Origin of the sequence: Paenibacillus selenitireducens (assembly GCF_002021565.1) — a bacterium.
Taxonomy (GTDB): Bacteria; Bacillota; Bacilli; order Paenibacillales; family Paenibacillaceae; genus Paenibacillus_K; species Paenibacillus_K selenitireducens.
Genome location: NZ_MSZX01000006.1, coordinates 286,237 through 343,907, shown reverse-complemented (window position 1 = coordinate 343,907; position 57,671 = coordinate 286,237). Strand labels below are relative to the sequence as shown.

General features: G+C 47.0%; 56 protein-coding genes and 2 riboswitches (1 of these 58 running past the window's edge). Of the genes, 33 read left to right on the top strand and 23 right to left on the bottom strand.

The window, feature by feature from the left end:
• Positions 1 to 310 carry the 3' portion of an anaerobic ribonucleoside-triphosphate reductase activating protein gene (nrdG, locus tag BVG16_RS17360; RefSeq protein WP_078499993.1) on the top strand. It extends 191 nt beyond the left edge of the window, so only the last 310 of its 501 coding nucleotides appear in the window; the start codon falls outside the window, past its left edge; the stop codon is at positions 308 to 310.
• Here nrdG and BVG16_RS17355 read toward each other — a convergent pair.
• The 5 genes from BVG16_RS17355 to BVG16_RS17335 form a co-directional block, all read right to left on the bottom strand.
• Positions 307 to 993 carry an LrgB family protein gene (locus tag BVG16_RS17355; protein WP_078499991.1) on the bottom strand — a complete coding sequence of 229 codons (687 nt, stop codon included), beginning with the start codon at positions 991 to 993 and terminating at the stop codon, positions 307 to 309. The genes nrdG and BVG16_RS17355 overlap by 4 nt on opposite strands.
• 5 nt (positions 994 to 998) lie before the next feature.
• Positions 999 to 1,340 (bottom strand): CidA/LrgA family protein, encoded by a 342-nt coding sequence (locus BVG16_RS17350; protein WP_078499989.1) that lies wholly within the window; start codon positions 1,338 to 1,340, stop codon positions 999 to 1,001.
• Between the two features lie 294 nt (positions 1,341 to 1,634).
• A complete protein-coding gene (locus BVG16_RS17345; RefSeq protein WP_078499987.1) occupies positions 1,635 to 2,432 on the bottom strand; it encodes a Cof-type HAD-IIB family hydrolase in 798 nt (265 codons plus the stop codon).
• Between the two features lie 13 nt (positions 2,433 to 2,445).
• Complete coding sequence (locus BVG16_RS17340; protein ID WP_078499985.1) at positions 2,446 to 3,378, bottom strand: DMT family transporter; 933 nt, start codon at positions 3,376 to 3,378, stop codon at positions 2,446 to 2,448.
• Between the two features lie 10 nt (positions 3,379 to 3,388).
• Entirely contained in the window at positions 3,389 to 4,390 is a 1,002-nt protein-coding gene (locus tag BVG16_RS17335) for a lipoate--protein ligase (protein ID WP_078499983.1), read from the bottom strand.
• Positions 4,391 to 4,595: 205 nt separating this feature from the next.
• On the opposite strand from BVG16_RS17335, the gene cobD reads away from it, so the two are divergent.
• The 3 genes from cobD to cbiB are packed head-to-tail and all read left to right on the top strand — an operon-like array spanning position 4,596 to position 7,389.
• A complete protein-coding gene (cobD, locus tag BVG16_RS17330; protein WP_078500150.1) occupies positions 4,596 to 5,699 on the top strand; it encodes a threonine-phosphate decarboxylase CobD in 1,104 nt (367 codons plus the stop codon).
• Positions 5,696 to 6,421 carry an adenosylcobinamide amidohydrolase gene (locus tag BVG16_RS17325; RefSeq protein ID WP_078499981.1) on the top strand — a complete coding sequence of 242 codons (726 nt, stop codon included), beginning with the start codon at positions 5,696 to 5,698 and terminating at the stop codon, positions 6,419 to 6,421. Before cobD ends, BVG16_RS17325 begins: the two co-directional genes overlap by 4 nt.
• Before the next feature lie 2 nt (positions 6,422 to 6,423).
• On the top strand, positions 6,424 to 7,389 hold the full coding sequence (gene cbiB / locus BVG16_RS17320; RefSeq protein ID WP_408635345.1) for an adenosylcobinamide-phosphate synthase CbiB: 966 nt from the start codon (positions 6,424 to 6,426) through the stop codon (positions 7,387 to 7,389).
• On the opposite strand, the gene BVG16_RS17315 is transcribed toward cbiB, so the two are convergent.
• Genes BVG16_RS17315 through BVG16_RS17300 form a run of 4 tightly spaced genes read right to left on the bottom strand, consistent with a single transcriptional unit; the run spans position 7,383 to position 11,737 of the window.
• Positions 7,383 to 9,272: an ABC transporter permease gene (locus tag BVG16_RS17315; protein WP_078499977.1), complete on the bottom strand. Its 1,890-nt coding sequence runs from the start codon at positions 9,270 to 9,272 to the stop codon at positions 7,383 to 7,385. The two genes, cbiB and BVG16_RS17315, sit on opposite strands and share 7 nt — an antisense overlap.
• Complete coding sequence (locus tag BVG16_RS17310; protein WP_198957497.1) at positions 9,247 to 10,011, bottom strand: ABC transporter ATP-binding protein; 765 nt, start codon at positions 10,009 to 10,011, stop codon at positions 9,247 to 9,249. Before BVG16_RS17310 ends, BVG16_RS17315 begins: the two co-directional genes overlap by 26 nt.
• Before the next feature lie 8 nt (positions 10,012 to 10,019).
• A complete protein-coding gene (locus BVG16_RS17305; protein ID WP_078499973.1) occupies positions 10,020 to 11,036 on the bottom strand; it encodes a sensor histidine kinase in 1,017 nt (338 codons plus the stop codon).
• Positions 11,033 to 11,737, bottom strand: coding sequence for a response regulator transcription factor (locus tag BVG16_RS17300; protein ID WP_078499971.1), 705 nt, complete (start codon positions 11,735 to 11,737; stop codon positions 11,033 to 11,035). The genes BVG16_RS17305 and BVG16_RS17300 overlap by 4 nt, the downstream gene beginning before the upstream one ends.
• Positions 11,738 to 12,024: 287 nt before the next feature.
• A riboswitch (cobalamin riboswitch) is annotated at positions 12,025 to 12,229 on the top strand.
• A 155-nt stretch (positions 12,230 to 12,384) separates the two neighbouring features.
• Here BVG16_RS17300 and BVG16_RS17295 point away from each other — a divergent pair.
• From BVG16_RS17295 to BVG16_RS17240, 12 genes are all read left to right on the top strand, one after another.
• Positions 12,385 to 13,386 carry an ABC transporter substrate-binding protein gene (locus BVG16_RS17295; RefSeq protein ID WP_078499969.1) on the top strand — a complete coding sequence of 334 codons (1,002 nt, stop codon included), beginning with the start codon at positions 12,385 to 12,387 and terminating at the stop codon, positions 13,384 to 13,386.
• Positions 13,386 to 14,429, top strand: coding sequence for a FecCD family ABC transporter permease (locus tag BVG16_RS17290; RefSeq protein WP_078499967.1), 1,044 nt, complete (start codon positions 13,386 to 13,388; stop codon positions 14,427 to 14,429). The genes BVG16_RS17295 and BVG16_RS17290 overlap by 1 nt, the downstream gene beginning before the upstream one ends.
• A complete protein-coding gene (locus BVG16_RS17285) occupies positions 14,429 to 15,217 on the top strand; it encodes an ABC transporter ATP-binding protein (protein ID WP_078499965.1) in 789 nt (262 codons plus the stop codon). Before BVG16_RS17290 ends, BVG16_RS17285 begins: the two co-directional genes overlap by 1 nt.
• 47 nt (positions 15,218 to 15,264) lie before the next feature.
• The gene (cobT, locus tag BVG16_RS17280; RefSeq protein WP_078499963.1) at positions 15,265 to 16,320 is read left to right on the top strand and encodes a nicotinate-nucleotide--dimethylbenzimidazole phosphoribosyltransferase; all 1,056 of its coding nucleotides are present in this window, start codon (positions 15,265 to 15,267) and stop codon (positions 16,318 to 16,320) included.
• 33 nt (positions 16,321 to 16,353) lie between these two features.
• Entirely contained in the window at positions 16,354 to 16,902 is a 549-nt protein-coding gene (gene cobU / locus BVG16_RS17275) for a bifunctional adenosylcobinamide kinase/adenosylcobinamide-phosphate guanylyltransferase (RefSeq protein ID WP_078499961.1), read from the top strand.
• Positions 16,899 to 17,696, top strand: a complete 798-nt coding sequence (cobS, locus tag BVG16_RS17270; protein WP_078499960.1) for an adenosylcobinamide-GDP ribazoletransferase — start codon at positions 16,899 to 16,901, stop codon at positions 17,694 to 17,696. Before cobU ends, cobS begins: the two co-directional genes overlap by 4 nt.
• 21 nt (positions 17,697 to 17,717) lie before the next feature.
• A complete protein-coding gene (locus BVG16_RS17265; protein WP_233147070.1) occupies positions 17,718 to 19,313 on the top strand; it encodes a cobyric acid synthase in 1,596 nt (531 codons plus the stop codon).
• Between the two features lie 37 nt (positions 19,314 to 19,350).
• A complete protein-coding gene (locus BVG16_RS17260) occupies positions 19,351 to 20,010 on the top strand; it encodes a phosphatase PAP2 family protein (protein WP_078499959.1) in 660 nt (219 codons plus the stop codon).
• A gap of 101 nt (positions 20,011 to 20,111) precedes the next feature.
• Complete coding sequence (locus BVG16_RS17255) at positions 20,112 to 20,792, top strand: CAP domain-containing protein (protein ID WP_078499957.1); 681 nt, start codon at positions 20,112 to 20,114, stop codon at positions 20,790 to 20,792.
• A gap of 156 nt (positions 20,793 to 20,948) precedes the next feature.
• Positions 20,949 to 21,695 (top strand): CAP domain-containing protein, encoded by a 747-nt coding sequence (locus BVG16_RS17250; RefSeq protein WP_078499955.1) that lies wholly within the window; start codon positions 20,949 to 20,951, stop codon positions 21,693 to 21,695.
• Positions 21,696 to 22,197: 502 nt separating this feature from the next.
• Entirely contained in the window at positions 22,198 to 23,016 is an 819-nt protein-coding gene (locus tag BVG16_RS17245) for an MBL fold metallo-hydrolase (RefSeq protein ID WP_078499953.1), read from the top strand.
• 30 nt (positions 23,017 to 23,046) lie between these two features.
• On the top strand, positions 23,047 to 23,289 hold the full coding sequence (locus BVG16_RS17240; RefSeq protein WP_078499951.1) for a zinc ribbon domain-containing protein: 243 nt from the start codon (positions 23,047 to 23,049) through the stop codon (positions 23,287 to 23,289).
• A 57-nt stretch (positions 23,290 to 23,346) separates the two neighbouring features.
• On the opposite strand, the gene BVG16_RS17235 is transcribed toward BVG16_RS17240, so the two are convergent.
• Complete coding sequence (locus BVG16_RS17235; protein WP_078499949.1) at positions 23,347 to 24,210, bottom strand: AraC family transcriptional regulator; 864 nt, start codon at positions 24,208 to 24,210, stop codon at positions 23,347 to 23,349.
• A gap of 147 nt (positions 24,211 to 24,357) precedes the next feature.
• Here BVG16_RS17235 and BVG16_RS17230 point away from each other — a divergent pair, with 147 nt between their 5' ends.
• Positions 24,358 to 27,009: an alpha-L-rhamnosidase gene (locus tag BVG16_RS17230; protein ID WP_078499947.1), complete on the top strand. Its 2,652-nt coding sequence runs from the start codon at positions 24,358 to 24,360 to the stop codon at positions 27,007 to 27,009.
• A 55-nt stretch (positions 27,010 to 27,064) separates the two neighbouring features.
• On the opposite strand, the gene BVG16_RS17225 is transcribed toward BVG16_RS17230, so the two are convergent.
• From BVG16_RS17225 to BVG16_RS17215, 3 genes are all read right to left on the bottom strand, one after another.
• A complete protein-coding gene (locus BVG16_RS17225; protein WP_078499945.1) occupies positions 27,065 to 27,826 on the bottom strand; it encodes a DODA-type extradiol aromatic ring-opening family dioxygenase in 762 nt (253 codons plus the stop codon).
• 172 nt (positions 27,827 to 27,998) lie between these two features.
• On the bottom strand, positions 27,999 to 28,466 hold the full coding sequence (locus tag BVG16_RS17220) for a YdeI/OmpD-associated family protein (protein ID WP_158081720.1): 468 nt from the start codon (positions 28,464 to 28,466) through the stop codon (positions 27,999 to 28,001).
• A 1-nt stretch (position 28,467) separates the two neighbouring features.
• Positions 28,468 to 29,700 carry an aminopeptidase gene (locus BVG16_RS17215; RefSeq protein WP_078499940.1) on the bottom strand — a complete coding sequence of 411 codons (1,233 nt, stop codon included), beginning with the start codon at positions 29,698 to 29,700 and terminating at the stop codon, positions 28,468 to 28,470.
• A 246-nt stretch (positions 29,701 to 29,946) separates the two neighbouring features.
• On the opposite strand from BVG16_RS17215, the gene BVG16_RS17210 reads away from it, so the two are divergent.
• Together BVG16_RS17210 and BVG16_RS17205 are read left to right on the top strand one after the other, a co-directional pair.
• Entirely contained in the window at positions 29,947 to 30,645 is a 699-nt protein-coding gene (locus BVG16_RS17210) for a pirin family protein (protein WP_078499937.1), read from the top strand.
• A 12-nt stretch (positions 30,646 to 30,657) separates the two neighbouring features.
• Positions 30,658 to 30,984, top strand: a complete 327-nt coding sequence (locus tag BVG16_RS17205; protein WP_078499935.1) for a hypothetical protein — start codon at positions 30,658 to 30,660, stop codon at positions 30,982 to 30,984.
• Between the two features lie 52 nt (positions 30,985 to 31,036).
• Here BVG16_RS17205 and BVG16_RS17200 read toward each other — a convergent pair whose 3' ends face one another.
• The 3 genes from BVG16_RS17200 to BVG16_RS17190 form a co-directional block, all read right to left on the bottom strand.
• Entirely contained in the window at positions 31,037 to 31,276 is a 240-nt protein-coding gene (locus BVG16_RS17200) for a DUF3949 domain-containing protein (protein WP_078500146.1), read from the bottom strand.
• 149 nt (positions 31,277 to 31,425) lie between these two features.
• A complete protein-coding gene (gene pdxK / locus BVG16_RS17195; RefSeq protein WP_078499932.1) occupies positions 31,426 to 32,244 on the bottom strand; it encodes a pyridoxine/pyridoxal/pyridoxamine kinase in 819 nt (272 codons plus the stop codon).
• 115 nt (positions 32,245 to 32,359) lie between these two features.
• Positions 32,360 to 33,649, bottom strand: a complete 1,290-nt coding sequence (locus tag BVG16_RS17190; protein WP_158081719.1) for a M48 family metallopeptidase — start codon at positions 33,647 to 33,649, stop codon at positions 32,360 to 32,362.
• A gap of 105 nt (positions 33,650 to 33,754) precedes the next feature.
• On the opposite strand from BVG16_RS17190, the gene BVG16_RS17185 reads away from it, so the two are divergent.
• Positions 33,755 to 34,642, top strand: a complete 888-nt coding sequence (locus BVG16_RS17185) for an alpha/beta fold hydrolase (protein WP_078499930.1) — start codon at positions 33,755 to 33,757, stop codon at positions 34,640 to 34,642.
• A gap of 47 nt (positions 34,643 to 34,689) precedes the next feature.
• Here BVG16_RS17185 and BVG16_RS17180 read toward each other — a convergent pair whose 3' ends face one another.
• From BVG16_RS17180 to BVG16_RS17165, 4 genes are all read right to left on the bottom strand, one after another.
• Positions 34,690 to 35,076 (bottom strand): hypothetical protein, encoded by a 387-nt coding sequence (locus tag BVG16_RS17180; RefSeq protein WP_078499928.1) that lies wholly within the window; start codon positions 35,074 to 35,076, stop codon positions 34,690 to 34,692.
• Positions 35,077 to 35,081: 5 nt separating this feature from the next.
• Positions 35,082 to 35,645 carry a GNAT family N-acetyltransferase gene (locus BVG16_RS17175; protein WP_078499927.1) on the bottom strand — a complete coding sequence of 188 codons (564 nt, stop codon included), beginning with the start codon at positions 35,643 to 35,645 and terminating at the stop codon, positions 35,082 to 35,084.
• A 219-nt stretch (positions 35,646 to 35,864) separates the two neighbouring features.
• A complete protein-coding gene (locus BVG16_RS17170; RefSeq protein ID WP_269845603.1) occupies positions 35,865 to 36,050 on the bottom strand; it encodes an SDR family oxidoreductase in 186 nt (61 codons plus the stop codon).
• 10 nt (positions 36,051 to 36,060) lie between these two features.
• Positions 36,061 to 36,567, bottom strand: a complete 507-nt coding sequence (locus BVG16_RS17165; protein WP_078499925.1) for an ankyrin repeat domain-containing protein — start codon at positions 36,565 to 36,567, stop codon at positions 36,061 to 36,063.
• Between the two features lie 144 nt (positions 36,568 to 36,711).
• Between BVG16_RS17165 and BVG16_RS17160 the strand changes: the two genes are divergently transcribed.
• The 4 genes from BVG16_RS17160 (at position 36,712) to BVG16_RS17145 (ending at position 45,726) form a co-directional block, all read left to right on the top strand.
• A complete protein-coding gene (locus tag BVG16_RS17160) occupies positions 36,712 to 37,404 on the top strand; it encodes a futalosine hydrolase (protein ID WP_233147068.1) in 693 nt (230 codons plus the stop codon).
• Positions 37,405 to 38,235, top strand: a complete 831-nt coding sequence (locus tag BVG16_RS17155; protein ID WP_078499924.1) for a 1,4-dihydroxy-6-naphthoate synthase — start codon at positions 37,405 to 37,407, stop codon at positions 38,233 to 38,235. It abuts the gene before it with no gap.
• Between the two features lie 190 nt (positions 38,236 to 38,425).
• Positions 38,426 to 40,150, top strand: a complete 1,725-nt coding sequence (locus tag BVG16_RS17150; RefSeq protein WP_078499922.1) for a methyl-accepting chemotaxis protein — start codon at positions 38,426 to 38,428, stop codon at positions 40,148 to 40,150.
• A gap of 479 nt (positions 40,151 to 40,629) precedes the next feature.
• On the top strand, positions 40,630 to 45,726 hold the full coding sequence (locus BVG16_RS17145) for a glycosyl hydrolase family 8 (protein ID WP_233147067.1): 5,097 nt from the start codon (positions 40,630 to 40,632) through the stop codon (positions 45,724 to 45,726).
• Between the two features lie 335 nt (positions 45,727 to 46,061).
• Here the strand turns inward: BVG16_RS17145 and BVG16_RS17140 are convergent, their stop codons facing one another.
• Complete coding sequence (locus BVG16_RS17140; RefSeq protein ID WP_078499921.1) at positions 46,062 to 46,820, bottom strand: class I SAM-dependent methyltransferase; 759 nt, start codon at positions 46,818 to 46,820, stop codon at positions 46,062 to 46,064.
• Positions 46,821 to 46,973: 153 nt separating this feature from the next.
• Between BVG16_RS17140 and BVG16_RS17135 the strand changes: the two genes are divergently transcribed.
• The 6 genes from BVG16_RS17135 to BVG16_RS17110 all read left to right on the top strand — a co-directional run bounded on the left by BVG16_RS17135 (position 46,974) and on the right by BVG16_RS17110 (position 53,410).
• Positions 46,974 to 48,824: an ABC transporter substrate-binding protein gene (locus BVG16_RS17135; RefSeq protein ID WP_078499919.1), complete on the top strand. Its 1,851-nt coding sequence runs from the start codon at positions 46,974 to 46,976 to the stop codon at positions 48,822 to 48,824.
• A gap of 158 nt (positions 48,825 to 48,982) precedes the next feature.
• Entirely contained in the window at positions 48,983 to 49,993 is a 1,011-nt protein-coding gene (locus BVG16_RS17130; RefSeq protein ID WP_078499917.1) for an ABC transporter permease, read from the top strand.
• Position 49,994: 1 nt separating this feature from the next.
• A complete protein-coding gene (locus BVG16_RS17125; protein ID WP_078499915.1) occupies positions 49,995 to 50,831 on the top strand; it encodes an ABC transporter permease in 837 nt (278 codons plus the stop codon).
• Between the two features lie 2 nt (positions 50,832 to 50,833).
• Entirely contained in the window at positions 50,834 to 51,838 is a 1,005-nt protein-coding gene (locus tag BVG16_RS17120) for an ABC transporter ATP-binding protein (protein ID WP_078499913.1), read from the top strand.
• Positions 51,831 to 52,634, top strand: a complete 804-nt coding sequence (locus BVG16_RS17115) for an ABC transporter ATP-binding protein (protein WP_078499911.1) — start codon at positions 51,831 to 51,833, stop codon at positions 52,632 to 52,634. Before BVG16_RS17120 ends, BVG16_RS17115 begins: the two co-directional genes overlap by 8 nt.
• A 110-nt stretch (positions 52,635 to 52,744) precedes the next feature.
• The gene (locus BVG16_RS17110; RefSeq protein WP_078499908.1) at positions 52,745 to 53,410 is read left to right on the top strand and encodes a hypothetical protein; all 666 of its coding nucleotides are present in this window, start codon (positions 52,745 to 52,747) and stop codon (positions 53,408 to 53,410) included.
• A gap of 74 nt (positions 53,411 to 53,484) precedes the next feature.
• On the opposite strand, the gene BVG16_RS17105 is transcribed toward BVG16_RS17110, so the two are convergent.
• Together BVG16_RS17105 and pyrF are read right to left on the bottom strand one after the other, a co-directional pair.
• Positions 53,485 to 54,066, bottom strand: a complete 582-nt coding sequence (locus BVG16_RS17105) for an LOG family protein (protein WP_078499906.1) — start codon at positions 54,064 to 54,066, stop codon at positions 53,485 to 53,487.
• 115 nt (positions 54,067 to 54,181) lie between these two features.
• Positions 54,182 to 55,093 (bottom strand): orotidine-5'-phosphate decarboxylase, encoded by a 912-nt coding sequence (gene pyrF, locus BVG16_RS17100; RefSeq protein WP_078499904.1) that lies wholly within the window; start codon positions 55,091 to 55,093, stop codon positions 54,182 to 54,184.
• Between the two features lie 142 nt (positions 55,094 to 55,235).
• Between pyrF and BVG16_RS17095 the strand changes: the two genes are divergently transcribed.
• The 3 genes from BVG16_RS17095 to BVG16_RS17085 all read left to right on the top strand — a co-directional run bounded on the left by BVG16_RS17095 (position 55,236) and on the right by BVG16_RS17085 (position 57,208).
• Complete coding sequence (locus BVG16_RS17095) at positions 55,236 to 55,523, top strand: HesB/YadR/YfhF family protein (protein ID WP_078499902.1); 288 nt, start codon at positions 55,236 to 55,238, stop codon at positions 55,521 to 55,523.
• A gap of 13 nt (positions 55,524 to 55,536) precedes the next feature.
• Positions 55,537 to 55,621, top strand: a riboswitch (ZMP/ZTP riboswitch).
• Positions 55,622 to 55,716: 95 nt separating this feature from the next.
• Entirely contained in the window at positions 55,717 to 56,577 is an 861-nt protein-coding gene (locus BVG16_RS17090; RefSeq protein ID WP_078499901.1) for a bifunctional 5,10-methylenetetrahydrofolate dehydrogenase/5,10-methenyltetrahydrofolate cyclohydrolase, read from the top strand.
• Position 56,578: 1 nt separating this feature from the next.
• A complete protein-coding gene (locus BVG16_RS17085; RefSeq protein WP_078499899.1) occupies positions 56,579 to 57,208 on the top strand; it encodes a cyclodeaminase/cyclohydrolase family protein in 630 nt (209 codons plus the stop codon).
• Positions 57,209 to 57,671: the final 463 nt, after the last annotated feature.

Here is a 57,671-nt window from a genome sequence, read left to right as displayed (position 1 = left end):
GACCTTTTCCGGGGGAGAACCCTTCGCACAGGCCGAAGAGGCGCATCTTCTAGCTATACAGATCCGGAAATTAGGCAAATCGATTTGGATGTATACCGGCTATACCGTAGAACAGCTGCTAGCGGAAGGAACCGAAGCGCAGCTCGCGCTTCTGGAACAATGTGAAATGCTTGTGGATGGGCCTTTTCAGCTCGCGGAGCGTGATCTGACCATCCCGTTCCGAGGGAGCCGGAACCAAAGGCTCCTGTCTAGGGAGGATATCCTTCGAATCCGCGTTGAGCTTGAGGAGAAGCAGGGGATTTTGGTCTAGCCCAGCCATATCAGGATCGGTATAAACAAAAGGGAGCATATGACACCGGCTAACCCCATAGCAAGGCCGGCTAACGTACCTTGAAGTTCGTCATCTTGGAAGCTTTTTGCCGTCCCAAACCCATGGGCTGCTGTACCCATCGCAATACCGATGGCAATGACATCGCGGATGCCTAGCTTTCGTAATAAGGTTGTCCCGCCGATTGCTCCGATCAATCCCGTGATAACGGTGAATAGAGCGGTAATGTTCGGGTCACCGCCAAGGGCATGGGACAGTTCAATGGCAATGGGAGAACTGACGGATTTCGGCATCACGCTTCGTATTAATGCCTGCGTTCCGCCCATGAGCGCCATAAGACCTGCAGCGCTAACGATGCCCGTAATGGAACCTAGGGTTACGGCAATCAGGATCGCCTTTAGATGTTGATGGATGAGAACACGATGTTTATAGATGGGAACCCCCAAGGCAATCGTCGCAGGACCTAGAACCAGCTTAAGGATATCCCCGCCGATTTCATAGGATGCAATAGGGATGCGAAATAGGAACAGCACGAGAATCACAAGGATTGAACTCGTTAGAATGGGATGGATGAACCGTATCGTCCGATGTAATCGAATCGCGATCACATAGGCCAGCACCGTAAGGGTTATACCGAGCAGCGGATGTTCTATGATCTCATTCATAGGGGTCACGCTTCTTTCTTGTGTTGTAGCTTGGAAGTCAGAAACCCCGTCACCCATAGAACGACAACGGTGCTGCCCAAAATACTGATGATGACAGGGAGCGCATACGGGCCCACCACGTGCAGCAGAGCCACAGACCCGATGACATAGGGGATGAAAAACAATAACATATGATTCATTAATATTTCCGCAGCATGTTCTACCCATTCCAGCTTGACGATTCGGGTCCACAAGGCGATGAGAAATAAGATCAAGCCAAGGACATTGGCAGGCAGCGGGATATGCAGCACAGCATGGAGCACCATGCCGAGAAATTGGAAGCCAAGCAAAATAGCAAAGCCTAACACGAAACCACCTCATACGTAGAATCTTTTAAGGAAAAACGCGATATTAACCATATCATGAACCGCATGTTCGGAAAGTAACATTTACCACAATCGCGAGGAATGTTTCAATCAGGTCGCTCAATCGGGCAGAGATAACATCTATATCATGCTCGCAGCTTCCCATAAATTTACGCGTTAAATGATGGAGATGCTCTATCTTCCTTTCTCTATCGTCGAACTATATTTAGAGCAAAAAAAAGAATCCCCTGTGTCAAAAGATTCAGGAGATTCTTCGATATCGCTTAGGAGGTCAACTTACGATTGCAAGATATATTTCTGGATAATATGCGCGACGCCGTCTTCATTGTTCGAGAGCGTGATTTCATCGGCGATTTCCTTCAAGGCTGGAACGGCATTGCCCATCGCAACTCCTAAGCCAGCAACTTCAAGCATTTCACGGTCATTCCAAGCATCCCCGATTGCAATAACTTCAGACAGGTCACATCCAAAATGGGCGGCCAAATGGGAAAGCGCATGGCCTTTTGTCCCTTCGAGATGCATGATTTCGAGAAAATGAGGCTTGGATTTCGTAATATGCACTTGATCCCCGACAATGGCTCGCAGATCCGCAGCAACTTCGTCCAAATAGGCAGGATCATCAATAATCAGCATTTTATTGTTCGGGAGATCAATCAATTTGGAGTAATCCGGCTCAACGATATATGGGATTTTGGACAATCCTGCATAGCTTTGCGTTTTCTCGTTGTCTTCACGAACATACAACTGATCATCCACATAGAGTTGAAGATGAAGGTTGTGTTCATCGGAATACTTCAGAATTTGACGTGCTGCTTCTTGCGGTACGCTCCGCTCATATAAGACATGTCCATCGATTAAATTTTTCACGAGTGACCCTTGATAGGTGATCAGCGGCACATTCATGCCAATCTGGCGCGCAATGGCTTGTGCGGACGCATACATCCGTCCCGTAGCCAATGTGACATGAACGCCTTTCGCTATGGCTTGTTCAAGCGCCTGCTGCGTTTTGGGTGTCACGACTTTCTGATCGTTGATGATCGTGTCATCGACATCGATTGCAATCATTTTGTACATGGTACTTTTCCTCCTATGGTGAAGCTTTATCTATTGTAACTGGGGATGGGGCTTGCTCTGTAGGTTTAAGCTCGACAATCAGCATGCTAATCAACATCAGACCACAGCCTATGATGGCTGCAATGCCTAATTGCTCGTCTCCCCATACATAACCCGTAATGCCTGCAAAGACCGGTTCCATCGCAAAAATAATAGCTACACGCGTCGGCGACGTATACTTCTGACAGTAAGTTTGTGCCCAGAAGGCAAAAGCCGTCCCGAATAATAAAGTAATGGCAAGCGCGATCAAAACATCGGTTTGCATAGTAAGATGCATCCAATCACTGAAAGAGCCTATGTTCTCAAATAGCACGGAACCGACAAGCCCGAGCACACCGACCGTACCCAATTGAATGGTAACGAGGGGTAACGTCGGATGGTGGGGGGCATACTTGCCCGTCGCAATAATCTGCAAGGCGAAGCATAGTGCACAAGCCAGAACCAGGATATCCCCTAAATTCATATGAAAAGTAGAGGAACCGCTGGTCGAAAGCAAAAACAATCCGATTAATGCGAGCGCAGCGCTCGCCCAAGCCGGCCAACGAAGACGCTGGCGCAGGATCCATACGGAAAAGAATGGAACAAGCACGACCGATAAACCGGTAATAAACCCAGCATTCGATGAGGTGGTATAGAGTAACCCGTAGGTTTGAAACGCAAACCCGCCAAACACCAGAATGCCGAGGATGATCCCATGCCGCAATAAACGCATATTAAATTGCTTCCACCAACCCCGATGAACCAGGATGAGAATGAGCGCAAATAAAAGGGCGGCACCCGTAAACCGGATGCCGTTAAAGGCTAGCGGCGGCAAGGCTTGCACCGCATTCTGCACAATCAGAAAGGTTGTCCCCCAGATGAAGGCGACAAGCAGAAGGGTGAAATCGGCGAGTAATGAACGTTTCATAATGGAAATATTAAGCCTCCAAGAATAACAAGCCGATAAAGGCATCTAATTCGAGATTGCCGAAAAATTGCGTGATATCGGTTCCTTGCAGTTTTTCACGAACAGAAGATTCTTCATAGCGCGTACCGCGAAGAAGGTCTTCGAGCTCGGCGATGTCCGTCTTCGCGAAGAAGTCGCCATAGATTTTAATATTTTCGATCGTACCTTCTTCGACATCTAAGCGCAAATCCATTATGCCGATCGGGAAACGTTTGGAGTTCCGAACGTTAAATTTCGGTGATTCGCCATAATTCCAGTCCCATTTCCGGTATCGATTTTCAGAGATTTCATAGATTTTCGCCCAATCCTCTTCGGTGAGGCGATATTCCGGAACTTGATCCGGCTCGATACCGAAGATACTGCGAAGGACTTCCGCACGGAATTCTTCAATCGTAAGCGGAGCTTGCAAGAAATCAGCGATATTGGCTACGCGGCTGCGTACGGATTTGGTGCTCTTGGACGCGATTTTCTCGGCATTCACTTTCAATGCGGATGCGACGTTATCCATTTCGGAGTTGAATAATAAGGTACCATGGCTGAACATCCGTCCGCGCGAACTAAACTGAGCATTCCCGGAAATCTTTTGCTCGCCAATTTGAATGTCATTCCGTCCTGTTAGTTCGGACTCGATACCAAGCTTGCGGAGCGCATCCACGACAGGTTCCGTGAATTTCTTGAAGTTGTTGAAGGATTGGCCGTCGTCTTTCGTCAAGAAGCTGAAGTTCAGGTTCCCAAGGTCATGGTAGACAGCGCCGCCTCCGGATAAACGGCGAACGATATGGATACCGTGGTCTTTGACATACTCGGCATTAATCTCTTCAATGGTATTCTGGTGCTTCCCGATAATGATAGATGGTTCGTTAATATAAAATAACAGATAACTGTCATCCATTGGCAGATGCCGGAGCACGTACTCTTCAATGGCTAAATTTACAGTAGGGTCCGTTATCCCTTTGTTGTCGATAAATAGCATGATGTATCCCTCCATAAACATGTTTTTGTAACGGCTATGTAAGAAGCTTTCATTCTTTTTATTGTAATATAATTGGCTAAATTCCACAAAGCATGTATGTCATGTTACATATTGACGTCTCACCAAAACATGCACATAATGAACCACATAATACGTGTTCGATGCGGAACATAGGAAAGAACGTGGGAAAGGATCGATTAAAAAGATGATAGAAAGATTTGGTCATGGAGGAGATTTAGAGACAGCGCAAGCGGCGTTTGGCGTGGAACGAAGCGAATGGGTGGATTTCAGCGCCAATATTAACCCGATGGGTCCGCCAGCGCATGTGTTAGCGCGTATTCAACAAGAATGGAGCGAAATTGTTCATTACCCGGATCCGGATCACCGACGTTTCCGTAAGTTATTGGCTGTGTCTTTAGGCATCGATGAAGCGATGTTATGCATAGGCAACGGGGCGGCAGAATGTATGGCATTGGCCCTGCTGGCAGCAGCCCCGAAGCGGGTCGGGGTGGTGTACCCTTGTTTCTCTGAATACATTGAATTGTCGAAGAAATTCGGTGCAGAAGTGGTAGGGATCTATGGCGAAGCGGCAAATGATTTTCGTGCCTCGCTGCCTGAATTGCAAGAATTAATGAAGCAGGTGGATTTCCTGTTCCTTGGGCAGCCGAACAATCCGACGGGCGTTCAGTATGGCGTGCAGGAACTGGAACAATTGGCTGTGTGTGCAGCTGATGAGCAGACTTTGCTTGTAATCGATGAGGCTTTTATTGATTTTATTGCGCCGGAAGCGCAAGCTACGTTATTGCCGCGGTTAGCGCAATTTTCGCACGTGATTCTGATTCGATCGATGACGAAGTTCTATGCGATTCCAGGCTTGCGGCTTGGATTTGCAATGGCAAGACCGGAGCTGATTCAGCAGCTGAAATCGAAGCAGGTTACATGGAGCGTGAACCGGTTAGCCTTGGCAGCAGGCGAAGCTTGCATGACGGATTGCGAGGCGTATGAAGTTGAGACACGCAGGCAGACAGAGACGGAACGTCGCTTTCTCGTCGAAGCGCTGGAACAAGAATTCGGATGTCAGACCTGGCCAAGCCTGGCGAATTTCATTCTCGTGAGATTACCTCAACCCTGGACGGCGGCAGCGTTACAAGCGAAGTTAGGCGAACGTGGGGTGCTGATTCGGAGCTGTGCCATGTATGAAGGACTTACGGATGCGGATATTCGGATCGCTGTGAAGGATCGGGTTCGCAACGAGATTCTATTATCGAAGCTCACAGAGGTATGGGAAGAAGGTGGGCCGACGATATGACACAACCTTATCGTGACGCGCAGCACGTAACGACCTATGCCAGTACATGTTGGCCAGGATTGGAATTTCGGTATGATCCGGGCCAATATCATATCCGGATGGCGGCTCCGCTACCGTTAACGACAATCAGCAGTGCGCCTTATGCTGGGGGTCAGACCCTGGCTGATCATATTGTGAACGTCTATGTACATAAAGATTACAATCATGAAGACCCGATTCAGCATTTGCAGTCAGAAATCGCAGCTTGGGGGTATCCGCTTCCCTCTACGATTGGACTGCTCACGGCAGCGAAGCTGACGCATGCTTCCATTGCGGAAGCGGAGGGAGATGAAGCCCGTATCGTCGTCTGCACGACGGCGGGCACCTCCAACGCCGCGCGGGCTGGGCGAGCGCGGCCGACTTTCGCCGCCTACGAGGCCGGCACGATCAATACGATCGTGGCCATCGATGGGCGGCTGGCGCCGGCTGCACTCGTCGGCGCCGTAATTACCGCGACGGAGGCGAAGGCCGCCGCGCTGCAAGATCTGGGCATCGCCGATCCCGAGAACGGCGATGGGGCCACGGGCACGACGACGGACACGGTCGTCGTCGCCGTGAGCCAGGACGCCCGCTACGATGCGGTGCATCGGTATGCGGGCAGTGCGACGACGCTCGGCAATCTGCTCGGGCGTCTCGTCTATGACACCGTCTATGAAGCGGTTAGAACGCAAGGAGAATCATGATTATGATAGGGCATGCTTATTTCATCATTTGTGCGTATATATTAGATTGCATCATTGGTGACCCGCGATGGATTCCCCATCCGGTCATCTACATGGGGAAAGCGATTCATCAATTGGAGCGATGGGTGCGCCATATGGCAAAAACGCCGCGTCAGCTTAAAGCGGGCGGTTTTTTACTGCCTCTGGTGCTGGTTGTTGGGGCATGTGCCCTGACGTGGGGCGTTCTTCGTCTGCTGTCACTAATTCATCCGGCTGTTGCTGCGATCTTTGAAGTGATCCTTATCGCGACTACCATTGCGACGAAAGGGCTAAAGGACGCCGGCATGGAAGTGTATCGTCATTTGCAGGCAGGGAATATGCCGGAAGCGAGGAAAGCGCTCGGCATGATCGTAGGACGGGATACGGAGCATTTGGACGAGCCGGAAATTGTGCGGGGAACCGTGGAGACGGTCGCAGAAAATATCGTGGACGCCATCATATCTCCGCTCTTCTATGCGGCGATTGGGGGCGCACCGCTTGCGATAGCCTATCGAGCCGTGAATACGTTAGATTCCATGGTCGGTTATAAGAACGAGAAATATGAAAATCTCGGTTTTGCGTCAGCACGTCTCGATGATCTTGCCAATTGGATACCGGCGCGGATCACGGCGGTTCTGCTTGTTTTTGTCGCATGGCTACTACGACTCGATGCAAGAAGAGCTTGGCGGACAGTTCGCCGTGATGCGAAAGAACACCCGAGCCCGAACAGCGGTTATCCGGAATCGGCTGTCGCTGGGGCGCTGGGTGTTCGTCTTGGCGGTCATAATGTCTATAAAGGCATTGCTTCGTTCCGTGCCTACATGGGGGAACCCGTTGTAACACTGCGCGCGGAACATATCCGGGGAACGACATGGCTGATGTACGGCAGTTCAGCGCTATTCGCGGTGCTAACTGCGCTTCTCCTATGGGTGATTTCGGTTCTTTATTGAATGCTCTGCCGTATATAAGCGCCATATCTGGCACGCAAGAGAAGGTAAACCACGAGCTGTATGATGATACATAACAAAAGTGAAGCTACAACTGGTGCTGATCGATTGAGGGTCTGCAGAAGGGTCTGCACAAAGAGCGACACAACCACGGCGTTCAGCAGCGCAATGGTACAAGGCACGAACAGCATGAAGGCAATGCGAATCGATACCATTTTCGAGAGCTGCGACTCGCTGATACCGATATTCGAGAGCGCACGAAATTGCACAACATCCTTGCTTCGTTCCGCATAAAGCTTGAAGTACACGAGACTGAATCCCGCCATGAAAAATACGGCGGTAATGAACAGCCCGACGAAGATGACGATGAAAGGGATCTGGGTATAGAGGAATTGCATGAAAGCATTCATGGAAAACGTATATTCCTCGGATGAACCCTGATCTTGCAGCAGTTTCTGGTCAATCGTATCGAAAACCTCAAGCCGCTTTTTCCAGTCTGTAATAGTATACCCTGTGAACCGAATGCGCTCACCGGCTTTCACGAGCCGTGCGTAGGTTTCATCGGATATCACAGCAACACCGCCGCTCATAGAGATGCTAGGCATCGGCGGCGGTTCGATCTTCTGTTTCACCTGAAAGGCATCCGGAAAGTTCTTGATCTTGAAGCTCTTGCCCGGTGCAATATTCGGTGTATTGGATGTAGCAATGGAGATCGCCGTATCCTTGTCTATGATTGGCGGAATAGCTTTGTTGGCACGTATATCAAATAACTGCTCATAGGTTTGGTAGTTCATAAAATACATGGATGCATCATTGGACGCTAGTCGGGTTCTCAGCATGCCGATTTCCGTCTTTTGATAGGCAATCTCCTCTTTGTTGAGCATGCCATCAATATACTGGATATGCGTTTGTTCCTGTTTGTTATTGGCAAAGGATACGTAGTAGAGCTCAAAAGGCCCTTGTCCTACATCGACCAAGACGGAACGGATGGAAACCAACAGCACGACGCAGAGAAACGCAACCGTCAGGATGACGGTAAGTAAGAAGAACATCAGGACATTGTCTTGTACGCGATATTCCAGATCTGCTAACGTGAGCAGGTTCGTATCCTTCCAGAACAGTCGCCGGCTTTTCTTCATCCATCGGATAAGGATCGGCAGCGCGTGCCGATAGAACCAAAAGATGCCGAGATGGCATAACGGAAAGGCAAGCGTAATCCAAGCGGCCTTCCGTGGCATCGCCACAGGCATATAATAACACCATATAAGAATGACAACCGACAGCAGCGCGAAGAAATACGATATTCTTCGAAAACGCTGCTGTTCTTTGCGTACGGACAGAAGTTGGATCAAAGGCTTTTTCCGCATGAATAAGTAAGATAACGGCGGAATGAATAGGAACAAGGCGCCGAAGGTGAACAGGGTATACTCTATAGCTGCTGACGGCCAGTAAAAGGTTAGATAACGCAATCCAAAGGCCTTGGTTCCGACAATCAGGAATAACTTCAGGAAGACGATTCCTGTAATTAGCCCTGCAGCGCTCGAGGCAATACCGATGATCGCATATTCGAGGAACAGCATAAATCGCAATTGGCGGTTAGACATGCCGAGGACGGTCAGAATGCCGAATTGCTGCTGCCGTGCTTTGACGAATACCCCAGTAGAATACAAGATGAACAGAAACGAGAAGAACGCGATAATAAAGGAACCCATAGCCAGGCTTCCTGTTGCGAGCTCATTTAATGTGTTCGCTTTTAGGTTTGGGTGATGAACAAAAGCAATATACAAGAAAAAAATCATGACCGCAAACGAACTGCTTAAGAAATAAGCGGCATAACTCCGCGATTGGCGTTTGACGTTATTAAACGCGAATTGTAGAAAATTCATTCGCGTCCCCTCCTAGAAGCGATAATGCATTGATGATTTTCTGATAGAAGGCGGAACGGTTATCCCCTGCATGAATCTCGTTATACAGCATGCCGTCCTTAATAAAGATAACGCGGTTACAATAGCTGGCAGCCACCGGGTCATGCGTCACCATCATCATCGTTGTACGCTCTTTTTCATTGATCGACTGGAAGGTTTCCATAACTTGCCTCGAAGCCTTGGAGTCCAAGTTACCCGTCGGCTCATCCGCAAGAAGCAAGGAAGGCCGATGGATCACAGCTCTCGCGATGGCCGTACGCTGCTGTTGTCCGCGTGATACTTCATCGATGCGGTTGTCTTGAATATCCTGAATCCCGAGCCGGACTGCCAGACGTTCAAGCCGCTGTTCCATTTCTTTGATGGATACGCCCGCCAACGTTAGCGGGAGCAGGATGTTTTCGCGAATGGTTAACGTATCGATTAAATGAAATTCCTGAAATACGAATCCCAGTTCCTTGCGGCGAAACGCAGCCAACTGGTTCGAACGCAGCTTATGCGGATGAATCCCGTTAATGATGATCTGGCCGGAAGAGGGACGATCAATGGTGGAGATTACATTAAGCAGCGTCGTTTTGCCGCTGCCGGAAGGCCCCATAATCCCGACAAATTCTCCTTCACGGATGGATAAGCTGAGATCGGTAAGCGCGCGGAAGGCTTTTCGTCCGCTATAGACTTTATTTACTTTTTGTACTTGCAGCATGTCCACGTTTAGGGCTCCTCTCTACGATACTGATCGTCCTCTGCCATTGGGATGAATTTCAGACGTAACGTTGTTCCCGCATGCAGTTCCGATTCCGCTTCAACATGATGTCCTAGACGATCACATATTTCATGGACCAGATACAAGCCCATACCCGTGGCAGCTGGAAATTGCCTGCCGTTATCTCCCGTAAAATAAGGGTCGAATATTCGCGCAAGGTCATGCGTTGGAATGCCAATACCTTCATCTTTGACTTCCAGCTGGATATAATCCCATTCTTCACGGGCAGATATGAAGACATTACGTCCTTTGCCTGCTGAATATTTAACGGCATTGGTAACGAGCTGGCTAAGAATGAAGTTAAGCCACTTCTCGTCGGATAGAACATGAATCCGGGGGTCGATCTCGACCTTGGGGAATACTTGGCTGCGTATGAACAATCGTTTGTTTTCTTGTACGAATCGATTGACTAGCTTATACAGGGATACCGATTCAATGTAGAAGTCTTGCTCGAAGCTGTCTAATCTCGCCATATAGAGCACGGTCTCCAGCCCTTTTGTGAGACGATCTGTTTCTTCCCGGATGCTATCGAAAATGGGTTCGTCTTCCTCTTGAATCGTCATATGGATGACGGATAAGGGAGTTTTCATTTGATGGACCCATTGATTCATGAATGTCACATGATTCGATAGTTTACTCTCGTATTGATGCAATTCGTTCTGGAATGTCTGGAATTGAGTCTCCAGCAGCTCTTGCAGCGCATACTCTACGGGGGCATTCCGTCTGCGCGTATCAAATGTATGGTCGAGTGCGTTCGCGGGATTTGATAATCTCCGGTAAAATTCACGTTTGGTCATATAACGGTAGATGAGATAGACGAGATACAGAAATGTGCTGACAATAACGACATAACTGATCGTCGATAACGCAGAACCCTCATTCAACCCATAAATGAGCGAACAGATCGTAATTTGAATGCCGAATAAGAACAGGACGGGCAGTTGATCACGGAGGAACAGCTTCATGAGGTCGCGTCCGCCCAAGTGATCTTGAGGCGATAACCAGCTCCACGTACCGTTTCGACGGCTTCCTCAATGTCGAGTTCTTTTAACTTTTTGCGCAAGCGGGTCACATAGACATTCAGCGTATTTTCATCTACAAAATGATTTTCATCCCATAGCTTCTCAAGAATTCGGTCACGGCTCACCACGCGGGGGTAGCGTTCCATTAAGATTTCAAGAAGCAAGGATTCTTTTCGCAGCAATTCGAGCTTTTGTTCTTGTAACGTCACTTCCAGTCTTTCTGGATAGAGGACAAGCCCGTATAAATTCAGCGTTCGCTCGGTTACCTTCGGTGCATAGCTGCCATAAGCGCGTCGAATATGACTTGCAATTTTGGCCATGACGATTTCATAATCAAAAGGTTTGGTTATATAATCGTCAGCCCCGTGTTCGAGCGCCATGACTTGTTCCATCTTACCGTCGCGTGCGGAGATGAAGAGAATCGGACAGGTGGATTGCTGCCGGATTTGGCGGCACCAGTAGAATCCGTCGAACTTGGGCAAGTTGACGTCTAGTAATACCAAATCAGGTGCAATCTCTAAGAACTCTGCCGTAATGTTATCAAAGTCTGTTGCGATGACGGCTTCGTAACCGTATTTTTCAATATGCTCTTTGAGAAGGGTATGTATCTTCGGATCATCTTCGACGATCATAATTTTATCCATCATCAGGCTCCTTTCGAGGTGTCTTTTTTCGTTATGAAAATAAAGATGAGTTTATTTTACCACATAAGAAAGTATAAGTTTTCGTCATCCGAAAACGACTTTCTTATTGGCGATAAAACCCACCTCTAAGCGCGGTCGCTCATCTTCGAATAGCCTCGATTGAGGTTTTCTCACTTCATAAAGAAAGTATAAGTTTTCGTCATCACTACACAAATGTCGGATTTTGTCTATGACACGATGGTATTGTATCATATAGGCTTTTCCCCTATAATCGAAGGGATGGACAAATGAATAGGAAATCTGTAGGTCCTGATTCGAAGATCAAGCACATCAAGAATCGGGTTAAAAGGGAAGTCGGTTGAAGTCCGACACGGTCCCGCCACTGTGAAATGGGAATGACCTCAGTTGCCACTGTTCCATGCGATGGAATGGGAAGGCGAGGACATATACAAGCCCATAAGTCAGGAGACCTGCCTATAGATGCGATACACAAGGCCTTCGAGGAAAGGATTGCGCTCATGAGGAACACGTATGCATGCGTATGTATATGTATTCCAAAGTTGACGTTAACGTACCCTCGATACATCTGTATCGGGGGTTTTTCTGTTCATTATGTAGAGACAACTTGCAAAAGGGGAGAGAGTCAGATGAAATCATGGAAATTATTATCGACGTGGGCACTGATCCTTACGATCGCGCTTAGCTTAGCAGCCTGCGGCTCCAAAGAAGAAGGAACAAAAACACCGACAGAAGGTGCGCAAGTCGAGCAAAGCGATCAAGGGAGTACACAAGAATCAAAGGATTTGAAGACAACGTATCCATTCACCATTAAAGATGCGACAGGTGAAGAATTTACTTTTGATAAAGCGCCTGAGAAAATCGTATCCGTATCTCCCGCAGAGACGGAATCCTTATTCGCACTTGGATTAGATCAACAAATTGTCGGCGTATCCGACTATGATGATTATCCGGAAGCCGCGAAATCGAAGACGAAGATGGGAAGCATTACAAAACCAAATGAAGAAGCGGTTATCGCAGCGAATGCGGATATCGTCTTTACAGGCATTTCGATGAAAGAAGAATCCGTGAAGAAGCTTCGCGATTTGGGAATCAAAATTTTCAAAGTAGAACCTAAAACATTAGAAGATATCATGAAAAATATTGAAGTGTACGGTCAAATTACAGATCGTCAAGCTGAAGCACAGCAAGTGATTACAAAGATGAAGGCTGAACGCGATCAAGTGGTGGATGCTGTAAAATCCGTATCCGACGACCAGAAGAAAAAAGTATACATCGAGTTCTCCCCAGGCTGGACCGTAGGTAAAGGCGAATTTATGGATGAATTAATTACCTTGGCGGGCGGCGTGAACGTAGCATCCGACGTTACGGGCTGGGCGCAAATTAATGAAGAAAATATTATCCATACGAATCCGGATGTCATCCTATTTGCGAACGATGCGATGGATTATGAGACAAAAAAGCCGATTAAAGATATTATTCTCGGACGCAGCGGTTGGGATCAAATCACCGCAATCAAAAACAGTCAAGTCATTGGGTTAGATGGCAATCTATTAAGCAGACCGGGACCGCGATTAACGGAAGGGTTAATCTCGATGGCGAAGGCTATTTATCCCGACTTGGTGAAATAATGAAGCGAACACTGTTGCTGTGGGGAGGGGGAGGCGTACTCCTCCTCCTTTTTACTGTATGTGTCTGCGCCATGATCGGCTCTGTGCAAATTCCGCTGCTTCAAGTCCCAGCTATTGTATTACACCAGATTCCTTGGCTGCAGGATGTATTTCCGAAGACATGGCCGAATTCGTATGAGCAAATCCTGCTCAAAGTGCGAATTCCGCGCGTGGTCGTAGGACTTTTAGTCGGCGCTTGTCTTTCTTTATCGGGTGCTGCCTTTCAAGGCATTCTGCGAAATCCGTTAGCTGATCCTTATACGCTGGGCGTTTCCTCCGGCGCGTCAGTCGGTGCGGCTTTTATCATTTATTTTGGACTTCAATATTCGATTGTCGGCCAATGGTCTGTCCCGTTAGTTGCATTCGTTACGGGTATTTTGACGTTGTGGCTGGTGATACGCCTTGCGCAAGAAGACGGTAAGATTCCTACTGAACGCTTAATTCTGTCAGGTGTTGTGATGCAAGCTTTCCTCGGGGCCTTTGTGTCTTTGTTAATTTCGTTATCGGATAAGACGATTAATGAAATTATGTTCTGGTTAATGGGAAGCTTATCCATGCGAGGCTGGTCTTATGCAGGGGTACTATCCCCATATCTAATTATCGGTTTTGTGATTGTCATGGGATACTCTCGCTCGCTGAATATTATGGCGCTCGGGGAGCGTCAGGCGGCACATTTAGGAATGAATGTCGAACGAACCAAGATGATTGTGCTCATGACTGCCACATTGATGACAGCAGCTGCGGTATCGGTGTCCGGCGTCATCGGATTTGTCGGACTAATTGTTCCCCATTTGATTCGGCTATTGGTCGGTCCGGATTATCGAATCATCGTACCGTTATCTGCGCTAGGCGGTGGCATATATATGGTGATTGCCGATACGTTGGCTAGATCGGTTCTCGCTCCGACGGAAATTCCGCTTGGGGTTGTAACAGCCTTTATTGGGGCACCGTTCTTTGCCTATTTGCTCCATCGGAATAAAAAAACACGGAGGAGTCGATCCTGATGATCCGCGTCGAACAGATCAGAAAGCACTATGACGATCAGATTGTATTGCAAGAGATAGATTTTCAGGTAGAGCACGGGCTGTGCCTAGGTATTATTGGACCGAATGGAAGCGGAAAATCGACGCTTCTTCATCTTATTTCCGGTGTGGAACCGATAACGTCAGGGGATATTTTCATTCGAAATGAACCCATTCGACAATATACACGTAAAGAACTATCGCAGCAGCTGGCCGTATTGCAGCAAGAAGGATTACCCCCGCTTGGCTATACTGTGCGAGAAGTCCTTGAAATGGGACGGTTTCCGTTCCAAAATTGGATGGGAAAAGATCGAATGGATGCCTCTGAACTTATCGAGGGTATTGCGGAGCAGCTTCATCTGTCCACACTGCTTGATCGGAAGTTAGATGAATTGAGCGGCGGACAACGGCAGCGCGTTGCTCTTGGCAAAGTCATGGTCCAACAGCCGGAGATCCTGCTGCTGGATGAACCTACGACCTACTTGGACATCCGGTATCAGCTCCAATTTATGGATTATGTTCGGAAGTGGCAGCGGGAATGCGGACTGACGATTATCGCCGTATTGCATGATTTGAATCTTGCAGCCCAATACTGCGACCAACTGCTTGTCCTCCATGAAGGGAAACAGGTGGCAATCGGCACGCCGAATGATATCATAGAACAAGAACGGGTTACACAGGTGTTCGGCACAGAGCCGATCATCATTAAGCATCCTGTGAACGGAGCTCCGCAAATCCTACTGCAGCCTCAGGAACAGGGGATAGAATAGAACAATCCTCATTCGATTTTATAACAACTTAGACAGGAGAGAAAAATATGAAGGAACAATTGAAACAACTCATCGATCATATTCAACCTTTGGATGGTCAAAAAGTAGAAGAAGCTTTACAGCATTTGGACCAATTAACGAAACCGCCAGGAAGTCTGGGCAAATTGGAACAGATTGCGGCCCAAGTGGCTGGGATGACCGGGGAATTAGCTCCAAGCTTTGAGAAAAAGGCAGTCATTGTTATGGCGGCGGACCACGGTGTTTGCGAAGAAGGAATCAGTGCTTTTCCTGCGGAAGTAACGCCGCAAATGGTTCTGAATTTCTTGCATGGCGGCGCGGCTGTCAATGTATTGGCACGTCACGCAGGGGCAGAAGTCGTATGTGTGGATATTGGCGTGAACGCCGAATTAGAGCATCCGAACCTTGTCTCTAGAAATGTACGCAAAGGGACGGCCAATATGGCTAAGGGTCCTGCGATGACGGAAGAAGAGGCGATTCAAGCCATTCTTGTCGGTGTGGAGATCGTCGACCAACATGTTGCACAAGGGTATCGTATGTTCGCTACCGGGGAGATGGGAATTGGGAATACGACGGCAAGCTCTGCCTTGCTTAGCGTGTTGACTGGGATGAATTCCGAGCAAACTGTAGGGCGTGGAACTGGAATTGACGATGAACGTTTAGTGCATAAACAAACCGTCGTTCGTAAAGCCATCCAAGTGAATGCACCGAATGCGAAAGATCCGTTAGATGTGCTTGCAAAAGTCGGAGGGCTTGAAATTGCAGGGCTCGTTGGGGTTATTCTAGGTGCGGCGAAGCATCAATGCCCTGTAGTTATTGACGGTTTTATTTCATCTGCAGCTGCTCTAATTGCAAGCCGCTTAACTCCATTAGCGACAGGATATATGATTGGATCTCACTTGTCGCAGGAACAAGGCCATGAACTATTGTTGGACGAGATGGGCCTAACACCTGTACTTCAATTAGACATGCGTCTTGGCGAAGGAACGGGTGCGGTATTGACCTTCTCTCTTGTTGAAGCCGCAACGAAGATTATGCGTGAAATGGCGACATTCGCTAGTGCAGGAATCAGCGCAGGGGAATAATGAAGAACGGGATGAATAAGGGAGGCGATGGCGATGCCGATTCTCGTCACAGGCGGCGCGCGCAGCGGAAAGAGCACATTTGCAGAGAAGCTTAGCATGTTCTATGGGAAACAAGGTGTCTATATTGCCACCGCCCAAATATACGATGAGGAAATGCGGGAACGGGTGGCACTTCATCGGGAACAGCGGGAGCAGACGGGCTTTACATGGGAGACGATCGAAGAGCCGTATGAGCTGGTCTCCCTACTGCCAACATTAGAAGGAACGCGAATTGTGCTGGTGGATTGTCTCACTTTATGGTTGTCCAATATATTGCTTCGCTGTGAAGGCCAACCCGATGCGAATGAACAAGTGATGAAGCAGATTCAAGCCTTGGTGGAAGCTTCTCGGAACTTTGCGGGATCGCTCATTTTTGTAACGAATGAAGTAGGGAGCGGCATCGTTCCAGAATATAAGCTAGGCCGACAATATCGAGATTTGGCAGGACTCATGAATCGCAAGCTTGCTGAGGTGTGCGAGCAGGTGTATCTGGTTACGGCAGGCATACCGATGGAGATCAAGAGTAAGGCGGTCAAGCTATGAAGCAGATGGGACGAGCTGTTGTCGCGGCGTTTCAATTCCTATCCCGGCTCCCTTTTCCCATTCAAATTCAATACACCAAAGAGGTATTTGCAAGCAGTGTCCTGTTCTACCCCCTTGTCGGCGCCGTTCTCGGTAGTCTGATTATTTTGTTCGGTTACGGAAGCGCACTCTTGTTTCCCTCGATTCTGACAGCCGTCCTGACATTGGTCTGGACGGTTTCTTTGACAGGGGCGTTGCATTTGGATGGATTAATGGACACGGCAGATGGGATATTGAGTCATCGCCCGCGCGAGCAGATGCTTGAGATCATGAAGGATAGCCGCGTTGGCGCGATGGGGGTCATCGTCTGTGTCTTGGCGATGATGTTGAAAGGAACCATACTATTCACACTGTTAGATCATCAATGGACTTGGAAACTGATCCTTCCTTTTATCTGGAGTCGTTGGTTTATGGTGGTTGGCATTGTCGGGTGGCCTTACGCAAGGAAGGACTCGGGGCTCGGAAGTTATTTTAAAGGTGTAGGGCTTGGAAAGTTAATGGGGGCAACGATCATGGCGGTCATGGTATCGTTCGTGGTTGTGTTCGTAGGTGTAGAATTCGGCCCTTCTTCTACAGGGATCACGTTACCAGATGTCTTAAGCATACTGTGGATCGGCGGAGGTGCCTTAGTATTCGGGTGGATTATTGCAACTTATATGAACCGCAAACTTGGCGGACTTACAGGAGATACTTACGGGGCAGTGAATGAACTGCTGGAAATCATATTGCTTATGATTGGTGTAGCCGTGTTCTAAGAAATGAGAGGAGGAAATCTGATGTCAAATCCATCGAATCAACCATCCAAAGCTAGAACGATTATGCTACAAGGCACGGCTTCGGATGTGGGGAAAAGCATTGTAACGACAGCAATCTGCCGTATACTCAAGCAGGATGGGTGGAAGGTAGCCCCTTATAAATCACAAAATATGGCGTTAAATTCGTATGTGACGTTGGAAGGCAAAGAAATCGGCCGCGCACAAGGCGTCCAGGCTGAAGCTTGCGATATTGCGGCTACGACAGACATGAATCCGATTTTGATCAAGCCGATGAAGGATATGAATGCCCAAATCGTTGTTCATGGAAAGCCTTATACGCAACTCAGCGCTCGAGATTATCGGAAGGAATTTCTGCCCTTTGCCAAAACGACGGTGGTCGATGCTTTGGAACGGCTGCGGGAAGAATACGATGTTGTCGTTATTGAGGGAGCAGGAAGTCCGGCTGAGATTAATTTGAAGCAGAATGATATTGTAAATATGAATCTCGCTGCATGGGCGGAAGCGCCTGTACTGCTCGTAGCGGATATTGATCGAGGCGGCGTATTCGCATCCCTCGTCGGGACGTTAGAACTCCTGGAACCTCATGAGAAAGAACGGGTTAAAGGCTTCATTATTAACAAGTTCCGTGGAGACCTGAGTCTTCTACAGCCTGGACTGGATTGGTTAGAAGAACGGACAGGGATCCCTGTCGTTGGCGTTTTGCCGTATTTGCCCAATATTGATATTGAGCAGGAGGATTCTGTCGTCTTAGATTCGGATTCGTACAAACGGAGTGGAAAACAGGGAGAATATGATCTAGATATCGCGGTGATCAGATATCCTCGGATATCCAACTTTACGGACTTAGACGCCTTAATTGCAGAACCTGATGTACGCGTAAGATTTGTGCAAAGAGTCGAAGAATTAGGGACACCCGATTGTGTCATTTTGCCTGGAACGAAAAATACGATGGATGATTTGCGTTATTTACGTGAGACGGGACTTGCAGAAGCAATCCTCAACTTATCCAACAGTGAGGCTTCGTCACCTTGCGATGTGGTCGGCATTTGCGGCGGATATCAAATGTTAGGGAACCTGCTCAGCGATCCCGAGGGTGTAGAGGTGGAAGGCGGAGCTGAAGTGACAGGGCTAGGTCTATTGCCATTACGTACAGTATTCTATCCGGAGAAAAGAACGGAACGGGTAGAAGGAAGGGCTGCATGTTCTCATCCACTTTGGGAAAGTATTAAGGGAACAATGATCACGGGGTATGAAATCCATATGGGAAAAACGGAATTCGATGGCCTCGCATATCAGCGCGTAGACCTAGCATCCTTTTCTCCTATGTTCCATATGGCAGATCAAACTTTAGAAGGTTTGTGCGCAGCGAATGGACGTATATGGGGAACCTATTTGCATGGGGTGTTCCATAATGATGAATTCCGTCGTCAATGGTTGAACATGATGCGCAGCCAACGGGGATTAGCGGCTATTCAGGACATATTACCTTTTGCTGCAAGGCAAGTGATCGCATTTGACCGACTCGCAGATGAGACGCGGAAGTCGCTGGACATGCAGCTCATCTATGATATTGCTGGTTTGCCGAGCCATCCTTAGCGTAGAGAAAACATCTAGAAAGGTGAATCAGACGTTTATGACAAAAGCAGTACAACTTCGGGCAACTCCTGCTTTCTATTTGACATTGGTGGGTCTTCTTGGGTTTATGGGCGTAGCTTACTTGGTCACAACGGATCGCTTATCTGCGTTCGATACACCGATCATTACGTGGATGCAAAGTTGGGAGTCGCCTACATGGACGGCATTAGCTGAATTCTGTGCACTTCTGGGTTCAGCCAAGATCGTCATTATTTTAAGTATCATCACGATGGTATTATTATATTTTGTGCTGAAACATCGGAGTGAATTGATTTTTTTCCTGATTGTCATCGGAGGGTCTGCTTCTCTGAATGTAATTTTAAAAAGCGTGTTTTCACGCGAACGGCCAACAATCCACCGAATTCTGGAAGAGACGGGATACAGCTTCCCGAGTGGACATGCGATGGGTGCCTTCTCATTTTATGCATCGATCGCATTTCTGTTATGGAGACATATTCCTCAAAAATGGGGTCGCGTTCTTCTGATCCTAGCTGCGGTAGGCATGATCCTGATGATTGGTCTTAGCCGGGTGTATGCAGGCGTTCATTATCCAAGCGATATCCTTGCGGGATATCTCATCTCGGGATGTTGGCTTGCGTTTTGGATCTATTGGTACCAGTGGTATAAAGAGCGGAGCCAAAATCAACCAAGGAAATAGAACCAAGTTTTTGGCAATGAAATGGGAAAAAGGTCTATGATACACTTCTACTTGTAAACGAGAGGAACATAATCTCGCAAAAACAAGGAGGAAGATCATAGATGAAAAAATGGACAAAACGATTGACCAAGGTTGCAATGACTTCGACACTTACTGTAGCGTGGATGCTTCCAACCGTTGCCTCTGCTGCGCCTGCGCAGAATTTACAAGATATTTTAGGTAATTTATTCCAACAAATTCCAGGACAATTCCAACCGGGGTCGATGCCTTCGTGTCCTGTAATGCCGCAAGTACCAGGGACACCGCAACCTCCGCAAGTGACGGTTCCGAGTCAGCCAACGCCAGCACCAACACCTAAGCCGACTCCGGCTCCACCTGCCAATACAGGGTCACAAACCAACGAAGAGCAGTCTAACTTCGCTTCTCAAGTGGTAAATCTTGTGAACCAAGAGCGTGCGAAAGCAGGTCTTCCAGCACTGCAATCGGATGATCGGCTTGCAAATATGGCGATGGATAAAGCAAAGGATATGTATACAAATAACTATTTTGACCACCAATCTCCAACGTATGGTTCACCGTTCGATATGATGAATCAATATCAAATTAAGTATGGCTATGCAGGCGAGAATATCGCGAAGGGACAGCAATCTCCAGCGCAAGTCATGCAAGATTGGATGAACAGCCAAGGCCATCGTGAGAACATTATGAATCCTAATTTTACCCATATCGGCGTAGCTTATTATCAAGGGGAATGGGTGCAAGAATTTATTAGTAAAGCATAGAAAAGTAGATCATCAGGCAGTTCCCGGAAGGGGACTGTCTTTTATTTTCCAATTATTTGGTAATGAATCTGGCCTGTGACCTATGTTACGATTTCTCATGTGAAAGATTGGAATTCCACTTCACAGCCAATACGATCAACAGGAGGATGTATATCGATGAAGAAATGGAAGACACGTTTTACCACAACAGCGTTAGTAACTGCCATGGCCGTTGCGTGGATGGTTCCAACAGCCGCTTCTGCAGCATCTGCTGCGACACCGAACTGTAATGATATTGTAACCAAATACTTTCAAGATAACAGTAATATGCAACCCTATATGAAGATCGTGGTCGTACAAGGGCCTAACATCACGGTTACTGTACCGCAGAAAAAGCCCGTTATTTCGACGCCTTCAGTCCCAGTCAAGCAACCATCGAAAGTACCGAGCGTTTCGAAGCCTCAGCCACAACCTTCGAAACCGCAAGTGACGGTTCCTGCACAACCTAGCAAACCATCGACTCCACCGAGCAACACAGCGACGACAGACCAAGCTAAATTTGCGGAGCAAGTGGTGAAACTTGTGAACCAAGAACGTGCTAAGCAAGGTTTATCCGCGCTTGCCGTGGACACGCAGCTTGCGAACATGGCGATGGATAAAGCCGTGGATATGTATAAAAACAATTATTTTAGTCACCAATCTCCAACCTTTGGTTCGCCATTTGATATGATGAAGCAATACAATATTAAGTATGGTTATGCCGGAGAGAATATCGCCAAGGGGCAGCAGACGCCTGAGCAAGTCATGAAAGATTGGATGAATAGCCAGGGTCACCGTGAGAATATTATGAACGCGCATTATACTCACATTGGTGTGGCATATTATCAAGGGGAATGGGTGCAAGAGTTTATTAGCAAAGCATAGTTCTATACAAGAAGCAGTTCCCGAGCGGGAGCTGCTTTTTTGCTTGAGATTATAAAATTTATATATTTTCGAGAGATTACTGAAATCAAAAAAGGGTGCAGGGAACGGCGCGAGAAATGAACGGACACAGGAGCCCTTATTCTGCAAAAAGCATTCAAAATGCTGGTTAAACGGACACAGGAGTCCTTATTCTACGATAAATAGAGTATATCCTCATTATTAGTATAGAATAAGGGCATCTGTGTCCGCAAAAGGGCTAATCTGTGAGTATAACAAAGAATAAGGTCTCTCATGTCCGCCTTTGCTCCCGGATTTCTACAACAGTTGATTTAAAACACCAACCCACCTCTCCTATCGACCAACGTATAGGTTACACAATAAAGAACCGTCGGGTGATCTTCCCTGTAGAAAAAAGATATTACGTAAAAGGTCATCGTAGGCTTTTTAACTTCTGTGATATAATAAGGAGATCAATAAGACGTTGTGAAAGGGGGTTCGTCCAATGATTTCTTTTCAGAATAGTCGGATTACGGTGTTTCAAAGCGCGCTGTATCATACCACGTCATCGGTCATCACACTGCATGATTGCACGATCGTCGTTGATCCAACTTGGCTTCCTCATGAGGTTCGCGAGATTCGTGAATACGTGGATCAGTTGGGCAAAGGATGGCCGGTCTACCTGCTATTTACGCATAGCGATTGGGATCATATTCTAGGATACGGCGCTTTTCCTGAAGCGAAAGTGATCGCGAGCGAGGGATTTCAACAGCACCCGGAACGTGCGGATATTGTTGAACAGATTAGGGCTTTCGATGATCGCTACTATCTGAAACGGGATTATGAAATTACCTATCCGGAAGCGGATATCGTGATTGACCAGGATGGACAGCAGCTTCAATTAGGGCAGACGACAGTAACCTTCTATCTTGCTCCAGGTCATACGGCTGACGGCATCGTTACGGTGATTGAACCCGAAGGGATCTTGCTGGCAGGCGATTATGTATCTGATATCGAATTCCCTTACGTGTATTGGAACAGCATGGATTATGAGAAGACGATGCAGAAGCTTGAACAAGTGCTCTCAGACCATGACATCCAAGTCCTTGTCCCAGGTCATGGTAATGTTACGACGGATCCCTTGGAGATGCAGACACGCATCGAACAGTCGGTCCGGTATCTCCGGACGGTGAGACAATACGTGACCGAAGGGAATCAAGAAGGACTGGATGCGATGCTGAATCATGTTCCGTTTCCCCGCGGCATGAAGAGTTATCATGAGCATAATCAGCAATTGATACGTAAGGAAATCGAGCAATCGTAAAGGGAAGTCCCTATCAAAGGAGTGACATGAATGAGTATCGAAAAATCCATTGAAGAGCGGTTCAAGTGTGCGAAGTGCAGCGGAACAGCATGCCATATCAAGGAAGTGGCTATGACGGGCACCGGAATTAGCAAATTATTGGATATTCAGCATAATCATTATCTGTTCGTATCTTGTGAAAACTGCGGTTTTGTGGAGATCTATAATCCGCGTGTGTTGGAAGGGAAATCGAGGGGACAATTGGGTACCGTGCTCGACATTTTGTTCGGATAATCAGATGGAACATGAACTAGCTGCCTATTGGCAGCTTTTTTGGTTTTTCTGCTCTGATTAAAGTCCCTGCTTCCGATATTGTCCCGGGGTCATTCCAACAATGCGCTTAAACACCTGATGAAAGGATTGCAAATCTTTATACCCTACAGCTTCTGCGATGGGAGCGATCGTCAGATTCGTACGGAGCAATAGCTCACAGCTGGCTTGAACGCGTGTATGCTGAACAAAGTCTTGAAAAGGCTGCCCTGTACGCTGCTTAAAGAGACGGAAGAAATGTCTTTCACTCATCCGGCACTGCTCTGCCATAGAACGGATGGTTAAGGGCTCGTCAACATGGTTACGAATGTATTGCAGGATGTGTTCCATCGAATCTTGCGGATGAAGTTTCGCCTGATCCGGCTCCGAGAACTGACGGGCAAGATAGATGAGCAGTTGCAAGAGCAGCGAATATAAAAGGGCAGCATATCCTGGCTTCCGAACGGTATGTTCATCAAGCATCTGCTGGAAGAGTGACTCTATCCGTTGATTGGGTCCATCGAAATGGCAACGGCTCGCGTTCATGTCAGTAGGGAATTGAAAGCATTGCAGCAGATTAATCCCCGCGGCATCTTCATTCGCTTTGTACAACATGGATTCCGTAAAAATACAGTTATATACGATGAGCTTCTGGTGCTTGCTTGGAGAGACAGGACGGAAGACATGGGTCGTGCCAAGGGGGAGGATGAAGAGATCCCCTTTACGTACAGGGAAGACGTGCTCTCCGATATGGTGAAATCCCGTTCCTTCGGCGACGTAGGTAATCTCGATGAAATCATGGGAATGAAAGTCGGAATGGAAATTTTCCTGGAACCGATTCACATAGATTTCTAATTGATCTTGAAACATGGTTGAACCATGGAATAGTTCTTGTCGAACCTTCATCTGAATTCCTCCGATCGATCCTATGGCGTGTATGGGTTCATTGTCATCTTTACCTTGTAGAAATGTCAAGAACACCTATGTTTTTACGTCGTGCTCCCACGTAGACTGTAAGAGAAGATACCATCCGATAAAGGAGTCGAGACGTTCATGCATGTCTATGATCTGAGATGTGAATATAAGCATAATCCAATAGGTACGGATATACCGCGACCGAGATTGAGTTGGAAAATTCATGCCGGTACGGCAAGGGATGAATCACAAACAGCATATCAGGTTCAAGTCTCAGCCTACAAAGATTTTCAAACATTATGGTGGGACACAGACCGGGTGATGAGTGCACGTTCCGTGCATGTTGAATATGAGGGACCTGCGTTATCTTCTCGTACAAGATATTACTATCGGGTACGCGTGTGGACGGAACAGAAGGAAGTCACCGAATGGAGCGAGGCGGCGTACTGGGAGACGGCTTTCTTATACCCAAAAGACTACAAGGCGCAATGGATTACGGCATCTTTAGGCAAAGAGGGGCAAATCGAAGAGCCATGTGCTTACGTGCGCAAGAGCATACATCTTGGGACTGAGATTGCTTCAGCACGAGTCTATGCCACAGCCCGAGGCTTATACCGACTCTATATCAATGGTTCGCCGGCTGATGCTGCTGTATTTGCTCCCGGATGGACTAGCTACCATCATCGGCTCCAATATCAGACCTATGATGTGACTTCGTTGCTTGCATCGGGTGAGAATGTACTGGGTGTCATCTTAGGTGACGGTTGGTATAAAGGAAATCTAGCCTTCGGCGGTGCGCGGAACCTATATGGTCAAGAACGAGGATTATGGCTTCAAATGCATGTGACGTATCAGGATGGGTCGGAAGAGATTGTCGTGTCAGATGGAACATGGACTTACAACGGAGGACCTTTGATTCGATCTGAAATCTATCACGGTGAGACGTATGATGCGCGATTGGAGCAGACGGGTTGGAACCAGCAAGGTTTTGATTCGCAGAATTGGAACGCAGTTACTCTAGCAGCGCAGCAAGAGGTGGATTCGCTTGTTGCCCAAGAAAATGATCCAACACGCATCATTGAATATATACAACCGGTCGCTGTTTTACATACACCTGCCGGAGAAGCGGTACTGGATATGGGTCAGAATATGGTGGGTTGGGTACGGTTTCGGGTGCAAGCTGAAGCGGGAACCGTCATTCGTCTCCAACATGCAGAGGTGTTGGATCGTGAAGGGAATTTCTATATCGGAAACTTACGTGCAGCGAAGCAGATGATTACCTATACGTGCAAAGGTGAAGGGGAGGAGGTTTACGAGCCCTGCTTCTCGTTTCAAGGCTTTCGTTATGTCAAAGTAGAGGGCATCTCACTTCGCGATGATGAGGACCGATTCCTGGGATGTGTTATTCATACAGACATGGAAAAAACGGGATCTTTCCACTGCTCGAACCCCTTATTGAACCAATTGCAGCATAACATCGTATGGGGACAGAAAGGGAATTTTCTGGACGTACCTACCGACTGTCCACAGCGTGACGAAAGACTCGGATGGACTGGCGATGCCCAAGTATTTATTCGGACAGCTGCTTTTAATTATCAAGTTGCCCCTTTCTTTAGCAAATGGCTAAAAGATCTAGCAGTAGATCAAGCGGAAGACGGCGGTGTGCCTCATGTGGTTCCGGGCATTCATTCGGTGGGGTATAACTCCTCGGCTTGGGGAGACGCCGCTGTCATCTGCCCATGGGCGATCTATGAGAACTATGGGGATGTTCGGGTGCTCGAACAGCAATATCCGAGTATGAAGGCGTGGGTCGAATATATCCGGGCGCAAGGGGAGCATGAATATCTTTGGGATACAGGCGACCACTTTGGGGATTGGTTAGCTTTAGATGCAGAAGAGGATAGTTATACGGGAGCGACGCCGAAGGCGTATATTGCGACGGCCTTTTATGCGCATTCCACGCATCTGTTGGCCAAGACGGCTCGAATCATCGGGGAACATGAAGATGCGGAAGCCTATGAAGCATTACATGGTAAGATTGTTGAAGCTTTCCAAGCGGAATTCATTACGCCGGAGGGGGATGTTGCTGCGCCCACGCAGACAGCTTACTTACTTGCACTGATGTTCAACCTTGTGAAGGAGTCCCACCGAGAAGCGGTGGCAAGAGATCTTGCGGCCCATATTGAAGCCCAAGGTACGCATCTAACGACAGGGTTTGTAGGTACGCCCTACTTGTGTCATGTGCTGACGCGATACGGATATACGGATTTAGCCTACCGTCTGGTTTTACAAGAAGAGTATCCTTCATGGTTGTATTCGGTGAAGAAAGGAGCGACAACCATCTGGGAACATTGGGATGGCATCAAGCCTGACGGAACCTTCTGGAGTGAGGATATGAACTCGTTCAATCACTATGCGTACGGGGCTATCGGTGAATGGTTATATCGTGTCGTCGGAGGCATTGATACCATGGAAACAGAGCCTGGGTACCGTAGGATTCGAATTCAGCCGCATATCGGAGGGGGCCTCTCCAGCGCTGAGACGCGGTTGCAGTCTATGTACGGTGAGATCGTATCTTCTTGGGAGAAGCAGGATCAAGAAATCAAGCTAATGGTGACGATCCCGGCAAATACAACCGCTTCCGTGATCCTTACGCTTCAACATCCAGATGATGTGAGGGTGGATGGGCACCTGCTTTGTGAGGGGAACGGGATTCGGCGAATCATGCGTTCGCAAGACAGCGTGGAGATCGAACTCGGGTCAGGAACATATCATTTTGCGTATTCCTAAATAGCGATATAAATCTCTTAATACCCGCCATCCTAATCGATGGCGGGTATATTGTTCAGAAGGATAAACTCAAGTAACTTAGCGTCCCCATGTCATATCCCCGGTAGATCACTTTCGGCTCGCCGTTACCGCTCCCCATGGCGATGAATAAAGGAACAAAATGTTCCGCACGGGGAACAGCCTTTTGCGCTTGAGGCGCGAGTGTATCATATTGGAATAATGCGCCCAGATCACCTTGCTTCATCTGCTCTAACAGCCAATCATCGAAGGCAACGGCCCACGGCTCAGGCGTTGACTGTCCCCAGTTAAGCATTCGAAGATTATGCACGGTAACCCCGCTGCCGATGACAAGAATATCTTCTTCGCCAAGTCCTTGCAGCGCCTTTCCGATTTGGTATTGCACATCTGCAGGCAAGTAGGGGTGGACGGAAATTTGCACGACTGGAATATTTGCCTCCGGATACATGCGGTGCAATAGGGTCCATGAACCATGGTCAAGGCCGCGTGTCGCATCTGTCTGCACAGGAATTCCTGCCGCTTCAAATCGCTTCATCACTTGGTTCGCAACAGCAGTCGAACCTTTGGCTGGATAGACGACCTCGTACAATTCATCCGGGAAGCCTCCGAAGTCATAAATCGTGTCATACACATGGTCATGAGAAGAAACGGTGAGCACTTCGCTTTCCCAATGCGCGGTAAAGATGACGATCGCTTTGGGTTTAATTTGTTGGCCTAATGATCCTAAAAATTCGGTATAGGGTGTATGTTCAATGGCAAGCATAGGGGATCCATGGGCTAGAAAAAGTGATGGTATCATGTGATAGCCTCCTTAATGATCGATAAGTAACTTTATAATAGTTAGTATATAACCACAACGAACATATGTCAAGTTACTTATTATTAATAACCTAAGGGAGGGGCGGCAAGAAAAAAACGGATACTTGTCCCTGATCGCAGGGATTTCGTATCCGTTTGGGTCGTTATTTGGGTTATGATTTAAGCTTTTCGGCGCGGGATAGCTTCTCAACGGCTTGCTGTATTCGTCTAGTGCGTGTCTCTGGACGTTTGGCTGAATCGATCCAGGCTACATATTCTTTCTGATAGCTGTAAGCTAATTCTTCATAGAATAGGTTAGCTGACTCGTGTTGCATAAGGGATTGAAGAAAATCGTCAGGTGCAAGAACGGCACGTGCGCCGAAATCTTGTTCTATTGTGCAATGAACCGTATCTCCCGTTGTGACGCGAGCCGCATCACGGATCTCTTTGTTCACGACAAGGAAGTGCGAACCATCGCCATGGGGCATCAGTGTCCCTTGAAAGGGAATGTCATTCAATGTCCCTTTGACCTTAACTTGATTCTTCGTCCCGAATACCTCATCGACATGTACTGGAACATTCAGATACGTCCAAGTACCAACACCTGCGGGCCGAATTAGCATTGCGTTGAATTCCAGCATCTTAGATCGCCCAGTTTCCTTTGCGGAATACCGGAACGACAGACCCGTCCTTCGAGATGCCATCGATATCCATTTCGGCTGAGCCGATCATGAAGTCAACATGCGTAATACTTGCGTTCACGCCTGCTGCTGCAAGTTCTTCAGGAGACATCGTTTTGCCGCCTTCAACGTTGAACGCATAACCGCTGCCGATCGCTAAATGGTTTGAAGCATTTTCATCGAAGAGCGTGTTGAAGAACAAGATGTTAGACTCCGAAATGGGGGAGTGATGCGGAACGAGCGCCACTTCGCCCAAATAGTGCGAGCCTTCATCAGAGTCCACCAAGTGCTGCAAAATTTCTTGTCCTTGCTCTGCTTCAACATTCACAATGCGGCCATTCTCGAATGTGATTTTGAAGTTATCAATAATGTTGCCGCCATAGCTTAGCGGTTTCGTACTGGATACATATCCGTTGACCCCGGTTTTGTACGGTACGGTGAAGACTTCTTCTGTCGGCATGTTCGCCATGAATGGAATTTCCTTCTCATTCGTGCTGCCTGCACCCACCCACAGGTGTTTCTCCGGCAGCTCAATCGTAAGATCCGTACCTGGTGCGGTGTAATGAAGTTTGTGGAAATGATGGCCGTTTAGAACGTCTACCTTCTTATGTAAGTTAGCGTTATGTTCTTCCCAAGCTTGGACAGCGTCTGGCGTATGGAGGCGAACGGATTCAAAAATCGCATTCCATAACATGTCTTGCGCTTCTTCCGGTGTTGTATCAGGGAATACTTTGACTGCCCAATTCTTCGTGGAAGCTGCGACAACCGTCCAGCTAACCTTATCGGATTGCACATATTGACGGTATTTCGTCAATGCTTGACCGGATGCTTTTTGGAAGCTGCCGATTCGCGCAGGGTCAATGCCTTTTAGTAAATCCGGGTTCGGAGATACGATTGCAATAAAAGCGGCTCTTGCATCAAGGAACGTATCTCTTTTCGCCACTTCCCAAGCAGGGAATGTTGAGAACTGTTCATCCGAGGCATTCTCATATTTCATACGGGATAGTTCTTCATCGACCCAGTCGACATGAACGTTGCTCGCACCGGCTTCATAGGCTTTCTTCGCAACCAGGCGAACCAGCTGAGCCATTTCGGTAGAACCTGTAATAAATACTTGTTGATCTTGCTGTACGTTGACGCCGACTTTCACAATCAGTTCGGCATATTTGTTAAGTTGTTGTTCAAATGTAGCCATCGCTTCTCATTCTCCTTTGATTCATTTCAACTTTGTGTACTCCTATTGTAACAAAAAAATGAATACATTACATCGAACGGTTAGGACTAGCATGCTGCGTTGCAGAAATCTTATGTAATCCCGAGTGAAGATATTTGTTGAAATAAGGATCTGCATGATCTACAATAAAGTTAGTAAATATTATAAATATAGTTAATGTTGTGTTTATATCCGAATAGAAATGGAATGTTTGAAGGAGGAATGGGAATGATCGAGGTTTATCCGGCCGAATCAAGGTATACATCAGACTTAGGTTGGCTACAAAGTCATTTAAGCTTTTCATTTGGTGAGTATTATGATGCCAAGAATGCGAACTTCAGTGTCATGCGAGTGTGTAATGATGATTTTCTAGTACCCAATCGAGGGTTCGGAGCCCATCCGCACAGTGACATGGAAATTGTTAGTGTTGTATTATCCGGATCGATTCGACATGAAGATAATCTTGGCCATGTCGCGATCTCTTCGTTCGGTGAAGTTCAACGGATGTCCGCAGGTACAGGTGTTATCCATACGGAGCATAATCCATCTTCAACAGAGGAATTGAATTTACTACAAATGTGGTTTGAACCGCATACACGTGGCTTGGAGCCGTCCTATCAGACAAGCCGATTTGATCCGGACCAACTGCAGGGCAGATTGTTGCCTATCGTGTCTCAGCAAGGTGCGGAGAACGTTGCTTCTATTCAACAAGATTTGACCATTTACTTAAGTAAGTTGGCTGCTGGAGAACAGATAGCCTTTGATCAGTCGTCCAGTCGGAAGACTTATTTGTTCGTGATCGATGGAGCATGTTCTGTGAATGGGAAAACCTTATTGCCTCGTGACGCTGCACGTGTGGAACAAGAATCCGGATTGAGCATTGTTGCGGATCAGGATGTATTTTTCATGTTGATTGATTTGCCCTAAGGAGGAATTCGGATGCAAGAGACGCTTATGATGAAGCATGCCGTTGGGGGAAGGATTTTCATTGACTCCAGCAAACAGACGGTCGAATATGTCTGGGAACCTTCTGAAGCTGGATGGAAGTTCGTCGTCAATACACCGATGAACGGAGAAATCGAAGAGCTTCTTCGGTTAAAAACAGAAATAAACGTATTTGTCTTCCAACAGGTGGAAGGGCAGCCAATGAAGAAGATTTGGTTCTATGTCCATGAGGGCCCGGTTACGTATGACGCGGATCAAGCGCAATTAACCGTGTATGCACGATCATGCATTGAATATTTCCCGGGTGATTACTTAAGCTAACAAAACAACATGCGACCGTTGCGGAAGAATCCGTTAACGATCGCATGTTGTTTTATTTATGTCTCAATTTGTAAATCAGACTAGCAATCAATGTTGATGGAATATTAAAGATGTTTCCTTGAACGGCAAAATGTGATTGTTCGTTTTCAAACGTCATTTTTTCATACATCTCACTCTGGGAGCCGCCGGTTCGAAGCTGCAATTTCTTCAATTCGGAAATGTAGCTGTATTGGATGGGGATCATGATGAGAAAATAAACAACGGCGATTCCGATGAGAATGGCTGTGATCATCGTTCCTGACATCAAGGCTTCCTCCTTTTGTAAAAATTTTCTTATATGATATAGTACGTCAAATGGGATGTAATCGTTTCAATTTATGACGAGAAAAAAGGTTGTCTTCTCAGTCTGATGACTGTGGAGACAACCTTGTGTTCGTTTCATTATGCTTCTTTACCCGATAAACGGTATGCCGCATGATGAGTAGGTCCAACATATTGGTTCAACGGAAAGGATTGGCGAATAGCTTCGGTAATAAATGCTTTGGCTGTTTGAACCGCTTCTTTTACGTCATGGCCTTTCGCAAGCTCAGCTGTAATGGCAGCAGAGTAAGTGCATCCTGCTCCATGGGTGAAAGTCGTTGCGAATTTTTCGGATTCAAGCAGATCGAATGATTTGCCGTCGTATAATACGTCAACAGCCCGTTCCTCGGAGGCAAGCTTCCCGCCGCCTTTTACAAGAACGTATTTCGCGCCCTTCTCATGAATCTTGGCAGCGGCTTCTTTCATTTCATCGATACTCTTAATCGGCGACATTCCGCTTAATTGCGAAGCTTCAAATAAGTTCGGTGTGACGACGAGTGCTTTCGGTACAAGAATATCGCGAAGTGCCTCGTTCGTCTCCGGATGCAATGCTTCGTCCGCGCCTTTGCAGACCATGACAGGGTCGATGACAAAGTTGCGTACATCGTACTGTGAAATCTTCTTAGCCACAAGCTCGATAATATCGATGGAGCCGAGCATTCCGGCCTTACAGGCATCGACACCAATTCCTGCAAGAACGGTCTCAATTTGTTTCTCAAGCGTAGATAACTCAATCGGAAATACATCATGGAACCAGCCGTTATGCGGGTCCTGTGCAACAATCACCGTGAGGGCTGTCATTCCGAATACGCCACGTTCTTGGAATGTCTTCAGGTCGGCTTGCATTCCTGCGCCGCCGCTGGTATCCGAGCCTGCTATGGTCAGTGCTTTGTGTAACATATCTGTTAAACCCCTTTGTTGTTCGTCATGATATTGTCGTTCTGTAGAACTCCTTAGTTCATTGTAGTACGAAAGGTCTTAGGAGTAAATGCAGTTCTACGTATCGAATATCCCATTATTGTAAGCTTGCTAAATAATCTTCTATTAACTCTTCTTCAATGACAGACTCCAAGAGGGTTAACTCTTGAACTAGCTTAGCAACATCATCGGGTGTTAATGTGATTTTAGGGTATTGAAAAGATGATTGTTCTAACAAAGTAATTCGTTGTGCTGTTGGCGGATGTGTCGCATCAAGGCGTGTTCCTTCCATACGTTCTACCCGACGAATACGTTCTATTTCTCGCTCAGGTATGGTTGTTAATTCTTGTTGGTAAAAATCAAAAAAAGATATGTTCATATGCTCTCGATTTAATGCATAGCGATGTAGTGAATTATAGAATGTCGCAGCATAATACATTTTATGCTGTTGATTCATATAAGCTTCGGTCCCACTAACCTCACTGCCACGTAAATCTGCCAAGAATTCCGATCGTTGCGATTCGTTCCACATCAGATGCGTAAGGATATAGAGACCTGAATACGGAATCCAGGAGAAGAGTTTCATGATGAAATAATTGATGTAATGCAAATACCCAAAGGTACTCAGCTCCCAGATCTTATCACGTGCAGGTTGAGCAATGCTATACCATTGACGAAGGGAATGGACTGCAAGATGTACGTAGGATTCCCTCCCGAGATCGTTATGTGCATCATGCGCAACCTCATGACCAATAAGTGCTATTATTTCTTCTGGTTCTAAGGTCTTTAAAAGGGGTAATCCAAAGCAAAAATATTTGCGACGACGAAGACCAACTCTTGTGAAATAGGCATTGAAACTTTTATTCATATAGATACCGTGTACCTTCGAAACACCTAAATAAGCAGATACGTCTTGTACAAGCTTCGTGAACACAGGAAATTTTTCAGGTGACAATGGAATTACATCTTTGTCGAGCTTATGAATACGAGGCCATTGGATCCAAATAATGAAGAATAAAAAAATAGTGCCTGCAATGCCGGCCGCGATATGGTTCTGCCATCCCGAGAAAGTCCAATAGATTCCTAACCCTAGCAAGGAAATATTGAATACAAAAACACATGTTGCTATGAAATATGCCAGTATATTTGCTTTCGTAAAGTTACGTTGATGGTCTACACCATGGCGAAGCATTTCTTGAAATAAGGCGTTACCATAGGATTGACCAAGCTTTACATACAAAGCCTCCAACCGGTTTTTAGGAGCCTCCGCATGCATCGCCTCTACATTCCACCCACACTCACACCAAGTAATAAATCGATGATTTACGGATACATTGCGATTACATTTCGGACAAATCTGTTGTAACACGGCATCTGCTCTCATCATAAGATTAGCCTCCATCTCTATGTATTAGGTATAATCTTCCAAAATTATTATATATCAATAGGATAGATTGTTGTAAAAAAAATTGCATAGAGAGGGGAGATCACAGTGAGGTCGATCTTTAGAAATCAGGAAGCTGAATTAGCCTACGAACGTTGTTATGAGGAAAGCCTAACTTTGTTTGAATTAGCGTATTCATCCTGTTATGTGAAGACATCCTTTGGAGATACACATGTCGTATGCTTTGGCGATCGGAATAAAAAACCGCTCATGCTCCTGCATGGGATGACGATGAGCAGTACCATGTGGTATCCGAATGTGAAGCATTGGGTTCAAGACCGCTGCGTGTATGCGATCGATGTGATGGGTGATTTTGGGCGAAGCAAACCTGCTGGTGTCATGAAATCGCGAAGAGAGGCACGGCAATGGCTGCTAGAAGTATTGGATGGATTGTCCTATCCACAGGTGGATTTGGCCGGGCATTCCATGGGGGGATTTTTGTCTTTGAATTTCGCGCTTGCCTATCCAGAACTGGTATCGAGGCTGATGTTATATGCTCCAGCAGGGACGTTTCATCGCGTAAGTTTTCAGTTTTTCACCAAGATCTATCCTGCTTTATTGTTTCATACCGAGAATCGGATCGACAGGGCATTTCAGTGGTTCTCAGCCAGCGGAGCACCTTTGCTCCCGGTGTTTCGATCGCAGGTGATTGCAGGCTACCGCAACGCAAAACCTCTTCTGCGTGTCACGCCAACCGTATTTTCAAGCGAAGAATTTGAAAATTTCCGAACGCCAACTTTACTTCTCGTAGGGGATCAAGAAGTTATTTATCCCGCCAAGAGAGCCATCGCCAATGCGCAAGAAATGATTCCGCATGTGAAGGGCCATCTCATTACGGGAGCAAGTCATGCGTTAACCATAGAGAACGCCGACATCATCAATACCATCACGTTAGATTTCTTAAAGCAACACGACACGGCAAACAGGCTGCCGTAAGAACGGAACAGCCTATGCATAACAGGGTAGAAGTTGTCCTACCAACGTTATTTGCGATCACTTTCATGTCGAAGTCGAAATGCTGACCACGTATCGTCAATCGAGATGAGGGAGACGCCGACAAATCCAGCTTCCTGCAGAATCTCCCACCCGCTATCTCGGGTAATATCGGATTTGATTTTGGAGCTCTTCTTCGGATAAGCGACCCATAATGTGGCTGCTTTTTTCAGCTTTGGTAAGATGTCGGGCACATAGCGTTGTAATTCAGCTTGATTTTCAGCAAATAGAAGCACAAACTCCATCTCAGGTTGGAGGGTCGGTAACACTTCAACTCCTTCGGGAAACTCCTCTACAGGCAGTGAAAAGGATTCTGGTGCGTTCACGACAGCCACATGAACATTGTTTTTAATAAGTAATTTTTTTACGAGGCCCATGTTCGTCATCCTTTCTGATGTAATGTTCGATATTCTGGAGCTAGCAAGCTCATGGTTATGGCATCATGGTATTCGAAATTCCAGTACAAATAGTCTCTCTGCACGCCTTCTCGCTTAAACCCGAGTTTCTCATAGACATGCAATGCGCGTTCATTAAAGGCATAGACGGCAAGCTCCACACGATGTAGCTGAAGCGTTCCAAAAGCATAACGGAGCATGAGCAGCATGGCTTCGGTGCCATAACCTTGCCCGCGGTTATTCTCGCCCGAGATCGCGATTCGAATATTTGCCCTTCGATTGACCGGGTCAATATCATTCAATACCACTTCACCGATCAATTGGTTACTCGTTTGGGTTAAGATCATGAGATCAACGCGCTCTTCAGAAGGCGTAGCGATACGTTCGATCCAGTTCGCTGCGCTGTGTTTGCTGAATACCGTTTGCGTTCCAGTCCACTTGTTCATTTCGGGATCCATGAGGAAGGTGTAATAAGCATCAAGGTCTTCCGCTTCTACGGGACGGAGGTAGATTCGGTCGCCTTCGAGAAATTTGATCGTATGTTCAACCACGTCATCTCGACTCCTCTCGATATCATTTAGCTACATGGTATACTATGAACAAGTTGATTGCAAAGGACAAGAGGAAACGGTGAATATACCTAGAAAATCTATCGATCAAAGGCCCTTATATTCGTAATCTAGTAGAACGCCACTAGGCAGATCTTTAAGATAAAACCGCTCACTTATCCATTGGATAGGTGAGCGGCTTTTGCATCATAGGAAATTAGATTAGATCGCTGTCCATCCGCCGTCGATGACGAACTCGGCGTCCGTCATGAAGCGGGATTCGTCGGATGCGAGGAAGAGGACGCCATATGCCACGTCTTCAGGCTGCCCAAAGTAGGGAAGCTGCGTGAACGTGCGGTAGAAGGGTTCAGCATCCTTGAAGGATTCTTCGGTCATCGGTGTTTCGATAATGTCCCATTTATGGGCGTAATTGAGCTGCGACAGTCAGGTTTCCTTGCTTGATGGCGATGTCAAAAGATGTATGCCCGTCTATCGATTTTTGATGGGTATCTGCACCGTGGTCTAGTAATAATTGGACGATTTCGGTATTGTCATCGTGAAATGCAGCCGTATGCAAGGCGGTATGGCCATTGCTGTCATAGCATGTAGTCTTTGCTTGATGATGAAGTAATAATCGGATTACTTCCACGTTGCGTTCTCCTGCGATAGCTGCATGAAGAGCCGTGTTGGATGGGATAAAAGGGACTTGCGAGCGCGATAAAGCATTTACATCGGCTCCGAATTCAATTAATTGGGCCACGATCTGAGGATGTCCGAAATGTGCTGCGATTCCTAATAGCGAGAGTCCGTCAGGGTTAAGCGTGTTGACGAGATCAGGGCTTGCTTCTAAGTGGATTCGTAGTTGGTTGAGATCACCAGCTTGTGCTGCTTGGAATACTTCTGATACCAATGAGTTCGTTGACATGATACGTCCCTCCGTGCGTTTCCGCCCATTCTTTGTTAAAATGTTCCTTGTCCGACTATTTCATAGTATACAGGAAGCGTGGACAACTTGAAATGTTATGCCCTAGGGCTAAAGTAGATAAGGTATTTAAAGGAGTTTGTTGAAATGAGCGGAGAGATGAAGACCGAAGTGAATGGTTCTGAGCAAGCCAGCAAGAACAATCGTGTCCTTATTATGACTTCTGTAGAAGCCGAACGAGAGGCTGTCCTGCGGGGATTGAACCATGACGATCGATTTGATGTATGTGTGGCGGGCGTAGGTTCTGTTGCAGCAGCGATCAGTACGACGAAGCAACTGGCAAAAGCATCTTATGGCCTCGTTGTGAATGCAGGGATCGCTGGAGGATTTGAGGGTCAGGCTGAAATCGGGTCCATCGTAGTGGCGAGTGCCATTCTCGCCGCAGACTTAGGAGCGGAGACACCTGACGGCTTTTTAAGCGTAGACGAGCTTGGCTTTGGTTCTTCGCGGATATCCGTTGAAGCTGGCTTAGCTGCACAGGTAACCGAAGCGATTCGAGCCGCTGGTCATACTGTGTCTTTAGGTCCTGTAATTACATGTACGACCGTGACGGGGACGGCAGCGACCGCGGAAGCGCTCTCGCATCGCGTTCCAGGCGCGGTTGCCGAAGCGATGGAAGGGTATGGGATCGGTACGGCGGCTGCGTCTTATGGATTGCCTGTACTAGAAATTCGCGCGATATCGAATGCCGTAGGGCCGAGAAATCGTGCCGCATGGCGTATTAAAGAAGCACTGAATGCTTTAGAAGCAGCAAGTGCTGTATTTGTGGAGGTGCTGTAAATGAAAATTGCTTTTTCCCCTTGTCCTAATGATACGTTTGTGTTCCATGCATGGGCCCACGGCCTGATTCCTGGTGCACCCGAGCTGGAAGTAACCTACGCGGATATTGATATTACGAATCATTGGGCAGCAGATCGAACTGGGCCGGACGTGATGAAAGTATCCTATGCGGCTTTGCCATGGGTATTATCGGATTATGCATTGCTGCCATGCGGCGGCGCACTTGGGCGTGGCTGCGGCCCGTTGGTGCTGACGAAAGATGCTGCTTCAGACCCTGCAAGCTTGTCAGGCAAACGGATAGCCGTACCAAGCGAACGTTCCACAGCTTATTTGTTATTCCGGTTATGGGCGGCACAACACGTGCCAGGTGGCATCGGTGAAATCGTCGTCATGAAATTTGACGAAATTATGCCTGCGGTTCGCGATGGGCGTATGGATGCCGGGCTAGTGATCCATGAAGCTCGATTTACATATCCATCCTATGGATTATCACTTATGACAGATCTAGGGAACTGGTGGGAGTCGGATACGGGATTACCGATTCCGCTCGGAGCCATTATTGCCCGTCGCTCGATGGATATTGATGCCTTAACGGATTGGGTACGTTCATCAGTCGAATATGCATGGCGCAATCCGGAAGAATCTCGTGATTATATCTTAAGCCACGCGCAAGAAATGTCCCCAGAAGTTACCAAGGCACATATCGATTTATATGTGAACAATTTTACAGCAAATTTAGGCAAAGACGGTTACGCTGCGATCGAAGCATTGCTTGGTCGAGCGGCCGAAGAAGGGCTTGTTCCCAAGTTCGATTTGGCGTTGTTGCGCTAATCTTGGCGGTTAAGTATACCTGCAGCAGCAGGAGTGCTTAACCGTTTTTTATTTTGTTCATAATATTCAATTTGACAATATCATGAAGTGTCTTGAATTTCTTTTGACAATACAACAACATAAATAAGAAATCATGATCATGATTCGATCGGAAATCGCATGACAACGATGAATTTTACGGGGGGATTGTATGGAAAATTTATCTGTACGCAACAAACTGAATTTGATTATTACCTTAGGAATCCTATTCATTCTGATAACGGGGTTCATCGGCATGAACGGTGTGAATAAAGTGAATACCTTTTTAAGCAAGACGTATAACGATAATATTGTTTCTATCAAATCATTACAAGGCGTACGTGTAGACATGCAGGCCATTAAAGGTGAACTGCTGGAGATGATGCTGAACGGCGATTCCGATACGCCAATCGTCTCGGATAAGTTGGGGGATGAGCTTGATAAGAGCATTCAGACAAGGCTTGGGAATATTGATATGCTGTTAAATACATACCTAGGAACCGAGCTGGATGCAACGGAGCAAGCCCAGTTGGATGCATTAAAGACGAGTACCCTCAACTACAATAAAGGCGTTCAAGAAGTGATTCGAGGTTATCGGACTGGTGGCATGAAGGAAGGTCTAAGTTCTTACTATCATTCTTTGAGCGGGCTGCATCAGAGCCTGATTGAGCAAATGACAGAATTAACCGATATAAATGTTCAACAGACAGATAGCTATTATCAACAGAGTCAATCTTCCAAGAGCAGTACCATTATATTGGTCGTCATATGCGGGATCATCGCATTGCTTATTACATCGATTTTTGGGTACGTTTTGGCACGTATGATTACAAAACCAATGCGAGATATTCAGAGCGTGATGAAGAAAGCGCAGCAAGGGGATTTGACCGTTCGTTCGCACTATCATTCGAAAGATGAGTTAGGCCAGCTGAATGGATCGTTCAATTTGATGCTGGAGTCGTTACAGGGATTCATGCGAAGAATCATGGAGTCGAGTGAACAAGTTGCCGCATCCTCCCAAGAATTAAATGCAAGCGCGGAGCAGACCAGCCAAGTCACCGAACAAATCGTGCAGGCGGTTGGGAATGTGAACAATAGCATGGAATTGCAAGGACAGCATGTTGCTGCGACGACGCAGACCGTGACCGATATGAACTCGGGCATACAGCATGTCGTGAACCACACGCAAGAAGTGTCAACGACAGCGAACCAAATGGTGGATCAAGTGGTACAGGGAAATCAACAAGCAGAAGCGACGATCGAACAGATGAATGAGGTCGCCATGAAGGTGGATCGTCTGGAAGAAGTACTCCAGCATCTGAACCAACGGTCGGATGAGATCGATAAAATTGTGAAAGTAATCACGGATATTGCCGCACAGACAAGCCTCTTATCCTTAAATGCATCTATTGAAGCAGCACGGGCTGGGGAAGAGGGGCGCGGCTTTACGGTCGTTGCGAATGAAGTTCGGAAATTAGCAGATCAATCCTCGCATTCGGCAGACGATATCGCGAATTTGGTGAGCCATATTCAAGAAGATACGATGCAAGCCATGAAATCGATGAATCAAGTGAAGCTGGAAATGGAAGACGGCATGAATCGCATGTATGCGACGGGAAATGTATTCTCGGATGTCAGACATGCCGTCGAGGGAATTGCCGGGCGTATAGAAGAAGTATTTGCGACCATGGAGCAATTGTCGGCAGGCTCGGAACAGATCAATGATACGATGATTCATATCAATGAATCATCAGGTCAAGCGATAGATCATTTCCAGCAGATTTCATCAAGTACGCAAGAACAGTTGGCAGCGATGGAAGAAGTTGCGGCTTCGGCTTCGCATTTATCTCAATTGGCGGAAGACATGCAAGAGACGACCAGTCAATTCAAGAGCTAGAACCTATTGGTTCGTTCGGAACATCTGCTGAAGTGATTGAAGCCAGCGCTCAAAAATACGTCGAGTATATTTCCTTGTAAGTGAAATCGGATCATGAACATGCCAAAAGCCGTTATGTACAGCCTGCTGTGCGTAGCGGTTTTTTGGTGTCCTAATCGGGACATGAACCTCTTGTAATTGACAAAATGGAAGAGATTGGGTATACTATAGAAAGTTTAAGCGCTTTAACTTTTGAATTTTTATGGAGTAATCCCGTATATCGATGAAGGGATGTGATTCGATACGCCCAATTCAATAGCCTTTAGTTGTAAGCGCATTCAATTCTGAATGCATTTTTCTGACGTAGTCACCCCTCCAAGAACCTCCCTTTGATGTGAAAAAAGCTTCTTTTCCACAACGTTGACCTCACACGGTAACAAACTCTCATGGATGCAGTCATGAAAATGTGTAATCTATTCGATTAGGAAAGAGGGAATGGAATGCAAGTTCATCATTTTTTGCGAAAAAGGTTTCACAGATACATAGCCATATGTTTAGTGTTCATGCTGTTGCCATTCCATACGGTGGGAACCGTATCGGCGAAAGAAACCGGGGACGGAGAAGTAACCACGGAAAAAGTAATGATCGCGGCTTGGGACTTTAAGGATGCGGGAAGCGAAGGAGTCATTTCGGCGACCTATGGCGCCTATCAGGCGGCCTCCACCATTCGTGCTGTGGGCGGTCTCCAATTCGAATATGTAAGTGACGACGGGCTGCAATATCAGGGCTGGCACCAAGGCGTAGACCGTAAATACTGGCTGGCTACACTGTCGACCAAAGGCTTCCAGCATATCACGTTGTCATCTATGCAAAAATCTTCGGGCTCAGGACCGCGCGACTTCAAGGTTGAAATCAGCAGCGATGGGGCATCGTGGACGAAAATGAAAGATGTAACGCTCGAAAAAGGCAGCTACAGCTGCAACAGCTGTAAATTAGCGGATACGCCTCTTCCGCAATCTGCTGAAGATCAGCCATTATTATATATTCGCTGGATCGTGGCTTCGACCGAGGCAACGAACCCAATCGAGAATTCCGAAGTAGGAGCAGGCGGCTCCAGCTATATCAAGGATATTCGTGTGAAAGGAGAAGCGATGGAAGGCAGCGACATCGAGGTACCTACTATAAATTTGCTGGAATCCCCTCAAGACGGTGCGGTGAAAACCGCTGTCGATGCACAGGTAACGGTGAAGTTCAGCAAGAAAATCGTATGGAATGAAGAACATGCGGTCACGATCAGGGACAATGAGAACAACCTATTACAAGGGATCCAACCTGAAATAATAAACCATCATACATTACAGATTAACCATTCGGTATTGGACTATGGCAAAACCTATACGGTGTCTATACCGAAGGAAATGATTCAAGGGAAAGAAGATCATATCCCTCTAGTTCGGGATATTTCCTGGAGCTTTACGACACAAGACTCACCGTTCATGCCGAAATCCGTCAATATGACCTTCAACGGTGATCCGAAGACAAGTATCGCGTTTGCTTGGTATACCGATCTCATGACAGATTCGATCGTTCAAGTCGTGGATGCCTCCGATGTACAAGGGGGCGTGTTTCCTCAGACCGGGTTCGTCACGTATTCAGGTCACGGAAAAGAGATAGATACGTTCATGGCGAAAAGCGATAGAACGACCCAGACATATACGGAATTTATCAGCCATAAAGTCATTGCAGATGCGTTGACTCCAGGCACTACATACAATTTCCGCGTCGGCAATGGAACAGCATGGAGCCCTATTGGCTCGTTTACGACCGATACGTCTAACCATCAGTCTTACCGCTTTATTGCCGGATCAGACTCGCAAGCTTCAAACAAGTCAGAATTTGAGCCTTGGGCGGATACGTTCAGAAAGGCGATCGACTATATCGGAGCCCCTAAATTTCTTATTAGTGCTGGAGATTTAGTGGATAACGGCGATTTAGAAGAGCAGTGGCAATGGATGCTCGGGGTAGCACAGAAGGAGCTGCTGCAGGTTCCGTTTGTTCCGGTGCTTGGCGGCCACGAGGTGCAGGATTATGACGGAGATGAGACGACACCGAACAATAACTTCTACAACCATTTCAACTTGCCGAAGCAAGTCGTCGCGGATACGCATGAAGGGTCGGTCTATTCTTTTGAATATGGAGATGCGCTTTATCTCGTATTTAATTCGCAGTATCAAGGTGCGCTTGCAGAGAATGGAAAGGACGTCGAATGGGCGGATGATCAATTTTGGGATCAAGTCGCTTGGATGAAAAACACCGTGGCGAAAAGCGATAAGAAGTGGAAATTCGTTGCGTTTCACAAAAGCCCGTATGCAGCAGGGGATAACTCAGCGCAATGGGAAGATGATCGTGTCCAATTTTACAAAAAGTATCTCATCCCTGCCTTCGACGAGATGGGCATCGATTTGGTATTTGAAGCACATGACCATATGTACATGAGATCGTTCCAAATGTATAACGATGAAGTAATCCCTAAGGAGCAATTGGAATTCGATGCCGCAGGCAATGCCATCAATCCGAAAGGTACGGTCTATCTCATGTCGAATGCCTTCGGCAACAAGTTCTATTACAAGAATAATCAACATTATCTGGACGAGAATGATGAGGCCCAGGAATTATTAGATGAAAACGGTAATCCGATTCCGTATGATGATTACTTTGCGGCAATTGACGAGCAGCCGGAGAAAAAAATGTTCACAGATGTATCCGTCTCCCCGAAAGTACTTCAATTTACGGCTTATACTGCAGCCATGGAAGACGAAGGGAAAGAAGGTACTGTAGGCAACGGATTATTTGCTTACGATAGATATGGGATCCAACGAACGGATGTGAAACCTGAGCCCGTTGAGCATGCAGGTGTTCAGCTTCGCGATTCTAGCGCTCTCCTAAGCTGGGAAATGCCTTCTGCCAGCAAAGAACCGATTCGAGGCTTCCGAATTTATGAGAAGGGCGACAAGGTAAAAGCACACTGGAGCGAATATATTCCGGTGGCGGATGGGCAATCAGCGTACAGCTATAAGCTGGAAAATATCGACCCGAATAAGAAATATGATCTAATCATCAAGGCTGTTGGCACAAGAATGAACTCAGATCCCGTTGAAGTCAGTACGCTAGAAGGACCGATCGTGAATGAACCTCCTTCAGCACCGACAGAGCTTCAAGGAACCGCAATATCACCTTTCCAGGTTAACCTGCGGTGGACGGCGTCTGCCGGTACATTAGAGCCATCGGGTTATAACGTATATCGTGGCGGTACGAAGGTAGGCACAACCAAGACGTTGTCTTATAGCGATACCGGACTGAATCCGGATACGAAGTATCGCTATGTGGTGAAGGCTTATAACGTGGAGGGGATGGAATCGCTGGACAGCAATATGGTGGAAGTGACGACGGGACAATTGCCATCAGGCGAAGGTCCGCACAAAGCGTTCCCACAGCATACGGCTTATGCAGGGGGCTCGATTAAGCCGAACCATGTAACTCAAGCGAAGATGGACTCCACAGTGGCTAGATTATATGACGAATGGAAGGCTAAATATCTGAAGCAGAACCCATACGACCCGAGTCAATATTATGTTTGGTATAGTGATGGGGATTGGTTCGAGGAGAATGAAATCACGGTATCCGAAGCGCACGGTTACGGGATGTTGATTACCGCGCTGATGGCAGGGCATGATCCGGACGCACAGCATTATTTTGACGGCTTGTATCGCTATTTCAGAGCACATCCCAGCGAGATCAATCCCGATTTGATGGCGTGGCAGCAAGCGGATACCGGTACGGAAATTAAGGATATCAATGGCGTTGATTCAGCCACGGACGGCGATATGGATATTGCTTACGCGCTTTTGCTAGCGAACAGTCAATGGGGGAGCCGAGGTGAGATTCATTACTTGGAGCAGGCCAAGAAGGTTATGAATGCGATTATGCAAAGCGAAGTCAACCATACGGAATGGACCTTGAAGCTGGCGGATTGGGTTACAGATAACGATCCGAAATATGGCCAAGCGACGCGAGCATCCGATTTTATGCTGCAGCACTTAAAGGATTATCGCAACGTGACGGGTGACACGCGTTGGGATCGTGTCGTCGATTCAACGTACAACATCATCCGCGACATGCATGAGAACTACAGCCCGAAAACGGGGTTGCTTCCCGATTTCGTGGTGAAGGACAGCAACCGTTACGTTCCAGCGGAACCAATGTTCTTAGAATCGGAGACAGACGGAGACTACAGCTATAATTCTTCTCGTATTCCATGGCGAATCGGTACGGATTACCTGATCACAGGGGATACCCGCGCGCAAGCACAATTAAGTACTCTTAATCGTTGGATTCAAGAGAAGACGAATCAAGACCCGAGTCAGATTCGAGCTGGATATAAGCTGGACGGTTCCAAGGAGCTGGAAGATTACGAGGATATTTCGTTCTCTGCACCACTGATGGTAAGCGCGATGATCGACGCATCCAATCAGGAATGGTTGAATCGATTATGGGATTATAATACGGCCGGTTCAACAGAAGATGAGCTGTACTTCAGCAATAATCTACGTTTGCTTAGTATGATTGTGGTGTCGGGGAACTGGTGGACGCCGACCCTTGTGGATGACGTGGCGCCTACGGCACCGACGATCGAGCGGGGAGAAGCGGTATCGAGCACTGCGATCGAGCTGAGATGGACATCTTCCACCGACAATTTAGGTGTTGTGGGATATAAGGTATATCGGGATGACGTCGAAATTCTCACAACGACAAAGACGGAAATGAAAGATACCGGACTACGTCCTGCAACAACGTATCGATATTTTGTCGTGGCGGTGGATGCGGCAGGAAATACATCCAAGATCAGCAATGTAAGAATCATTTCCACCTTGAAAAACAACAGTGAAGGCGGAGGGACTTGGACTGGCGGCACAACCCCAACCAAAGAAACCACCACGCCACCGGCAAAAGAAGATCATGCGACAGGAACACCTGAGCCTGCGAAGATCACTTTTATCGATGTTGATAAGACCTATTCATGGGCCAAAGAAGCAATAGAAGAACTAGCTGCAGCAAGAATTATGCCGGGAACTTCCGAAACCACGTTCGAACCCGGGAAGAAGTTGACGCGAGCGGACTTTATGACGTTGTTGGTAAAATTGCTGGGATTAAAAGCGGAGTTTCATGCCAATTTCACGGATGTTGACCCACGTTCAACGTATTATGAAGCGGTAGGCATCTCCAAAGCACTAGGCATCACGACCGGTGTAGGCCACAATACATTCAACCCGACGGCTTCGATTACTAGACAAGATATGATGGTGCTGACGGCAAGAGCGCTTTATGTAGCTGGCGTCATTTCGGCGAAAGGCGTGGGATCGGAACTTGATTCATTTCCAGATGCGGCGCAAGTATCAGGGTACGCAGCAGCAGATGTTGCAGCACTGCTGCGGGAGAAAATGATCCAAGTAGATCGTGGCGTCATTCTTCCAAAAGAGGCCGCGACACGGGCCGATGCCGCCGTGATGTTGTATCGTATATTTACTATCATTCAATAATCGTTAGGGATTGCTTCATAGCAAAGCCGCTTCGTACAGATTTCTGTGCGAAGCGGATTTTTTGACATTCTAGAATTTATAACTTTTTCGAGAAATTGCCGAGATCAAATTAGGGTGCAGGGTCCGGAGCGAGCAATGAACGGACACAGGAGACCTTATTTATGCCAAAAGCACTCAAAATGTAGGGTGAACGGACACAGCAGCTCTTATCATGCTAAACATAAGCTATATACTCATGATTCGACTGGAATAAGGGCATCTAGGTCCGAAAAACGGCTAATCTATGAGCATAGCAAACAATAAGGTCTCTCGTGTCCGTTATACACAATTGATGGTTATACGAATCCAACATAACTGCGCGTAATATTCGGGAAGCGCAAGATCCCATCTTGACTATATTGATGAAAGAGCGCCGTAACATCCTGAATGAATGCTTCATAGTTGGAATCGCCTTCTTGTGGTGCATACGATGCAGACAGATTCCTTCCTACAAAGCCCTCCAGATCAAAAGATAAATGATTCTCATAGGTACGGAACGTATAGGTTCCATCACGGAAGAACCGTTCAAAGATATCGGGGGTCTCATCGATCCCTCCGCTAAACCCGTTGAATTGCGGACAGTGGATTTTGCAAATGTCATAATTCGCTTGAATCATAGGGCTGTGCGGGTCACGACTGTTCCATATCAGGGCAACAGGGGCTTGCGGTTTCGCAATACGTAGACATTCGACTTGGAAAAGATCCTTATCGAACCAGTGGAAGGCTTGAGCAACCGTAATTAGATCAACCGTATGATCCTCTAAGGTTGTATGTTCGGCAGTTCCAGGCACAGAAGTATATGTATCGTAGGTATGGAGTCTTTGCTCTGCCGCCAGCCGCATATCTTCATTAGGTTCGACGGCAAGGACTTGAGCCCCTCGTGCAAGCAGCTGTTCGGTCAGAATGCCTGTCCCGGAACCGATATCCGCAATAATGCTCTGTGAGCTCAGGCCATATTCGGTGAACAAATCATCTAATAATGCGCTAGGATAACTCGGACGATGCAGCGCATATCCGCTGGCCTTTCCAGTAAACTTGCTGGTGTTCTCCGACATGTAGGATCCTCCTTCAAAATAAAAATAAACGTACTAAATGAAAGCGCTTCATTATATATTCTATTATCAGCACTCAACGTTAAGTTTACAGGATGAGGAACGGACTTGGAAAGATGTTTTGTTGCAATATTCCAATGAATAGGGAGGGTTCGTATGAAGGTCAAACGATGGATTGGGCTTTTATGTGTGTTAGTGATGGCAGCTTCAATCGTTGCAGCGTGCAGTAGCGGACAGACAGAAACAACGACGCCTAAGGATCAGACCAAGCAAGAAACGACTACCCAGACGGATTCAACAAAAACGGATGCGGCAACGACAGACACAACTAAGACAGATACGGGCAAAGGGGATGCCAAAGAAACACCTCGTAACGAGACGTTGTACATCAATGGTTTGCAATGGGGAGCGCCTACGAATTTCAACTTACTGAGCGGCAATCCAGCTTTCCCGATTAACTATGGGAACTCGAGAGAAATCATTTATGAAACATTGTTTATGATCAATGAATTGAATGGAGACTTGGAGCCTTTGTTAGGCAAGAGATATGAATGGAATGGTGATTTGACCCTGCACATCGATCTGAATAAGGATGCGAAATGGAGTGACGGCAAACCGTTCACCTCAGATGATGTGGTGTACACGTATAAATTAGGCAAGAAATACGATATCAATTGGAGCAGTTATTGGACATATATCGAAGACGTCGTGGCCGATGGCCCGAATGGTGTCAATATTAAATTGAATAAGGATAATGCCAATAAATTAACGGTACTCGATAGCATTGAGATCATTCCGATGCTGCCGAAGCATGTATGGGAAGAGATCGAGAAGAAGGCGAACAATGATCTTGCGACGATTCGCAAGGAAGTGAATGCCGATCCTATCGGCTCAGGACCTTACAAGATATACTTCTACAATGATCAGAAAATTACTGTAGTTCGTGATGATAACTACTGGGGCAAGGCGCTGTTCGGTAAGCTGCCTGCACCAAAATATATCACCCACGTGGTGTATAAAGACAATGCAGCTGGCGACCTTGCCTTCAAGAGCGGTCAAGTCGATGTATCGCAGCAGTTCATCCCTCAAGTATGGAACATGTGGAAGGGCGGGGCACCGATCAAGACGTATTTGAAGGATGCGCCATATTACGTTCCGGGTTCCATGCCGTCGATCTTCTTCAACTTATCGAAGAAGGGGCTTGAGAATGCGGATGTCAGAAGAGCCATCGCGATGAGCATTGATTATAAGAAGATCTCGGATCTGGCGATGAGCGGATATTCCGCGGCCATGAAGCCGTCCATTACGTTGAATTCGGATGCGGAAGCCAAATATGTGGATCAGAGTGCAATTGCAGCACTCCAATGGACAACGGATGTAGAGGGCGCAAATGCCTTGCTGGATAAGATCGGTGCCAAAAAAGGCAAGGACGGGATCCGTGTGTTGAACGGAACGAGATTGGGACCTTATGAAATCGAATGTCCTTACGGATGGTCGGACTGGAATGCGTCTTTGGAAATCGTAGCGCAAAGTGCGAAAGCGATCGGCATTGAAATTCGTACGAAATTCCCTGAAGCTCCGGTATGGACGAACGATCTGCAGACGGGCAAATTCGATATCATCATGAATACGCCAGCCGGCAGTGTAAGCCCGAGCCAACCTTGGAATAGAGCACATGACATCATGTACTCCAAAGGTGTAGCTCCATTAGGTGAAATGGCGTTCTGGAACTGGGGACGTTACAAAAATGATCAAGCGGACGCATTGATTGAGAAAATCCCGACGGTTACGGACGAAGCTCAATTGAAATCACTCTATACGGATTTGACGAAAATTTGGTTGACCGACATTCCTTCGATTCCGCTCATGTATCGCCCATGGGTCTTCCATACGGTGAATGAGTCTGTATGGAAAGGCTTCCCGGTTGAAGGGGACGGCAGCAACATTCCTCCGCAAATTGCGATAGACGGCGCGGGTATTCGTGCTTTGTATCAGATTCATAATTAAGCCAAGATACGTGCAAGGACCTATGGGGAAGTGGCAGCATTCACTTCCCCTATAGGTCTCTCTTACCCCATTACAAAGTAAACCTACATCTAACCGCGGTCGCTCATTTTCGAAAGGCCTCAATAGAGGTTAAAGCATGCGCGAAAGGGAGTGTTGTCTTGAGTGCGTATTCCAAATATTTTATCAAAAAGTTCTGCTGGTACTTCCTGACGTTGGTCATCGCCGTAAGCTTAAACTTTATTCTGCCGCGATTGATCGACGGGAATCCGGTGAGTATCATCGTCTCTCAAGTCTCCAAAGGAATGACAGATAGCGATACCATCAAGCAAGTCTATGATACGTTTATGAAAGAGTTCGGCCTTGACAAGCCTATGTGGACGCAGTTCCTTATCTATATCAAAAATCTATTCACCGGGGATCTGGGGACATCGTTCGGCTTATATCCGAAGAAGGTCACAGACATTCTGGCGACAGCCGTACCTTGGACGGTAGGCCTGCAATTACCCGCCATTCTTGTGGGATGGATCTTGGGAAATATTCTAGGTGCGGTAGCCGCTTACAAGAAGGGGGTATTCGATAAGGCGATATTTCCGGTAGCGCTCTTCGTGAATTCAATTCCTTTCTTTACGTTAGCCATTATTATGCTTTATATTTTTGGACTGACGTTAAAATGGTTCCCGCTCTCTGGCGGATATGACTTCCAGATGATCCCGCAGCTAAGCTTCGAATTTATCGGTTCGGTCATACGTCATCATACGCTCCCCTTCCTGTCGATTGTGCTCGTTACGATTGGGGGTCAGGCGATCGGAATGCGTGAAATGTCGATCTATGAATTGAATTCGGACTATGTACTGTACAGCAAGCTGCTCGGGATTCGGGATCGAACGGTCTCCAGGTACGTGTTCAAGAATGCGATGCTGCCGCAAATCACGGGGTTGGCCTTATCGCTGGGTACGATGATCGGCGGTTCCTTGATCTGTGAAATTGTCTTTAGTTATCCGGGGATCGGAACGTGGTTGTTCACGGCGATACGCCAGTTGGATTATCCCCTCATATCCGGTTGTACATTGATTATTGCCGTTTCGGTGCTGCTCGCGAACTTCACCTTAGAGATCATCTATGGCATCGTAGATCCGAGAATCAAAGCGGCTCAAATGGAGGATGAGTAGGATGAATCATTCCATTCGCATTCTGTTAAAGTCGCCGAAGTTCATGATCGGTACGATTGTTCTTGTCCTGATGATTGCCTTTGTGCTGATTTACCCGTTCATCAATACAAAAGATCCGCTCGAGATGATGGCGTTGGCTTTTCAACCGCCGGATTCGAATTTGCTATTAGGTTCGGATAACTTCGGACGGGACTTGTTCCTGGAGCTGGTCTACGGGATTCGAACCTCCATGATGGTAGGTCTCATTGCTGGTGTATGCGCAACGATTATCGGACTTATTTTTGGATTGGCATCCGGGTATATGGGGGGATTTGTCGACAATTTTTTAACGGCGATCACGAACATTTTTATCGTCATTCCTTCATTTATCATATTGATTCTCATCTCCGTCAGTATTGATTCCCGCAGCTCGCTCGTTACCGCATTGATCATCGGAATCACAAGCTGGCCATGGACTGCGAGAGCCGTTCGTGCCCAGACCACTTCGTTACGCAATCGTGACCACGTGAATATTGCCAAAATATCCGGACACAGCACATCCCGCATCATCCTGTCGGAGATTCTTCCGTATATTGCGTCTTACGTTGTCATGGCGTTCGTTCTTCAGACGGCATCCGGCATCCTCTCAGAAGCATCGATTTCAATGCTCGGCTTAGGTCCTTATAATACGATATCGCTTGGGATTCTGATGAACTGGGCACTTGTGTTCGAGGCACCTGTAGCAGGGGCTTGGTGGGCTTTCATTCCTGCAGCTTTTTCGATCGCTGTCATTACGTTCTCCCTTTATTTGATGAATACCGGGATGGATGAAATTTTCAACCCGAAAATAAGGAGCTAACTATGACGAAAAATATATTGGAAGTCAAAGGTCTGAAAACCTATTACAGAACACGGTTGAAAGAACAGGTATTTGCCGTGGATGGTGTGGATTTTGTACTAGAAGAAGGGAAGACACTGGGGATTGCCGGGGAATCCGGGTGCGGGAAATCTACGTTGGCACTTAGCCTTATGGGATTTTATTTCCCGCCTTTGCATTATCAGAGCGGATCGATTGTTATCAATGGGATCGATATTATGAAGCTGAAGAAGGAAGAGCTACGGTCTAAGATTTTAGGGCGTGAGATTGCTTATATTCCTCAGGCAGCGATGAATGCCTTGAATCCAACGCTCAAAATTATTCGCTTTATTGAAGATATGATGAAGGTACATCGGCCTGAGCTGAGCAAGAAGCAGGTATGGGAAATGGCCGCAGAGCGTTTTGAGACGTTGAACTTATCCCCGAATGTACTGAATTCTTTTCCGAATGAGCTCTCCGGGGGCATGAAACAACGGACGGTTATTGCCATCTCCACGATCCTTAATCCCAAGGTCTTGATTGCGGACGAACCGACCTCCGCGCTCGACGTGTCTTCACAGAAAGTCGTGATCAAGCTGCTCAAAGATTTGCTGGATAAACAATTCATCAAATCACTCGTATTCATCACCCATGAACTACCGCTGCTCTACCATGTCACCGATGATATTATGGTCATGTATGCGGGAGAAATTGTGGAACGCGGGACATCGCACGAAATGATTTTTGATTCCATACATCCGTACACGAAGAAGCTGATGGGCTCCATTATCGTTCCGGAGGAAGGGATGAAAGGACATAAGCTGTCTGCGATTCCTGGGGCGCCTCCTAATTTGAAAAACGTACCTGCAGGTTGTCGATTCTCGGATCGTTGCTCCTATGCGACAGACGCCTGTATGACAGGCAAGGTGGAGAGTAAGATGGTGGATGATCGGACGTATCGTTGCCTTTATGATGTCGAAATCCTAAAGGAGTGGTATGCGCATGAGTAGTAATCGGGAATCCTTCATGCATGGCAAACAATTGACCAAGGTATTCGGATTCGGCCAACAGAAGGTGACGGCGGTACAGGCGGTCGATTTTGATTTCCACCGCGGAGAAATTATATCGATTGTTGGGGAGAGCGGCAGCGGCAAAACGACCTTAGCGAAAATGATCATGGGACTGTTAAAGGAAAGCAGCGGTACGATCGAATATAAAGGGAAGACCAGACAATTGAAGCGCCATGCCGAACGCAAAGCGTATTGGAAGGACATCCAGGCCATCTTTCAAGATCCGTTCGCTTCCTTCAATATGTTCCACAAGGTAGAGAAGCTTTTGCTCGATTGCATCAAGCTGCAGGGACTCCAACTGACGAAGGATGAACGGTTCGCGAAAATGAAAGAGGCCTGCTCCTTCGTCAATTTAAAGTTCGAGGAGTTGTACAATAAGTACCCGTTCGAGCTGTCCGGGGGTCAGATGCAGCGGTTGATGATTGCGAGAATCTTCATGCTGCATCCGAAAGTGCTGATCGCGGATGAGCCGACCTCGATGGTGGATGCCTGTTCGCGGTCGACGATTCTCGATATGCTGTTGAAGCTGCGCGACGAGAATAACATGACTATTATCTTTATTACGCATGATGTAGGGCTGGCTTATTATATTAGCGATACCATTTATATTATGGAAAAGGGGAAAATCGTGGAGCGCGGAACAGCGGAGGAAGTAATCCTTTCGCCGCAGCATCCGTATACGAAGCAGTTAATTGCGGACGTGCCGAAGATCCATGAAGCATGGAATTTAGGATAATCTGATAAGATGCCGAGAAGATTTCGGCATCTTTTGGTGTTGTGCCCGGTCGATGCCAAGAGGATACATGGTATAATAATTCCAACTTTTGGATCAGGGGGGCAATCGCATTGAAACCAATCTTGCTTCATGTTCTGTGTCTTCTTATCCTTGTCAGTCTAACGGCTTGTGGGTCGGAGCGGTCGCTAGCACAGGACGACAAGAAGGTTATCATCGAGCAAGCGAAAGTGCTAGAGCAGAGCTACTATAACCTGCTCACATTTCAAGAGGATTATCATGAATTTACGTCCCATGTCTCGGGTATTTTAGATGCTCCCGTCATGCAATCTCTGATGGATTCCATTGTATTCGGTTATAACGATAAGACTTTTACCGGGAGCGATATGGCGAAGATGACACGGGATGAATGGGAGAAGCACAAGACTTATATGTTGGGAGTCATACGAGGGATTGGTGTGGACCAGCAGCATGTCACGATTCGTTTCTCAGATGTCTATCCAAGCGACGATAAAGATCAGGTTTTCCTATATTCCAGCGAATTGAAGAAAGTCAAAACGGAGCCGTATACGAAGACGAATAAGAAGTTTACCCTCGTGCAAACCGACGGGCATTGGAAGATTGCCCGAATCGAGCAAGATCGAATCACGTACGGCAGCGAACAGACCGCAGCAGAAATACAAGAATTGGAATCAAAGCTAAAGTATCAAACCCATGGAGATTCGGTCGTGGAGTACTTGGATCATCCCCTGGAACTCCAAGGGTACGCCGAACAATAATCCGATACAAAGAAAGCGGCAGGCCTGACGAAATCGTCGGGTCTGCCGCTTTTCATGGTTCGCGTATTGTGGAATTAGTCTTGGATTTCCTTCCACTTGTTCGCGAGCACCGGACGCGTGAATTGCTTCATTTGCTCCAATAACGGTTCAGCCTCACTGGCAGCAGTAAGCAGCTTGAGGTGGGTTTCATTCGAGAAGCCCTCTTTGACGCTATGTTCAATCATTTGGATGAAGGGTTGAAAGAAGCCGTTGATATTAAAAATCCCGATAGGTTTTTGGTGTATGCCAATTTGAGACCAGCATAGGACCTCGAAGAGTTCCTCGTACGTCCCGAAACCGCCCGGCATCGCAATAAATCCATCGGCTAATTCGCCCATTTTGGCTTTACGTGCGTGCATGCCGTCAACTTGAATAAGTTCGGTTAAATGTTGATGAACCATTTCTCCTTGAAATAATCCTGTTGGCATTACACCGACCGCTTCGCCGCCGTGCGCCATCACCGCATTCGCAATTTCACCCATTAACCCAATTTTGGAACCTCCATAAATAAGACGGAAGCCGTTCAGAGCCATCGCTTTTCCAAGTTCGTTGGCTTTGCTAACATAGTCTGAGCTTACGCCGGTATTCGATCCAGCAAATACGCATAGTGATTTCATCTCTCGTCCAGCTCCTTTTCAAGCAGTATTATTCAATCCTTCCATTCTACAAGACATGGAACGAATTATGAAGTAAGCATGATATGAAATCCTCGTAAATTTTCGGGCCCGGAATTCAAATCCCGCGTACGGCATTGATCTGTTCTTTTGCCTGAAGGGCAGCCTTTTGAATCAGGGTATGCATCTCTTCGGCCGTCGTAGCTTCCCAATAAGGGTTGTTATCCATATAACAATAAATGATGCCGCGGGAAGAAGAGATGAGTGCACCATGGCCTTTTGCATCGAAGAAAACTTTTAAATCCTCTGCTTTGCCGCCTTGCATACCAAATCCCGGCACCAGGAAGATGCAATGTGGAAGGAACTGTCGGATTCGCTCCGCTTCCAAGGGATAGGTGGCACCGACGACGGTACCGATGAAGGAATAATCATGTTCTCCTTTGGTGGAAAGAGACAGTTTATGAAGATTTTCTGCGATTCTAAAATAGAGTAATTCACCGTCTTCTAGCGAGAGATTCTGAATTTCGTGGGAGGAGGGGTTCGATGTTTTTAAAAGAATGAATAGTCCTTTGCCATTGTTCTTCGCCACATCAACAAAGGGGAGATACCCGTCGCTGCCTAAGAAAGGATTTACCGTGACCATATCGCCGGATAGGGGGCTTTGTCCTAAGAAGGCTTTGGCATAAGCAAGGGAAGTTGAGCCAATATCACCTCGTTTGGCATCATTGATGATGAGCAGTCCCTTGGAGCGCGCATATGCAATCGTTTCTTCGAGCGCCCGGATCCCATGGCTCCCATAGACTTCGTAATAAGCCAGCTGCGGCTTAATGGCGACGACGTGATCTGCAACCGCATCGATAATGATTTGATTGAACTGAAAGATGGCATTCGCGATGACTTCCTGGGAAGCGTCTTGTGTATCTTTTATTAAAAAATGAGGAAAAAATGCAATATCAGGATCTAAACCGACAACGAATACGCTTTTCTTCTGGATACTTTGCTCGATCAGAATGTCGGCAAAATTTCTCATTCACATAACCCCTATTCTCTGTTACATTGCTTATTTCTATATAAACGTATTTCCCTATGAAAAATCAACTTCATTTTCTCGATTTATGATAGAATGTTGTCATTACTTGCAATCCTACACAGCGTGAAAAGGAGAGATCACAATGAGAATCATGGTAGAACAGGCAGCGGCTCGCTGGTACAAGAGGGAAATGTCTCTTGTGGATGGTGACGATTTAAGAATATTCGTGCGTATGGGCGGTTGCGGAAGTGTCGTACCCGGGCTATCGCTTGGCGTGATGAAGGATACTCCCGTGTCTCCAGCACTCTCTGAAGTGGTCGAAGGCATTCGTTTCTATATAGAAGATGATAATGTATGGTACTTGGATCATCGGGAGCTTCATATTCTTTTTGATGAAAAACATGATGATATTTCGTTAGAAGTCGTGTAGAATAAAGAAAAATAAGGCTGTATGTGACTGGCGAATCAAGTGGAATGAACCACAGGGAAGCATGCAGTTGGAACGAACCGATCGCCTGGGAAAAGTATTTGCAATGAAGCACCCGTCTTTAATGACATGCTTTTTGCAGGTGCTTTTTTTCGTTTCCAACACTTTTGGAGAAGAATCACAGGAGGTTATGGACATGACATTGATGATGAAAGCCAAGCAAGTCGCAGATGAGGTGTATGCAGCGATTAGACTACGGGTAGAAGAATTGCGTAGGTTGGGAGTCGTTCCTCGTATCGCTACGATATTGGTGGAAGGCGACCCGGCGTCTGCATTCTATGCGCAAGCGAAGCAAAAGGTGGCTGAGAAATTAGATATCAGCTTCGAGCTGCATACTTTCGCCAAAGATGTGAGTCAACAAGAAATTCTTCGTCTCATTGCACAGTTGAATAAAGATCCGCAAGTTCACGGCATTATGCTGGAGCTTCCACTACCGAAGCATCTGTCAGCGGCAACGATTGAAAGCTCGATTTCGCCCCGTAAGGATGTGGATGGTGTAACGCCGCAAAATAAGCTGGCGACTATGACGGGAGAAGTTGGACTTTATCCTGCGACCCCTCAAGCGTGCATTCAGCTGCTGAAATATTATGGTTATGGATTAGAAGGCAAAAACGTTACGTTAGTGGGAAGAGGGCAGACGGTAGGACTGCCATTATTTCATTTATTGCAGCGGGAGAATGCGACGGTCACGGTATGTCATTCGCGTACACCTGATTTAGCAGCGCATCTTCGTCATGCGGAAATTGCCTTCGTCGCCGTAGGGCGTCCACAGATGATCGTGAAGGAGATGGTTCATCCGGACTTGGTCGTCATCGATGCGGGCATTAATGAGACGGATAACGGGAAAATCGTCGGGGACGTAGCAGTGGATGTAAGTGAGGCGGTGGCTGCGATATCACCGGTTCCGGGCGGAGTTGGTACATTGACGACAGCGGTTCTGTACCAGAACTTATTAAAGGCGTTGGAGATTCAAAGCCAGGGACAGGAGGTGCGTTAAGATGAGTATCGTAACATGGGACCATTCCATTCGCAGCTTCGTAGAGGAAGCCTCAAGCGCAGAGCCGACACCGGGTGGCGGTAGTGTCGCCGCGCTGATCGGTGCTTTAGCCGCATCGATGACATCGATGGTGGGCAATCTTTCCCAGGGTGAGAAATATATCGCATACCAAGATGAGATGAATGAAGTTCTTGCAAAGATGGAGCGTTTAATCGGAAATTGCGAGGAGCTTCTTGCTTCGGATATCACGTCCTTCCAACAATATATGGATGCATTGAAGCTGCCGAAAGGGACGGATGAAGAGAAGGAAGCGCGGAAGCAAGCGATCCAGACTGCGACGCTCGCAGCGATTCAAGTTCCCCTGCGTTTGATGGAAGTATGCCGCGAGGGCATGCAGTGGACTTGGCGTATTGCCGAAACCTCGAACAAAAATGTCATCTCGGATTTGGGCATCGGTGCGATTCTGTTCGAAGCGGCAGCGCAATCAGCGCTTTTAACGGTAGAGATCAACTTAGCTTCCTTGAAGGATGAAGCGTTGAAGCAGCAGTACGAGGTACAAGCTTCCGCGTGGATGCAGGAGATGGAAGCGTTGAAACGGGATACGCTGCGCGTGGTTCGCAGCAGGATGTAAGAATAGAGAAGGGGTCACGCTGATGAGCGTGACCCCTTTTTACCACATTAGAATTTATAAAAGTTTCGACGTATCGAAACTTAAAAATTCTATTTGGCGATATTTGCTGAGATTGGTCCGAACGTAGCGGATAACTTTCCAACCGATACCCAGTCAGAGTAACGAATCGGTAAATAATATCGTTAGGTCTGGAAACGACGAGGTGAAAAAAAGCGATCGTGGCAACAGCCCACCTTATGCTGCGTATAGCTTATGTAATGATGAGAGACAGAACCGAGTATAAAGAAATAGACGTGTATGGCGGCACGTCTCAAGAAAAACTCTCAAGCATTACTTAAAGTAAATAAAGGCAATGGGTTTTGATGTTCAAATTAGCAACCAAGAAGTCGGAGTCGGCTAATTTTTTGGAAAAAAGAATGAGCTGAATCAAGGTAGGACACTGAAAAACTAATGATATTAACCA

Excerpts from the sequence above, each read along its gene's own strand:
- BVG16_RS17355 (WP_078499991.1), bottom strand. The coding sequence starts at position 993 with ATGAATGAGATCATAGAACATCCGCTGCTCGGTATAACCCTTACGGTG.
- BVG16_RS17345 (WP_078499987.1), bottom strand. The coding sequence starts at position 2,432 with ATGTACAAAATGATTGCAATCGATGTCGATGACACGATCATCAACGAT.
- BVG16_RS17340 (WP_078499985.1), bottom strand. The coding sequence starts at position 3,378 with ATGAAACGTTCATTACTCGCCGATTTCACCCTTCTGCTTGTCGCCTTC.
- BVG16_RS17335 (WP_078499983.1), bottom strand. The coding sequence starts at position 4,390 with ATGCTATTTATCGACAACAAAGGGATAACGGACCCTACTGTAAATTTA.
- cobD (WP_078500150.1), top strand. The coding sequence starts at position 4,596 with ATGATAGAAAGATTTGGTCATGGAGGAGATTTAGAGACAGCGCAAGCG.
- BVG16_RS17325 (WP_078499981.1), top strand. The coding sequence starts at position 5,696 with ATGACACAACCTTATCGTGACGCGCAGCACGTAACGACCTATGCCAGT.
- cbiB (WP_408635345.1), top strand. The coding sequence starts at position 6,424 with ATGATAGGGCATGCTTATTTCATCATTTGTGCGTATATATTAGATTGC.
- BVG16_RS17315 (WP_078499977.1), bottom strand. The coding sequence starts at position 9,272 with ATGAATTTTCTACAATTCGCGTTTAATAACGTCAAACGCCAATCGCGG.
- BVG16_RS17310 (WP_198957497.1), bottom strand. The coding sequence starts at position 10,011 with ATGCTGCAAGTACAAAAAGTAAATAAAGTCTATAGCGGACGAAAAGCC.
- BVG16_RS17305 (WP_078499973.1), bottom strand. The coding sequence starts at position 11,036 with ATGAAGCTGTTCCTCCGTGATCAACTGCCCGTCCTGTTCTTATTCGGC.
- BVG16_RS17300 (WP_078499971.1), bottom strand. The coding sequence starts at position 11,737 with ATGGATAAAATTATGATCGTCGAAGATGATCCGAAGATACATACCCTT.
- BVG16_RS17295 (WP_078499969.1), top strand. The coding sequence starts at position 12,385 with ATGAAATCATGGAAATTATTATCGACGTGGGCACTGATCCTTACGATC.
- BVG16_RS17290 (WP_078499967.1), top strand. The coding sequence starts at position 13,386 with ATGAAGCGAACACTGTTGCTGTGGGGAGGGGGAGGCGTACTCCTCCTC.
- BVG16_RS17285 (WP_078499965.1), top strand. The coding sequence starts at position 14,429 with ATGATCCGCGTCGAACAGATCAGAAAGCACTATGACGATCAGATTGTA.
- cobT (WP_078499963.1), top strand. The coding sequence starts at position 15,265 with ATGAAGGAACAATTGAAACAACTCATCGATCATATTCAACCTTTGGAT.
- cobU (WP_078499961.1), top strand. The coding sequence starts at position 16,354 with ATGCCGATTCTCGTCACAGGCGGCGCGCGCAGCGGAAAGAGCACATTT.
- cobS (WP_078499960.1), top strand. The coding sequence starts at position 16,899 with ATGAAGCAGATGGGACGAGCTGTTGTCGCGGCGTTTCAATTCCTATCC.
- BVG16_RS17265 (WP_233147070.1), top strand. The coding sequence starts at position 17,718 with ATGTCAAATCCATCGAATCAACCATCCAAAGCTAGAACGATTATGCTA.
- BVG16_RS17260 (WP_078499959.1), top strand. The coding sequence starts at position 19,351 with ATGACAAAAGCAGTACAACTTCGGGCAACTCCTGCTTTCTATTTGACA.
- BVG16_RS17255 (WP_078499957.1), top strand. The coding sequence starts at position 20,112 with ATGAAAAAATGGACAAAACGATTGACCAAGGTTGCAATGACTTCGACA.
- BVG16_RS17250 (WP_078499955.1), top strand. The coding sequence starts at position 20,949 with ATGAAGAAATGGAAGACACGTTTTACCACAACAGCGTTAGTAACTGCC.
- BVG16_RS17245 (WP_078499953.1), top strand. The coding sequence starts at position 22,198 with ATGATTTCTTTTCAGAATAGTCGGATTACGGTGTTTCAAAGCGCGCTG.
- BVG16_RS17240 (WP_078499951.1), top strand. The coding sequence starts at position 23,047 with ATGAGTATCGAAAAATCCATTGAAGAGCGGTTCAAGTGTGCGAAGTGC.
- BVG16_RS17235 (WP_078499949.1), bottom strand. The coding sequence starts at position 24,210 with ATGAAGGTTCGACAAGAACTATTCCATGGTTCAACCATGTTTCAAGAT.
- BVG16_RS17230 (WP_078499947.1), top strand. The coding sequence starts at position 24,358 with ATGCATGTCTATGATCTGAGATGTGAATATAAGCATAATCCAATAGGT.
- BVG16_RS17225 (WP_078499945.1), bottom strand. The coding sequence starts at position 27,826 with ATGATACCATCACTTTTTCTAGCCCATGGATCCCCTATGCTTGCCATT.
- BVG16_RS17220 (WP_158081720.1), bottom strand. The coding sequence starts at position 28,466 with ATGCTGGAATTCAACGCAATGCTAATTCGGCCCGCAGGTGTTGGTACT.
- BVG16_RS17215 (WP_078499940.1), bottom strand. The coding sequence starts at position 29,700 with ATGGCTACATTTGAACAACAACTTAACAAATATGCCGAACTGATTGTG.
- BVG16_RS17210 (WP_078499937.1), top strand. The coding sequence starts at position 29,947 with ATGATCGAGGTTTATCCGGCCGAATCAAGGTATACATCAGACTTAGGT.
- BVG16_RS17205 (WP_078499935.1), top strand. The coding sequence starts at position 30,658 with ATGCAAGAGACGCTTATGATGAAGCATGCCGTTGGGGGAAGGATTTTC.
- BVG16_RS17200 (WP_078500146.1), bottom strand. The coding sequence starts at position 31,276 with ATGATCACAGCCATTCTCATCGGAATCGCCGTTGTTTATTTTCTCATC.
- pdxK (WP_078499932.1), bottom strand. The coding sequence starts at position 32,244 with ATGTTACACAAAGCACTGACCATAGCAGGCTCGGATACCAGCGGCGGC.
- BVG16_RS17190 (WP_158081719.1), bottom strand. The coding sequence starts at position 33,649 with ATGATGAGAGCAGATGCCGTGTTACAACAGATTTGTCCGAAATGTAAT.
- BVG16_RS17180 (WP_078499928.1), bottom strand. The coding sequence starts at position 35,076 with ATGGGCCTCGTAAAAAAATTACTTATTAAAAACAATGTTCATGTGGCT.
- BVG16_RS17165 (WP_078499925.1), bottom strand. The coding sequence starts at position 36,567 with ATGTCAACGAACTCATTGGTATCAGAAGTATTCCAAGCAGCACAAGCT.
- BVG16_RS17160 (WP_233147068.1), top strand. The coding sequence starts at position 36,712 with ATGAGCGGAGAGATGAAGACCGAAGTGAATGGTTCTGAGCAAGCCAGC.
- BVG16_RS17155 (WP_078499924.1), top strand. The coding sequence starts at position 37,405 with ATGAAAATTGCTTTTTCCCCTTGTCCTAATGATACGTTTGTGTTCCAT.
- BVG16_RS17150 (WP_078499922.1), top strand. The coding sequence starts at position 38,426 with ATGGAAAATTTATCTGTACGCAACAAACTGAATTTGATTATTACCTTA.
- BVG16_RS17145 (WP_233147067.1), top strand. The coding sequence starts at position 40,630 with ATGCAAGTTCATCATTTTTTGCGAAAAAGGTTTCACAGATACATAGCC.
- BVG16_RS17140 (WP_078499921.1), bottom strand. The coding sequence starts at position 46,820 with ATGTCGGAGAACACCAGCAAGTTTACTGGAAAGGCCAGCGGATATGCG.
- BVG16_RS17135 (WP_078499919.1), top strand. The coding sequence starts at position 46,974 with ATGAAGGTCAAACGATGGATTGGGCTTTTATGTGTGTTAGTGATGGCA.
- BVG16_RS17125 (WP_078499915.1), top strand. The coding sequence starts at position 49,995 with ATGAATCATTCCATTCGCATTCTGTTAAAGTCGCCGAAGTTCATGATC.
- BVG16_RS17120 (WP_078499913.1), top strand. The coding sequence starts at position 50,834 with ATGACGAAAAATATATTGGAAGTCAAAGGTCTGAAAACCTATTACAGA.
- BVG16_RS17115 (WP_078499911.1), top strand. The coding sequence starts at position 51,831 with ATGAGTAGTAATCGGGAATCCTTCATGCATGGCAAACAATTGACCAAG.
- BVG16_RS17105 (WP_078499906.1), bottom strand. The coding sequence starts at position 54,066 with ATGAAATCACTATGCGTATTTGCTGGATCGAATACCGGCGTAAGCTCA.
- pyrF (WP_078499904.1), bottom strand. The coding sequence starts at position 55,093 with ATGAGAAATTTTGCCGACATTCTGATCGAGCAAAGTATCCAGAAGAAA.
- BVG16_RS17095 (WP_078499902.1), top strand. The coding sequence starts at position 55,236 with ATGAGAATCATGGTAGAACAGGCAGCGGCTCGCTGGTACAAGAGGGAA.
- BVG16_RS17090 (WP_078499901.1), top strand. The coding sequence starts at position 55,717 with ATGACATTGATGATGAAAGCCAAGCAAGTCGCAGATGAGGTGTATGCA.
- BVG16_RS17085 (WP_078499899.1), top strand. The coding sequence starts at position 56,579 with ATGAGTATCGTAACATGGGACCATTCCATTCGCAGCTTCGTAGAGGAA.